Below are 41,647 nucleotides of genomic sequence, written 5' to 3'. Positions count from 1 at the left end.
GTTTTAATAAGCTATTTATTTGTAACGTTAAACAAGTTGTGAGGTTTTACGTCAGTTTTTACTAGGTTTTTTGTCAGTTAAGCGGTGAGACGTTGAAGGCTATGCATTAAAAGCCTGAGGTTATGATGACAAGCTCTCAGGAGCGTGAACCCTATTTCATGTTGGCCGTAAATTTATTTTTTTCTATAAATCATCTATTTATACTCTTATCAGTGGTTTCATTGAAAGTAAGATCTATGTCATGAAACTGTCAGAATCTTGCCCTCTATCATATTATTCGCATCAAAAAATAAGATTATGTTGATGTTTTTTTCTGCGTATTTAGTCTGGAGATGTGGTTACACGAAATGTGTAAGCAGCGGGGCGAAAACACGGGCGACAAGCTCGGTTTTCAAATCGGTTTTGAACTCTAAAACACTAAATAACGCACAGAGGCAAAACCAAAAATCTTGGAGGCAGCAGGAGTTTTCCATGAATAAGATTTTTAAATTATCCACATTAGCAGCGGCAGTACTCTCTGCTGGCGTGGCAATGCCAGCACTCTCACAGGAAGCAACAGCAGATTATTCGACAAGTACCTCTCCTTTTTTCTCTGATGCAACGATTAGTGGCAATCTCAACTTTTGGATGCGAGCCCGTGATCGCGCAGGTACAGATGCCAATGGCAACGATACTACCAAAGAAACCAACCTTGACCACGGCTCTATCTACGCAAATCTTGCCTTTAACTCAGGCTACGCGGCGGAAGTGGTTGGCCTTGATTTGATGGCGTTTAGCACCTTTGATATGTGGCAAAACGGTGGCCCCGACCATGAAATGAACTTTTGGGGAGTGAATAATCCCTTTGATAAAGAGCCAGATGATAGCGAATGTACGGGCGCATGGGACGAGGAATGTACAGATAATGGCGTATCACTGGCTACCGCCGCGGCTAAATTTAAATTTGGTGAAAGCGTAACAGCGAAGCTTGGTTATTTTCAGCCTTCGGTGCCAAGTACGATTGGTGTTAACTGGTCGTTTGCGCCGGGCACTCATGTAGGTGGTGAGTTAGGCCTGAAGTTCGATAATCTTAATATGGGTCTTGTTGTCTCTGAGCGCTATAAAGCCCCTTGGTTTAAAGAAACCTATGAATTTCAAACCACCAACGGAGAAGATGCAGGCACAGCGTATTCACTAGGTGCGCGTTATACCATGGAAAACGGTATTTCTATTGATGCAGCCTATGGTGCATTAACGGATGGTGATCGTTGGAACGCGCACGTTAAGGTCAAAGGCACCACTGAGGGTGGCGTGTATTGGTCGCCGCAACTTTATGTGGTCGATGATGACGAACAATATGATAGCACTGCATTCCAACTCGCCATGCTCACCAGTATGTCATCAGGGCAGTATTCGTATCGAGCAGAGGCCACCTATACCGAAGCCGACTCCGGAGACCCTGCCAAGGTGGAAAACTTAGCGTATCGTTTGACGAGTCAATATGGTGGCTCTAACGGTACTTATGACATTTGGTGGAATAACCGCTCGGATTTTAACCATGATGAAGAACTGGCGCTATTTGGGTCCTTATCGCGTGATTTCTCGGATATTGGGGCTAAAGGCTTTAGTGCAGGCTTTAACGGTGCTTATGGCTTTGGATCATCGGCCAAAGGGTATGATGATCTAAAAGAGTACTCCTACAGTCTGTTTGCAAATTATGCGATTCAAAATGGTGCACTTAAAGATGCGAAGGTCAGTTTTTACTTCACGCAGTACTTCAATGATACCGATGCACCGAGCTGGAAAGGTTATACCAATCTATTCCAAGACGAAGATGACTTTAAGTTAACCTTAGCAATTCCTTTCTCCATTAAATAAGGTCTTTTTGGTACTGTCTTTTAGCTGAGCCTAGCGCTCAGCTTTTTTTATGTGCTGTGCAATCAAATCACATAAGGTTGCCAGCGCATTTTTATGTGAATGATCGAGCGGGTAAGAGGCATTCAATCGAAAGCAAYGGGCAAACTGTGCGTGTGTCGCAAACATATTGCCCGGAGCGATACTGATATGGTGTTTCAGTGCAAGGTGGTAAAGCGCGGTGGTATCACTGCCTTTGGGCAAAGCTATCCATAAAAAATAACCCCCTTGGCTGTTGATGACATCAACGCCTTGCGGCAAGTGGGTCATCAGAAACTGATAGGTCGCCTTTTTTCGTTCAGCCAGTGTGCGACGCAGTTGTTTTAGATGGTGCTCATAGTTTCGGTTATGCAGGTAGTGGGCTACAGCAAGTTGAATGGGGACGCTGGTGGTCACCGTGCTCATCAACTGCAGCTTTTGTAGTTTCTGGGCTTGATCGCCAGCGGCTACCCACCCGAGGCGAAAGGCATCGACCAAGGTTTTTGAAAAAGATGAGCAGTGCAAAATATGACCGCTGCTATCAAATGCTTTAATGGGCTTCGGTTTGTGTTGGCCATCGTAGAGTTCGCCATAGACATCGTCTTCGATTAAGTACACCTGATAGCGATTGACGAGCTCGGCAAGACGTGCCTTTTTCTCGTCTGACAGCGAATATCCCAACGGATTTTGATGATTGCTCATCAGCCAACAAGCGCGAATTGGATGCGTTTGCAATGCGCGTTCAAGCGCATCAAGGTCAATACCTTCCGTCGGATGAGTTCGGATTGCCATCGCTTTGAGTCCACGATTTTCAAGGGCTTGCAATGCGCCGTAAAACGCGGGGCTTTCGACTGCGACCCAATCGCCAGGCTGCGTGACCGCGCGCAAGCTAAGATTTAGCGCATCCAATCCGCCTGCTGTGATTACTATCTCATCGGGTGAGATTTGCATGCCCTGCGCTGCATAGCGTTGGGCAATCAGATGACGTAATTGGGCATTACCCGGGGGGAGGTTGTCGACCACGCTATGAATCGACATAAAGCGCACCGCAGTGGTGAGCGAACGGTTTACTTGATGGCGAGGAGCGAGTAGGGGATCAACATAGGCATGCCCATAGCTTGCCATGCCGGGAGAGCGACTGGCTTGCAAGACATCGAAAATATAGTCATTGATATCGACAGATTCTGCAGGGTGAATCGCACTGTCTGGCTTGTTATCGTCGAGTTCGGCATGGGGAGCGACGCGGTAACCTGAGCGGGACTGAGAAACAATCCACCCTTGGCTTTCTAGCAGTTGGTAGGCTTGGAGTACCGTCATGACACTCAACCCTGAATAAGCGGCCTGTTTTCTCAGCGAGGGGAGCTTTTCTCCCACATGCCAAATGCCGGCTTGAATTTGTTGTTTGATCTGCTCACTAAGCTGCTGATACTTAGACATCTTCTTACCATCATCGCCGACAAGTAAACCAGACTATAACACTGAAAAGATCAAACTGTTATAGGTTAATCTGAATCGTCTGTGTATGGGCACATTAAAAATGGGCTTCTACCATGCGCGTTGGTCTAATTACTAAAGTGGACTTCACGTATGTTTGGTCTTGATGCCTTTATGTTGGCCCGTATCCAATTCGCGTTTACGGTTTCTTTTCACATTATCTTTCCTGCGATTACGATCGGCCTTGCCTGCTACCTTGCGGTGCTTGAGGGGCTATGGCTTAAAACTCGCGAGCAGGAGTACAAAACCCTTTATCTGTTCTGGTCAAAAATTTTCGCGGTCAACTTCGGGATGGGCGTGGTGTCTGGGTTGGTGATGGCATATCAATTTGGCACTAACTGGAGTGGCTTTTCCGAGTTTGCAGGCAGTATCACTGGCCCACTGCTGACTTATGAGGTACTTACGGCGTTCTTTTTAGAAGCCGGATTTCTTGGTGTGATGCTGTTTGGTTGGCAGCGTGTCGGTGATCGCTTGCACTTTTTCGCCACGTCCATGGTCGCGTTGGGCACCGTGATCTCTGCCTTTTGGATTTTAGCCTCCAACAGTTGGATGCACACGCCACAAGGGCATGAAGTGGTCAATGGTCAAGTAGTACCTGTAGATTGGTTCGCGGTGGTGTTTAATCCCTCTTTCCCGTATCGCTTAGCGCACATGGTAATCGCGGCGTTTTTATCCAGTGCCTTATTTGTTGGTGCGTCGGCGGCGTGGCATCTGCTCAAAGGGCAGCGCAGCCCAGCCGTAAAGCGGATGTTTTCGATGTCGATGTGGATGCTGTTGTTCACCGCGCCGATTCAAGCGTTTATTGGCGATTTACATGGCCTGAACACCTTGGAATATCAACCTGCAAAAATTGCAGCGATGGAAGGACATTGGGATAACAGCCATGGTGAACCCACGCCGCTTATTTTATTTGGCTTACCGGACATGGAGGCGGAAACCACCCGCTACAAGATAGAAATTCCCTATTTGGGGAGTCTGATCTTAAAACACAGTTTGACCGAGCAAATCCCAGCGCTAAACGAATTCCCTGCGGAAGACAGACCCAATTCGCCCGTGGTCTTCTGGGCGTTTCGTCTGATGGTGGGCTTAGGGCTATTGATGATCACGCTTGGACTAGTGGCGGCGTGGCAGCGCTATAAAGGACGCCTGTTTGAACACCAAGGGCTGCTCCGTTTTGCTTTCTATATGGGGCCGGCGGGGTTGGTCGCGATTCTAGCTGGCTGGGTAACTACTGAGGTAGGGCGCCAGCCTTGGGTCGTGCATGGCCTTTTACGCACGCAAGATGCGGTGTCTGCCCACGGTGACTTGCACATGAGTATTAGCTTGATCAGTTTCTTTGTGGTGTACGGTTTGGTCTTTGGGCTGGGGTACATCTATATGATCCATCAAATTAAATTAGGTCCGGATCAGCATGATGATACACCGCATGAACCGTTAACTGTCTCTGGCCGTGTGTAAGGGGGAAACATGGATTTAGCAATGATTTGGTTTGGCATCATCGTGTTTGCCACTTTAATGTACATCGTGATGGACGGATTTGACTTGGGGATCGGAATCCTGATGCCGTTTATTACTGAGCGCGAAGAGCGCGATTTGATGGTTAACAGTGTCGCGCCGGTATGGGATGGCAATGAAACTTGGTTGGTCCTTGGTGGGGCGGCATTATTTGGTGCTTTTCCGTTGGCGTATGCCGTGATTGTTGATGCGTTAACGATCCCGCTCACCTTGATGTTGGTAGCGCTTATTTTTCGCGGCGTGGCGTTTGAGTTCCGTTTCAAAGCGCTGCCCGGGCATCATGGCTTTTGGGATACCGCCTTTATGGCCGGGTCTATTTTTGCCACCTTTTTCCAAGGGGTGACTGTGGGTGCGGTGATTGAAGGCTTTCCTGTCGAGGGGCGTGCTTTTGCTGGTGGCGGGCTCGATTGGTTGGCACCGTTTCCTCTCTTTTGCGGCATAGGACTGATCATTGCATACGGTTTACTGGGGGCCACTTGGCTGATCATGAAAACGGAGCATGCGTTGCAAATGCGTATGTACCACCTGAGTCGTCGACTGGTTGTGTTGATGGCGGTAAGTATCGCGATAGTCAGTGTTTGGACGCCATTTGCGTATCCGGGGGTTGCCGACCGTTGGTTTAGTCTGCCAAATTTGCTCATTCTCTCTCCAGTTCCTTTATTGACGGCTTTTTGTTTGCTCCGTCTCTGGCGTACCCGTCCCGATCAGGCTCACCATCGTCCATTTATTATGGCGTTGTGTGTCACCCTGCTCGGGTTTATTGGCCTCGGCATCAGCATTTGGCCGCATATCATTCCGCCCAGCATCACAATATGGCAGGCTGCTTCACCACAACAAAGCTTGCAATTTATGCTGATTGGCGCGGTGTTTATCATCCCGGTTATTTTGATGTACACCTATTGGAGTTACCGTGTCTTTAGTGGCAAAGTGAATCCGGACGAGGCCTATCACTGATGGCTGGTATGACAAAACCGACTTGGCAGCGTTGGCTTTGGTTAATCGCGATCTGGGGAGTCAGTGTAGCGGCATTGGGGGCTGTCTCTTGGCTATTTAAGCTTTTGATGCACGCTGCCGGTTTGCAAAGCTAACCGTCTTCTATTTGTGTAAGAAATCAGTGATAAGGCTCCCAAGCTGATGATAAAACAGTCAGATGTCTTATCACTGACATGGTCCTAACGGCGTTCCTCATTCTAAGATACGTATTATCGGCTTTATTGCTAAAAGGTGATTAACGTATGGAATGGTATTTAAAAGTATTGCGCCAGTACGCTACATTTTCTGGACGTGCGCACCGCCAGGAATACTGGATGTTTTTTCTGGTTAACTTTTGTATCTCGTTGGCGATTAATATTGTCGCAGAGTTCTCGGGATTGGTTGTGTTGAGCATGGTGTATTCATTAGCCTTGCTGCTGCCAACCTTGGCGGTGACATCAAGACGGCTACATGACACAGGACGTTCAGCGTGGTGGCTACTGCTTTTGTTCATACCTCTGCTTGGGATGGCGGTCATACTGGTACTCTGTGCGCTAGAAGGCGATCAAAACAGCAATCAGTACGGTTCTAATCCTAAGCTCGCGGAAGGCGTCTAGCACAGAGGTGTGATTTGTTTGCATGGGAACTGCTGGTACGATAAACACCATCGTCTGATGGCAGTCGATAGGCTGCTCGTAGCGAGTCACTCGTATTTATCAGCATTCCTCTTTCCAGCAAGGTGCCACATGATCACACTCGAGCCTTACCAATTAGTTGACGCCAGTTTCTCTCCTTGGCGTCCTATTTACTTAGACGTTGCCCAAGCCCTGTCTGACCATATCTCGACACCTCGTATTGAGGTACTACATTTTGGCTCTACGTCTGCCAAAGTGGGAGGCAAGGGGATTATTGATTTATCCATTCTCTATCGTTCTGGCGAGCGTGATGATGCTGTCGCTCACCTCTATGCCCTCGGTTTTCAAGATCAGCACAGCGATCAACCTTTTCCCGAATACCGGCCTCGCAAAGATGCCTCTGTAATCTTTCAAGGTGAGCGCTTTCTGGTGCACGCCCACGTGATTGAAAAAGACAGTGATGAGCATCATCGTCAAATTGCGTACAAACAGTATTTGCTCGATAACCCTGATGTGCGCGCTGAATACGAAAACGAAAAGCGCGCCATACTCGCTCAAGGTGTGCGTGATCAAGATGTTTACGTTAAGCACAAAGCCCCCTTTGTGAAAGGGGTGCTGGCTAACTTGTAAAATCATGGCTCGACGATCAAGCCAGCTTACCTACCACAATCACATACTTTGGTCTTATAAACGTTCATACCCTTGTAGATGAACTACAGTTACTGTGGACGTTTTAGCGATATTACTGGGGTACTGACTGGTTATGGTACATATGCCGGTAGGGATGATGAGGCTTGGTAAGTGACTGAGACACAGTGTCAAATATTAATAGTCGATGATCAAAAGGTGGTGAGGCATACATTATCGCTCTGCTTGCGTAACTTAGGATACGAGGGCTGTTATGAAGCGAGTAATGGTAAGGAAGCCAAACGAGTCATTGAAGAGCACCAAATCGATGTGATTTTTTGTGACTTAAATATGCCTGTAGAGGATGGCTTTGAGGTATTGCGATACTTAGGTGCCAGTCATTTTCAAGGCGCCATTGTTCTGATGAGTAGTGAAGAACAAGACGTATTACAATCCACATCTCAGCTAGCACGTCTTTATCACCTCCAAATTATCGGCTGTTTACCCAAGCCGTTAACCGCTGCTGATATCAAGAGTATGTTATTGGATTGGGCAGCACTACCCACAGTAAGCATGGGAAAACTCTTGAATGAGGGAGCACTCTCATCGGAACAGCTTATTCAATTTATTGAACAGGGTAGTGTAAAGGCGTATTTTCAGCCTCAAATCGATCTTAATACACAAGCTATTCAAGGGTTTGAGGTTCTGGCGAGAATAGAAGAATCGCCACAAAAAATATTGATGCCAGATCTATTTATCCCTGCTGCAGAAGGAGATGCAACCCTTATTTTAGCGCTGACGAAGTCTATTATCCAAAGCGCATATGAAGATGTGAAGCAGAATTGGGATTACGTTTCATCGCTGTCATTCTCTTTTAATATATCAGGGAGAGTACTAGAGCATGATAATTTTCCTAATTGGTTAAAAGGTATCAGTGAAGAATACAGTATTCCGACACAACAGATTGTTTGCGAACTAACAGAAACAGCACTCAATGACGACCAAGCTATAACGGATGCACAAATGCTACGCATGAGAATGCTTAAGTTTAAGCTCTCTATTGATGACTTTGGTACAGGTTATTCATCTATTGCCCAGTTACATGCCATCCCCTTCAACGAACTTAAAATTGATAAATGTTTTATTTTTGATTGCCTGACGAATAGTAAGTCTGCGACGGTTGTTGAGCAGAGCGTTAAAATGGCCAAAGCCTTAGGGCTCACCGTGGTTGCAGAGGGGGTTGAGAGCGCTGAAGTCGTCGAGTTTCTTCGTCATTTAGGCTGCGATAGTGCTCAAGGGTATTTCTACGCAAAACCGGCGCCGATGAGTGATTTTATATCAGAAACCTGGTTTATCAATCGAGCCTACCCTCAATGAAACTTTCTATAAAGTTACCAATTGTATTGATTCTGTTGGGTGCTATGATGCTTGCATCCGTTACCTTTGTCTCATCAAAAGGCAAAGAGATGTTGAAAGATACTATTCTTGCCAATATCGAACGAGAAGCGACACTACTTATTCGCCTTATCGATAGGAATCTATTTGAGCGTTATCATGACGCAAATGCCTTCCCTCTCTCTATAGGAAATATTGAGGGAGAAAACCCACTAGGAAGTAACTCGCAAGAACTCGTGGTTAGTCGGTTAAATAATCTAGTTGAAGACTATAAAGTATATCGGAGGATTGCAATATTTGATATTCAGGGCAATCTTATGGCGGTAAACAGTAAAAATCGATATGGAAAATTGTTACCTCAGTTAAGAATCTCTGCATTGGATATTAAAAATACTATTTGGTTTAATGAAGTCATCAATGGTCAAACATTAGTGCCCGAAAAACCGAAGAGTACTTATGTTACTGGGCCTGAACGTTTTATATTTAACGAGAATGCACGCACCTACGATATGATTTTTGCCTCGGTGATTCATAACAAAGCAGGAGATGCCATTGGTGTTTGGGTCAATGTAGTAGATTTTTCAGCAGTAGAGGCGATTGTTGGTGAAACGTATGATTTGTTGTCTAGCCGTGGTTTTATAAGTTCAGAGTTGACGATTTTAGACAGAGAAGGACGTATCATTGTTGATTATGACCCAGTTGGGCAGAATGAAGCGACGTATGAACGAGATTTCCAAGTTCTTGGTCAGCTGAATCTCGCTACTCATGGGGTTGAAGGCGCGCGCTTAGCTGTATCTGGTTTGAATGGCTCGAATATATCGACACATTATCGTAAGCAAGTAGAACAAGTAACCGGTTATGCCCATACTCGCGGTGCTTATGACTATCCCGGATTAGGATGGTCAGCGATGATCCGCGTCGATGTCAGTGAAGCATTTCTTGCTCCTGATAATTTGTACAAAAATTCATTTATAATGACAGCGCTACTACTGTGCGCTATTTTAATTATTGCTTTTTATTTGACGCGTAAAGTTACAGTGCCGCTTAGCCAACTAACCAATGCGGTGAAGAAATTAGCCAACGGACAGCAGAATTTTGAATTGCCAAGAGCAAGCAGAAAAGATGAAATTGGCTTAATGAGCGAAGAGCTATTCAACTTGAAAAACATTGTTATTGAGAGGGAAAGGCTTAATCGTGAAATTGAGGAGCAACGTTTTCATCTTGATATTCAGAGTCGGGCGATTGATGCAGCCGATATTGGTATTATTATTACGGATGCTAGGCTTCCTGATATACCGATCACTTATGTAAATAGCGCGTTTGAAAAGCATACAGGTTACTTATCCAAAGAAGTGGTTGGAAAGAACTGTCGTTTTATGCAAGGCGATGATAGAGAACAAGCAGAAGTCGCTACGTTGAGATCTGCTATAGATTCAGCTATACCTGTAACGGTTGTATTGAGGAATTATAGAAAGAATGGTGAGCTATTTTATAATCAACTGCACGTTAGCCCTGTTTTTGACGATAAAGGACAGCTGACACATTTTATAGGAATTCAGTCTGACATTACAGAAATTAAAAGGTCTGAACGCCAGCAGAGAGCGCTACTAACTCAAGAAGTAAGAAAAGCAACTAATGCTGTGCTTGAATCCGAAGCACGTTTGAGAACTGTTTTAGATACAGCGCTAGATGGTATTGTTGCTATCGATAGCCGCGGTATTATCATCGACTCTAATCGCTCTTTAGAAGTAATGTTTGGGCGAAATAGAGATGAACTAATTGGTCATAATGTCAAAATTTTGATGTCAGACCCGCATCATTCTAGCCACGACCAATATATCGAAAAATATATCAAGACTGGTGAACGTAAGCGGATAGGGCGACCTACGAAGCTAACCGGGTCTCATAAGTCAGGAGAGGTGTTCCCGATAGAAATTTCAATAGGGGAAACATGGTTTGGAAAAGAAAAAGGATTTGTCGGTATTATCAAAGATATTACTGCCGAAGAAGAGATTAAAGAAAGAGAAAATAAACTGCAAAAGGAACTTAAAGAACGAGAGTTGATCTATCGAACTGCATTTGGACAAGCTGCTGTTGGTATCTGTCGAGTTGATCTTGACGGTAATTTTATTGAGGTAAATGATAAAATATGCGATATACTTGGTTACAATGAAGAAGCGCTACTTCAACTTAACTATCAAGATATTACCCATATCGACTTTTTATCAGAGAGTAAAAATAATGTAGCTATGCTGATTTCAGGTAAGGAACGCTCATTTTCAATGGATAAGCGTTATATCAAACGAGACGGTACTTTCGTTTGGGCTACCTTATCAGTGTCTGTCGTGTTGGATGAATGGGAGAACCCTAAATATTTTATTGCAGTTATTGAAGATATTGAGTCTCGGAAAATTATAGAGGATGAATTACGAGCAGCGAAAAAGTCTAGAGATGAACTACTTAGAGGTATGCAGTTAGCGTCTGATGCGGGGAGGATTTGTAACTGGTCGATGGATGTTACAACAGGCCAGCTCAAATGGGACGATAATATGTACCGGCTATACGGTGTTTCGCTTGGTAGTGAGGTTGATTATCAAGTCTGGCGTGACACACTTCATCCTGAGGACCGAGACATCGCGGTCCACGAAGTTGAAACGGCGCTTAACCAAAGCAAAGTATTTAATGCTGAGTTTCGGATAATTAATCCAACCACAAGAAAAACACATTGGGTTAAAGCGGCCGGTAATGTAGCGAAAGATAGCGATAGTGGAAAAGAAATATTATTTGGCATTAACCTTGATATTACTCAAGAACGAATGACGCAAGCGAAGCTTGAAAAAGAAAGTATTGCTGCTCATAAAGCCAATCAAGCCAAGTCTCGATTTTTAGCTACTATGAGCCATGAGATTAGAACACCGATGAATGGCGTTATCGGTATGGTTGATTTGCTAAAAGAAACCGCGTTAAACAGAGAGCAGGCACAAATGGTCTCTACGATTCGTGATTCGTCGTTTTCACTCTTAGAGATTATTAATGATATTCTCGATTTCTCAAAAATTGAATCCGGACAAATGTCGCTTGACCCTACTGAAGTAAATATACTCAATTTGATCGAGAAAACACTTGAAGCTCTATGGGTGCATGCATACCAAAGCGGTGTAAACCTCTATTTTATACATGATTATGCGACACCAGAATTTATCACATTGGATTCCGTTCGCGTTAGGCAAGTACTACTCAATTTACTTGGTAATGCAATTAAGTTTACCAGCTCGGAGAGAGAAGTCAGCGATGTGTTTATCAGGACATCCTACTGCCATGGTACCCAAAGACTTTCTGTCAGTATTCAAGATACCGGCGTCGGTATGACCGATGAGCAAATAGATAAACTGTTTAGTCCATTCACTCAAGCTGACAGCTCTACGACGCGTCGTTATGGTGGTACTGGGCTCGGTTTAAGTATCTCCAAATCCTTTGTCGACCTCATGAAGGGCACGATTGATGTTACCAGCGAATTTGGTAAGGGAAGTACCTTTACGGTTACTATTCCGGCACCTTGCTCTAATGATGGTAATAGTCGCTACCATCATTACGATTTTTCTCATTTTTCCTTTGTCCTTTTTCTAGAAAAAAACAGCGCATATTCAACTTATCGCGAGCATTTCAACCAGCTCAATCCAGCTAATGTCTTAGACGGTGATAAGATTGAATGGGCCGAGTGGAAATGTGAGACCATGATTGCGGTCACAGCGAGTGAAGACTTTGTTAGCGACCATCCTGATATTCGTCGCATCGTATTGGGGGAGCCTCCCGTCGGTGCTGAAAGATATACTTACCCTGGCGCATATTGGCTGAGCCCTTGTCCGCTCAAACCGAGTGAGCTAGTTATAGCCGCAGCTATTATGTGTGGGCTAGAAAGTCCGGATGTAGACTGGAGCCAAGCGATTAGTAATGGAGATGCATTCGTAAATGCGAATCAATTTGATGCGAAACAGTGTGGAGCGATTCTTTGTGCAGAAGATCAACCGACCAACCAACTAGTACTGGCGAAACAACTGAGCCAACTCGGCTACCAACACGAAATGACGGCAAATGGTCGAGAAGCGTTGGAGAAGTGGCGTCAAGGTCACTATTCGCTTCTTATCACCGATTGCCATATGCCAGACATGGATGGTTTTGAGTTGACGTCAGAGATAAGACGTTTAGAAGCCGAAGAAGGTAAGCCACGAACGCTGATTATTGCTGTTACCGCGAATGCATTAGTCGGAGAAGCAGATCACTGTTTGCGAGCTGGGATGGATGACTATATTGCAAAGCCAGTAGAGCTAGAGACGTTAAAGCGTGTATTAGCGCTCAGGCTTAGAGGACGTTCACTACGTATAGATACCATGAAGCCTTCAATTGGCCAATCCAATCGAGGTATGGAAGATAGCACATCTCTCATCGATGATATTCAGTTGGAGAAAATCATTGGGAGTGATGATAATGAGATGAAGCGCGCCGTATTATCAATGTTTTGGGAGAGCTTGAGCGCTGACATGCAGGAGTTGGAGCAAGCCGTTAATGATCAAGATGAAGATAAGGTTAAGTCGCTTGCACATGGGGCAAGAGGCGCGGCAACATCAGCTGGTGCCATGGCGTTGAGCCAACTATTCCGGAATATTGAAAAAAATAGCGCAGATATTAAACACGTTAAAAAGGTCTTTACTGAGTTGCGAGTCATGGTATCCGCCCTTGAAACTGAGTTACGTAAAGATCGAATCATTGAATAATGCCACCATGCTACAGGCCGCTGAATGAGCCTATCCACGCTTTGAAGGTGGGTAAACGCATATAAGTATACGATTAAACCATTTATGATATATGAGCGTTTATTCATTGCTGACGACGAAACGCATTTCTCTGGCTGCTTTTCAACCAATTGAATCAAAAAGAATAAAAGGGCTATTGACCTCTCGTTAAATTTCATTAAAGTACACCTTCGTTCGCGGCGCAGACTGCGGACTATGGTGCTACCACGCATAACTGCGTTGCCCTGGTGGTGGAATTGGTAGACACAAGGGATTTAAAATCCCTCGGCGTTCGCGCTGTGCCGGTTCAAGTCCGGCCCGGGGCACCATAGCACTCTCGCTATCCTATCTCCTTTACCTCTCAGGTTCTCCTCACATCTCTCCGGTGCCCGTTGTCATATTTTGAAACGTTTAAATCTTATTCCCTTGCGCTGAGCAGGGTTGAATCATGGTAAATTTGTATAGAAATATAGAGAAAAGATACTGATATTTTGAATGTTTCCATTCCTTTTCCTCAGTGTTCTCACCAAAGCACCGTATATTATATCGTTTGTCATTAATCCATCATGCTTGTCTAGTTTGCTGACTAATATTGATATGTTGGTTAGTAATGATAATAAAAAGGACGGCGTATGCGTTGGCAAACTCTTTCAATCAGAAAGCGAATTTATATTGTTCTTTCGACCATCTTAGTGCTCAGCACTTTGATTGCGATGGTGCAACAAGCGATGTTGTCAGCAAACAAGCAACTCGATGATCTCAAGAATATTATTTTACCCAGCCAGCTGAGGGGGCTGGCGTTTGAAATTAGCAATGAGCTACAACCTGCGATCACCGGTTCTAACTTTCTTGCCCATCACTCTGGACTGATTGATTGGGTGGATAATGGCGGCGATCTGACCAATCTCGCGCCGATTCATCAAGCGCTTTCGAATGCCAAGACGCGCTTGGGGGCAGACAACGCATTTGCAACGCTCGATAGTAGCCAAGGGAAGTATATTTTTACTTATGACGGCGAGCATCGCAGCGCATCAATGACCACCTATCCGTTTAAAGATTTTTACCCGAATTTTCTGAGTAAAAATCAGCCCTATGAGCTGAACATGAACAAAGATCCCAATGGCAATCAGTATGTGATTTTTATTAATTATCGCAGCGTGCCAGAAAACCCTGCGACGGGTCAGCCGTATGTGGTAGCGGGGGTAGGGTTTAATGTAAGTAGTTTAGTGAATCTAGTGCAGGGGTTTCGCATTGGTGAGCAGGGAAGAGCTATGCTTGCCGCGCGCGATGGCAGTGTGCAGGTCGCACCGACCGATTCGGCACTGAATGCGGATAATGCGAGCGCATTTCGTCAAGCGGTGACCAAGGGAACAGACAAACCGGTGATCAGCGAAGTGACTATCGGTGATGAAGCGTTTCTGCTGGGGTCTTATTGGCTTGCTGACTTAGACCGTTTTGTGGTGGTTGAGATTCCCAAAGCACAAATTACAGGGCCCATCCTGGATCAATTTATCCAATCTTTATTAGTGACCTTGGTGTTTATTGCTATTGCACTCCTTGTTACCCATTGGGTGATCAGTAGTTTGACGCAGCCGATAAAAAAGCTTTCCGCCGAGGTCGATGAAATTGCCAGTCGACTCGACCTTAGCCACCAGATTGCCGTGAACGACGAAGCGGAAGTCGGTCGCTTAGCGAATAAGATCAATGGTTTGCTAGCTCGTATCCGAGATGCGTTGCAAGCGGTAAACCAGACAGTTGACGAGTCGCAGTCCGCATTTGGTGTCCTCAAGCAGCAAGCTCATGAGGTGAATCAAGCCGGTATGGTGCAGCAGCAGTCGCTACAAACGATTTCTGCCGCGAGTCAAGACATTACTGAAATCACTACCGACGTGACGGATTCGGCTAATCACGCTGGCGAGTTGTCTCAAGCTGGGAATGCGGCGCTTCAAGATGCTTTAAATGGCATGAATACCAGCCTGCGGCATATTGAACAACTAGGCGAAAACATGGCCTCGAGTCAGAGCAGTTTGGATGAATTGAATCACCATATCGAGAATATTCTTCGCGTGCTTGAGGTCATCAGTACCATCTCGGAACAAACCAATTTACTTGCACTAAACGCGGCGATTGAGGCAGCGCGAGCGGGCGAACATGGTCGCGGCTTTGCGGTGGTTGCTGATGAAGTGCGCTCACTGTCGCAACGCACCGGCGAGTCGACCAGTGAGATCCAAGAAATTATCAATCAGCTGCGCTCGGCGTCAGATAATGTGACCGGCCAAATCAACCAAGTCAGTCAGGATAGCCAGCATAGTCTCGACACGCACCAACAAGCGGTAGAAAGTATGCGCACCTTGGATAGCCATTTGCAGCAATTGTTTGAACATAATGAGCGGATTGCCGAGGGTGCCAATACGCAAAGCGGCGCGGTGAATGAAATCAACCAGAGCATTGAAGAGCTTGCTCAGCAGGGTACTCGCACTCAAGAAGTGTTTGAGCAAAGTGAACAGGCGGTGAGTGGGTTTGATTTACGTATGAAAGAGCTCACTAAAAAAGTCAGCGCGTTTAAAGGGTTGAATGCGTAATCGCCGAACGTCAAAGGGCGCTGACAAGCGGTAATAGCGCTTTGTGTCTTTGCCGCGATCCGGTAGGATAGCGTGAGGAGGGCGGCATGAATCTAACCCAAATTGATGCGTTTTGTGCAGTCGCAGAGACTGGCTCGGTGTCTGAAGCTGCACGTCAGCTAGATGTGAATCGTTCACGGTTGAGCATGGCGATTAAAGCGCTAGAACAATCACTTAACGCTGAGTTGTTCGATCGCACCGGTAACCGTCTAACACTGTCGGAAATCGGCAAAGCTGTGTACAAAGATTTCGAGAGTATATCGGTCACCGCGGCCCGCATTCGTCGTACGTGCGAGCAAGCGAACGCGGGCTTTAATGCCGAAGTGTGGATCGCGCGTGATGATGCGATCCCCGATCAGCTTTGGCAGGACTGGGCGCATCAGCTCAATAAGCGCTTTACGGCGACGTCCTTCAACCTAGTCTTGGCCTCGAGCGGTGATTTGGCCAATTTGGTTGAAACCCAACAAGTCGACTTTGCGTTTGGCGTGGACTACGAGCGCATTGACGATCCGCGCATCAACTATCAGCCGTTGGGTAAAATTCGCATGATGTCGGTGTGCAACAGCGAGCACCCGTTGAGTCGACTGCGTCGGGTCAGTGATGATCAACTGCGTAATGCCATGCAAGCGGTAATGGTCTATCTCAATGAAAAAGACAATCCCGAGCTGCAGCCTTTCTCACGCCGCTATATTGGCTTTTCGAGCTTTGAATATATGCTCAACACTATCTTACAAGAAGAAGCGTGGGGCGTGTTGCCTGAGCCGCTGATCCGGCAATACTTACGAGAACAGCGCTTAGCGGTGATCAAACACACCTATGGCTTAACCCAAGAAGACTACTGCCTATTCACCGCCTCAGGGATGGCCGAGCATCCTGGGATCCAATGGCTGAGTGATAGCATTACCAATTACTTGTTTGATTTCTAAATGTGCGCCTCGATGATTGTTTTTCAATGCCTTACAATACATGTTAAGCAAAACTTAACCTAGGTTAAAAAGTTTAAGATTTTCTGAACAATCACTGAGCGCTACAATGCCGTCACTGAATTTCACCGAGCATCATTATGACCGCATACACGCGTTATCTTCCTTTTTCATTGGCTGTGTTAGCCTGTTTAACCCCTTGGGTGAGCTCGCCGATTGCATTGGTATTGGGTTTTTTGCTGACCTCCCTAGGCTGGGTGCCAAGTGCAATTCCGCTCACGAAAATCACCAAAAAGTTACTGGCTTATTCGATTGTGGGTCTGGGGTTTGGTATCCCGCTGCAAGAGGCGCTCGCCGTGACAGGCGATGGGATAGGGCTGATTATTGCCACCATTGCAGGCACGCTGATTTTTGGCACATTACTGGGCAAACTTATGGGGCTGGATAAAAAGACGGGTCACCTGATTGCCTCAGGCACTGCCATTTGTGGCGGCAGTGCAATCGCAGCTGTCTCGCCCGCTATCAATGCGGATGATAAACAAATTGGTCTCGCGTTAGGCACGGTGTTTGTGTTGAATTCATTGGCGCTGTTTGTGTTTCCTATGGTTGGGCATGCGCTGGGCTTAGATCAGCACACGTTTGGAACCTGGGCGGCGATCGCGATTCATGATACATCATCGGTGGTGGGCGCGGCGTCCGCTTATGGTGAGCAAGCACTAACCACTGCGACCACCCTCAAACTTGCGCGCGCATTATGGATTGTGCCAGTGGCGTTTGTCAGCGCACTCATGTTTCGCAGCCACGCTAAAAAAATCACGATTCCGTACTTTATCGTTTTTTATTGTCTGGCGATTGGTATCAGTGATGTCTTTGTCCAAGCGCAACCCATCTATGAGGTGATTTTCGCCATCTCAAAACAAGTATTAGTGGTGTGTTTATTCTTAATCGGCTGCAGTATTTCTGTCACCCAGCTACGCACGGCAGGCCCCAAACCCTTATTGTTTGGTGTCGCACTGTGGGTGATTATCTCCTGTACATCGCTTGCTTGGCTGCTGCTAGCTGCCTAGTCTCCGTCGTTGCCTCAGGTTCACTCACGCGGCGTGTCCTGAGGTAAACGTAATACCGCGACCAACAGAAACGCACTGAGTGCCGCACCAAACTGCCACCATCCTGTGCTGGTTATCGCGAGGAAAAGCTGCAAGCTAATTGCCGCGAGTAACACGCCTTTTCTCATCTTCTTAGTCCATAAAGAATCTAAATTTAGATTTAGTATGCGTAAAAGTTATATGCAAGCAAAATGCGATTTAGCGCTATCTCATAACTAAAATTTGTTTAGAACACTCACTGTCAGAAATATTGACAGTGATTTTTATGCATAAACTGTTGAAATAAAACGCCTTTCATTTTTTCCTTAGCGGGGTGGTGAAAATGTCAGCAAGTTCGTGTTTGTAAAGCGGCGCAGTAGCACCAAGAATATGTGCGTGTTTTCTACTTTTGGTGTTTTATGTCTTCTCAAAACGTGATCAATGAAAAGTCAGTATTAGTGTTTTCGGCCCTTCTCGCATTGGGGTTTGCCATCGCCGGCCTTGCCGTTGGATGGATTGCTGGCTCTTTAGTGATTATGTTCGACGGTATCTACTCGTTGATTAGTCTAGTGTTAACTTTGTTGTCACTGGGCGCGTCATGGTATATCCACTCGCGTTACGCACGGCCGATCACACGTGCGCTGCTGACACCGCTTGTTGTCGCCATTAAAGGCGCCGTGATTATGCTGTTGGTGAGTTACTCTCTGTATGAAGCGGTCTCTTCCTTGGTCGAAGGCGGACGTGCGGTTAACCCGTCATTGGCGGTGCTGTTTGGTATTGTCAACGTGGTGGGTTGTGGTTACGGATGGTGGATGATTGCACGCAAAAACCAAGCAGGGCAAAGCCAGTTGGTGGAGGCGGAATCGCGCCAGTGGCAAATGGACACCTTATTAAGTCTGGCGGTCACCTTAGGCTTTTTAGGTGCTTGGTTAGTGGCGCATTCACCTTGGTCGGATTATGCGGTTTATGCAGATCCTATGATGATGGTGTTGATGTCGTTCTACTTCATCAAAGTGCCATTCGTTATGGTGCGTAACGCGTTAAAAGAACTCGCGCCTGTTACAGTAAAGTGGTATCGCACCCGCTCAATGGCGTAATCAGAACACGACGCAACACGGATCTAGCCAAACGATTCTCCTATATCCTTGCAGGGGGCGGCATATACTGAGGCGGCGTTTAGTCGCCTTATTTACCGCACTTTATGCACTATAACTTTTTATGTTGGTGTTCATATCAACCCAGATACTGTGGGCGATTTCAACGTAGTGTGAAGAAATATATTTTGCTCTCTATGCTCGTCTGTTGAGGTGTTGGCAGCAGAACGTCGTGATGGCGCTTACACTGAAAAGTAACCATAGCGCTGCGGTAGAGAAAGAATGTTGCATATAGCAAAAGCGGAGTTAAATGATCTAGATACCCTCACCGTGTTATTTGACCAATACCAGCGCTGGCTTGCGATTCGTCCGCCGCTCAGTCAAACAAGGGCGTTTACTGAGCAGCGGTTGCGCGAGCAAGATACTTGTATATTGACCGCTTCTTACCAATCCTCCATGGTGGGATTTGTCCACCTAACGCCTTTGTATTCACTAGCGAGGGCGCGCCGTGGCTTAATTATTAACGATTTGTACGTGCAGCCGGATTCACGGCGACAAGGTATCGCACGGGCATTAATCTCGCACGCTCTCAAAGAGGCTCGTGCCCGCCAAGCCGCTTGCTTATTGCTACAAACCCATCAAAGCAACCATGCCGCTCATCATCTTTTTGAATCTTTTGGTTTTATTTGCGACGTTAGCCAGTATTATTTTCTGGACGTGACCGATTAACGGGTGACGAAAGGAGTAGCGAATGGCGTACGATTTTGTGGTCGTTGGGGGCGGTATCGTCGGCGTGGCCACCGCTTGGCAGTTGCAACAGCGATATCCAAACAAACGCACCTTATTGATAGAAAAGGAACCTGCTTTGGCCCAACATCAAACGGGCCATAATAGCGGCGTAATCCATGCTGGCGTGTATTATCCGCCCGGTAGTTTGAAGGCGGATTTTTGTAAGCGTGGCGCTGCCGCGACCAAAGCTTTTTGTGAGCAAGAAGGTATTCCTTATAAGCAGTGTGGCAAGTTAATCGTCGCGACCACAGAGACAGAACTGGCGCGGATGCATGATTTGTATCAACGTTGTTTGCTCAATGAGATCGAGTGTGAGTGTTGGGATGCCCAACAACTCGCCAGTGCTGAACCGAATGTACGCGGTTTAGGCGCGATCTATGTCAAAGCGACCAGTGTTGTTGATTACGCGCAAGTCACAGAAAAAATGGCCGGACGCTTTGTCGCAGCTGGTGGGCATCTTGTGCTAAATACTCAAGTGACGAAGCTACACGAAGACCACGACGGTGTGCTGATTGATACCCAATCGCAGGGAGAGTCGCAACGTTATCACGCCGAATTTTTAGTTGTTTGTGCCGGTTTGATGGCAGATCGCATGGCGAAGCTGCAAGGGTTAGCGACATCGTTTCAAATCATCCCCTATCGTGGCGAATACTATCAACTAGCGAAAAAGCATCGGGAGTTAGTGTCGCATTTGATCTATCCAGTGCCGGACCCAGATTTGCCTTTCTTGGGCGTCCATGTCACACGGATGGTTGATGGTGGTTTGACGGTAGGCCCAAATGCCGTTCAGGGCTGGAAACGCGAGGGGTATGCCTCATACAATTTTAGTTGGCGTGATACGCTTGATATGCTGCGTTTTCGCGGATTTTGGCGAGTCACTGCAGCGAATCTGAGCACCGGTATAAAAGAATGGTGGAACGCGCATTATAAACCGGGATACCTCAAGCAGGTTCGTAAGTATTGTCCGTCAATTCAATTGGATGATTTACACCCTTACCCAGCCGGTATTCGTGCCCAAGCGGTGTTGAATAGCGGTGAGCTGGTGGGCGATTTCCTCTTCGTTCGATCTGCACGCAGTCTCCATGTGTGTAACGCCCCATCGCCAGCGGCTACCTCAGCCATGCCAATTGCCGAACACATTTGTCAGACTATCAGTACGCCTCACAACGATTAATCGGCGGAGTATTGTGGCTGTCTCGTCCTGATGATTTAATACTAGGGAGATTAAAAATCAAGGAAGACAAGATGTTATTGCCACCACCTCTTAAAAAAGGCGAGACAATTGGCTTTTTCTCGCCATCATCACCAGCCACCGTATTTGCGCCCCAACGATTTGAACGCGCGATGGATTATGTCAAAGCACAAGGCTTTGATCTGAAGGCGGGGGTATTGACCGGACAATCGGATCACTATCGCTCAGGCTCGATCAAGGCGCGTGCGGAAGAGCTCAACCAGCTGATCCGTGATCCGAATGTGCGCTGCATCATGTCGACGATTGGTGGAATGAACAGCAATGCTTTACTTCCCTATATCGATTATGCCGCCCTGGCTGATGATCCTAAGATTATCGTGGGTTATTCGGACCTCACTGCTTTACTGCTCGGTATCTATGCCAAAACGGGATTAATCACGTTTTATGGGCCAGCATTAGTGGCGTCTTTAGGGGAGTTTCCGCCACTGGTTGATGAAACCTTTGATGCGTTTCGAGCCGTAACAACTGAGAATGTAACGCTGCCGATGACCTATAAGATGCCTGCCCAATGGACGGATGTCATGATTGATTGGGGCGAACAGACAGAGGCAAAACCGACCTATGAGAATGCATGGCAATTTATGGGTAAAGGTCAGGTAAATGGGCGCATTATCGGTGGCAACCTCAATACGCTGAGTGGGATCTGGGGAACACCTTATATGCCAGCGATTGAAACAGGCGATATTCTGCTGATTGAGGACTCTTTGCTTGATATTGCCACGGTTGAGCGCTCACTCGCACACCTAAAACTGGCTGGGGTGTTTGATACGGTAGGCGCGGTGTTACTTGGTAAACACGAGCTTTTTGATAACAAAGGAACGGGACGTTCAACCTATGACGTTCTTGAAGAAATACTCGATGGCCAGCCGCTCGCAGTGGTTGATGGTTTTGACAGTTGCCACACGCATCCGATGTTAACTACACCTTTGGGGGCCCAAGCCTGTATTGATTTTGATGCCCAGACGGTCTCACTCACGCAACCTTGGTTGGCGGGTGAGCACGCTGGGCAATGAGCTTGGATTAGTAAGCCACACCGATACGTTGGCGACGGTGGGCACCACTTTCCAGTTCGTCGATCATCGCGATAGCATAGTCAGCAACGCTGATTTTGCTGTCACCATGGTCATCGGTAAGCAAGGTATCCGCACCAACGCGATAGCGGCCTATTTTGTCGCCCGGGAAAATCTCTGCGGCAGGGCTGATGAACGTCCAATCTAGGGTATGGGCGTGTTCACGGAATACCTTCAAAGCGTCGCCTTGAGCGAGCGCTTCTGCTTTATAAGCGTCAGGGAAGTCGGGCAGGCTGACCAGCTCGACTCCCGGTGAAACTTCTAGCGAGCCAGCACCGCCGACCCAAAGTAAACGTTTGACATTAGCCGCGGGTAATTCGTCAATTAAGCGCTTAGCGCTGGTTGCTACCATCTCATGGTTGCCTGCAGCGCGCCCGCCCACAGCGGCAATGACTGCATCAGCGTCAGCAACGGCCTGTTGTACAGAGTGATGATTATCCAGCAAGTCGAATTGACGTACTTCGACATCGTCGCGGGTCACTTTTTCTGGCTGACGGACAAGAGCAATAACCTCATGCCCACGATGACGCGCTTCTTCGACGATTTGGCTACCGATCCAACCTGTTGCACCAATAATTGCGATTTTCATATTGTCTTCCTCATGCTGTGATTGCTTGGATGGATGTAGCTTATTGGCTTTCATTTATTGGATAAATAATCATAATAGATACAGTTTGTATCAATTAAAGAGATAATATGGATAGGCTAACGGCAATACGTAGTTTTGTAGAGGTGGCCAATTGCAAAAGCTTTACGCGGGCGGCCGAACAACTCGGGCTAACGCGTTTGCAGGTTTCAAGGCATGTGCAAGAGGTCGAGCAATGGCTTGCGCAGCGTCTGTTGCATCGGACAACGCGTAAAGTCAGCTTAACGTATGCCGGTGAGCAAGCTTATGGTCATTGCCAGCGTATTTTGGACGAAGCGGCGGCGTTAACGTTGACGACTGGACGATTACAGGGCGCCTTAACCGGTCGTATTCGAGTCGCTGCGCCAATCGGGTTAGCGCAAGGGATCCTTGTTGCGCCAGTAACACAATTTACCGATGCGCATCCAGAGGTCGTCATTGAAGTGATTGCCTCCGACCAATTTACGCCCTTAGTAGATGAGCGGGTCGATATTGCGCTGCGCTTCACACCTCAGCCGGATGAGCATTTAATTGCCCGCAAACTCATGGCCATCGATTCTATCGTGTGTGCGTCACCGGCATATATAGCCCACGCGTCGCAGCCTAATCACCCGAGCGATCTCAGTGATCACCCGTGCTTAATTCATGTCAGCGGTGATCATTGGCAGTTTATTAAAGACAATCGCCGAGAAGAGGTAAGAGTGAGTGGGCCGATTCACGCCAACGACTTAGGCACCTTGGTCAATGCGGCGCGAATGGGAAAAGGGATTGTCCGTGTGCCATGTGATTTAGCCAATCCCTATGTGGAGCAGGGGGAGTTAATACCTTTGCTGACCGATTATCGCTTACCGCCCAGTGCACTGTGGGCGGTCTATTTATCGCGTAGTTATCAACAGCCTGTCGTGCGCCACTTTATCGATCACTTAGCAAGCTGCTGGCAGCATGATATCCAAGCTCCCATTGATGGGTCAGCTACTTGAAAAGCGTGACAACTACAACGCGAGTTTAGTGAGGTAGTGATGGCTTAACGTCAGTGAGCGTGCCAGGGGTTTGGGTAGGGTGTCGATTTCGAGGCTATCAAGCAAGTTTTTCACATGCAGCCCGAGTTCGGTATCACCACTGATACTGAGTTGGCGCTGGAAAAACAGCGTATCCGGATCGCAATAGTGAGTCGCCATTTTCAAAAACGCTAACCAATCTCCCTCGATACTGGCGTCCTCTTCCCCAGACAAGCGGACCAATAATTGGTTGTCTTCGTTCATCGACACAAACCAATTCGCGTTGAGATCGCGCAATCCAATGCGAATGGTACGGCCAGCAAGAAAGTCGAACTCGTCCTCTGCCAGCGGCACCGCAAAAGCGGTATTCATGACTTTGGTCAGCATCTGAGCTTGCAGCCCATGTGGTAATTGAGTGATCGCTTTTAGCCCCGGTGTAATCAGGTTTGGTTGGGGCATTGGAAGACTAAGAGGTTGTTGGGTAATTGGGTTAACGAGCATTTGGCTTTCCTTTGGTGCCAATGGTTGAATGCCACTAGAGTAACGAGATTGATGGGGCTACCTTTGGATCAAGGTCAAAGAAGTCTTTAAAATCGAGCTAACAGGAAGTATTACTTTTGCATGACTTATATTTAATTCAGGAAGGAGTTTACCGACTATTTAATCTCTGATGAGGTTTTAGTTACTATGCTTGTCTAAATTTGTGTTGATATAAGATATTAAATCGCTTTCAGGTCTAATGTGATGTCCTGTTAATCACATTAGACCTAATGCTATCTTAATTGAAAATTAATCACATTTTCTTAAAAGTTATATTTGATGTTAGCCATTAACAATACTTCATCACCAATTTTTGCGCTGGTGGTATGCTGTGTACCAGATTCACTCCACTTACGCTCGAACTCATTAGTATGATGAAGATAGCTTAGCTCTGTACCCACACTCCATGTATTAAAGCGATAGTTTAACCCTGTTTGACCACCAATGACTAAACCGTTGAAGTCGTCAGCGTCGAAGTCAGCGTAAAATTTTTCATAACCGAGCTTACCACCAACCGTCCATGCTAGCTTTTGTGTAATTGGCACTAAGTAGTTATATTTAGTGTATATTGTACCAACTTCGAGATCATCGCTAGTATGTTCTTCGGTTGTTCCTCGATAATCATAGCCAACACTGATCTGGTGTGCTTCGTTTAAGGTAACACCTCCCTCGATACCAAAAGCGAGCGAATCAGCTAGATCCGTTTCTGTTTTGCTTTCATCGTAAGATGATTCAAAATTACCACTTAGGCGTGTTCCAATATCAACACCAATAAATGGCTCAAGTTTTTCTGCTGCGCTTGCATTGAAAGTAGTTATAGCGGTCAATGCAAGTAAAGGGATAGTTTTTTTCAACATTTTCACTCCTGCTTTTGAATGTCTTTTTTGTATTCTAAAGCTGATATTTTAATCATTAACGCCAGTTTAACTATGTTTAACTGAATGCTCCCTGAACATAATTAGAATTAGAAAGGCGTGATGTATAACATCGCTGTTTAAAGCTAATAGTTCTGATCTTTACCTTTTTGTAAAAATTGATATTTTATTCATGAGACGTTAAGGTTGAACTGAAAATTAGAAATTAAAGTATGGTCTTATAGACATATCTTTGTATGTATGTAAATTCACTGTGATTGTTTATATGCTGTCAGGTTTTATTCAGGCTGCTTTCCTACGGATAGTTAATGGATCTTGTTCCACAAGAACACTTTAATATGGTATTGAATGTAAAGCTGGGTTGTTTTGCATCTCGAGCACAAGAAGTGATTTTCCTGTGGATCAGTTTGATAGGTACTCGCTTATGGTTATGGCTTTTCTTCTCAAAGCTATTTTAGATGTGACAGACAGTGCTCAGCCAGGTAGGTGGTGTCTATCAACTTAAAAGCGATGGTAAATGAGGTATTCGATAAAATGTCCAGTACTTCACGTACTTCTTGAGTGAGCTTGATACACATCAACCCCCCACGTTGGCAACGCCCTTATCTTAGCCGGACAATCATAAAATGGAATGCAATGTTATGGAGCTCCTTTGTCCGGCGGGCAATATTCCGGCGGTTAAAAAAGCGATCGAACATGGCGCCGATGCGGTGTATGTCGGCTTAAAAGATGATACCAATGCGCGCCACTTTGCGGGGCTGAACTTTACCGACAGCAAATTGCAGCGAGCCAGTCAGTATGTACATGACCACGGCAAAGACTTGCACGTTGCCATTAATACCTTTGCCCATCCTGATGGTTGGCGCCGCTGGCAATATGCGATTGACAGCGCCGCCGGTAATGGTGCCGATGCGCTGATCCTTGCCGATATGGCTTGTTTAGATTATGCCGCCAACACCTATCCCGATTTGGATATACACCTTTCTGTTCAAGCATCCGCCACTAACGCTGGAGCGATCCGTTTCTATCAGCAGCAATATGGCGTTAAGCGAGTGGTATTGCCGCGGGTGCTGTCTATTCATCAAGTTAAACAACTAGCACGCGATACCGATGTCGATTTAGAGGTATTTGCCTTCGGTAGTCTGTGCATTATGGCTGAAGGGCGCTGCTATTTATCGTCTTATCTTACCGGCCAATCGCCCAATACCGTGGGCGCTTGTTCACCGGCAGCATTCGTGCGCTGGCAAGATACTGAGCAAGGGTTGGAGTCGCGCTTAAACGGGGTCTTGATTGATCGGTACCAAGCCGATGAAAAAGCGGGGTATCCCACCCTCTGCAAAGGCCGTTTTTGTGTCGATGGCAACCGCTATCACGCACTGGAAGAACCCACCAGTTTGAACACTTTAAGTGTCCTGCCTGAGCTTTATCGCGCCGGGATCAAATCGGTCAAAATCGAAGGTCGTCAGCGCAGTCCTGCGTATGTGGAGCAAGTTGCACGGGTATGGCGTCAAGCGATTGATCGCTGTGTCGCCAACCCCGAGGCGTTTGATATTGCACCGGATTGGGCGCATTCGCTCGATAGTCTTTCTGAAGGGGTGCAAACCAGTTTGGGTGCTTACCATCGCAAGTGGCAATAAGGAATTATGATGCAATTTTCTCTCGGGCCGATCCTGTATTACTGGCCTAAGGCTGAGGTTGAAGCCTTTTATCAAGCGGCAGCAGACAGCCAAGCTGATGTGATTTATCTCGGTGAAACCGTCTGTGCTAAGCGGCGAGAGCTGAAAACCAAAGACTGGATCGGGCTTGCGCGTGAGCTGGCTGAGTCTGGTAAACAAGTGGTGCTCTCGACCATGGCGCTGATTGAAGCGCCCTCAGAGTTGAGCATACTAAAACGCTACTGTGACAATGATGATATTCGCATTGAAGCGAATGACGTGAGCGCGGTGCAGTTTTTAAGTGAGCGTCGGCAGCCCTTTGTGGTGGGGGCCGCTATCAACTGCTATAACCCACAAACATTAAAGCAATTTGTTGACCTTGGCATGACGCGCTGGGTGATGCCGGTGGAGCTTTCGCGCGATTGGTTGGTGAATATGTTGAACGGCTGCGATGCACTGGGTATTCGCGATCAGTTTGAGGTGGAGGTGACTGGCTATGGTTACTTACCACTGGCTTATTCAGCACGCTGTTTTACCGCGCGCTCAGAAAACCGTGCCAAAGATGACTGCGAACTGTGCTGCCTCAACTATCCCAATGGGCGGTTAACAGAATCACAAGAGGGTCAGGCCGTATTTGTGCTAAACGGCATTCAAACCCAGTCCGGGCAGTGCACCAATCTCATTAACGATTTACCGTCGATGCAAGGGCTGGTGGACGTGGTGCGGTTAAGCCCACTGTCGCTTGACACCTTGCACTGGGTAGACAAATTCCGTGCTAACCAAGCAGGCAATAACCCGCAACCGCTCAACCACGATTGCAACGGCTATTGGCACCACTTGGCAGGCATGACACAAGTTCTAGGCTAAACGCATAACAAAAACAGCCTGCGTAGTCGGGTAGAGAGGTGAGGGTATGTTGTATTTAGAGTTCTTGTTCTTACTGCTAATGCTGTATATCGGCTCCCGATACGGGGGCATTGGGCTGGGCGTGGTCTCAGGGATTGGCTTGGTCATTGAAGTGTTTATCTTCCAAATGCCGCCAACGTCACCGCCAGTGACCGTGATGCTGATTATTCTTGCGGTCGTCACCTGTGCTTCTATCTTGGAGGCGGCTGGTGGCCTTAAGTATATGCTGCAAGTGGCTGAGCGATTATTGCGTAAAAATCCAAAACGCGTCACCTTGATTGCGCCGTTTGTCACCTATGCCATGACCTTTATGCTTGGTACTGGTCACGCGGTGTATTCCATTATGCCGATTATCGGTGATGTCGCGTTGAAAAATGGTATTCGTCCGGAGCGCCCAATGGCGGCGGCGTCGGTTGCCTCTCAAATCGCGATTACAGCCTCGCCGATCTCTGCAGCCGTGGTCTATTACCTTGCCCAGCTTGCCGATATTCAACATGACATTACGTTAGTCTCGATTTTGTTGGTGACTGTCCCCGCCACCTTGTTCGGTACCTTGCTGATGTCTCTGTACAGCTTGCGCCGTGGCAAAGAGCTGGATGACGATCCGGATTACCAAGCGCGCTTACAAGACCCCGAATGGCGTGAGCGAATCGAAAATACCACCGCGACGTCACTTGATGAGGTGTTACCCCGTTCCGCGCGCAATGCGGTGTTACTGTTCATTAGTGCCATCGTTACCATTGTGATTATCGCGATGTGGCCAGAGATCCGCACAGTGGCAGGGGAGAGTAAGGCCATCAGCATGTCGGTAGTTATTCAAATGATGATGCTCTGCTTTGGCGGGATCATCTTACTGGCGACCAAAACAGATCCGCGTAATGTGCCGAATGGCGTGGTGTTTAAATCCGGGATGGTGGCGGCTATTGCTATCTTCGGGATTGCTTGGATGTCAGACACTTACTTCCAATACGCGATGCCGCAATTTAAGTCGGGAATTGTGGAGATGGTCACTCAATATCCGTGGTCTTTTGCACTTGCCTTGTTTATCGTGTCAGTGGTTGTTAATTCGCAAGCCGCGACCGCACGGATGATGTTGCCGGTGGGTCTTGGGTTAGGGCTCGATCCTGCGCTGCTTATCGGTATTATGCCGGCCGTGTATGGGTACTTCTTTATTCCCAACTATCCTTCTGATATTGCGACCGTGAACTTCGATGCATCCGGCACCACCAAAATTGGTAAATGGTATTTCAACCATTCATTTATGGCGGTCGGCTTAATTGGCGTGGTGAGCGCTTGTGCGCTCGGTTATGTATTAGGGCAGATTTTTATCGCCTAATACACAAAAGGATTTAAAGGATACAAGGATGCAAGTGAGACGCGCCTCGGTTGAGGACTTGGATGCCATCTTCGCTCTAAATGTACAAATTGGTGACATGCACCATCAACATGCGCCGCATCTTTTTGCAACGCCTGGCCCAAGCGGTCGGGCGTTTTTGCAGCAAGCGCTGCAAGAAGCGGATAAGTACTTTTGGGTGGCAGAGCATCAAAACAAAGTGATTGGCTTTTTGTCGGCAAGGCTGGAATCGTTTGTACACATTCCTCATCTGGTCGATGATCCCATGTGTCATGTGAATACCATTGTGGTTGACCGTGATGCGCGTGGAACCGGCGCGGGCAAAGCGTTAATGGCTGCGTGTACCCAATGGGCGAAAGACAATCATGCCACTGTAATTAAACTAGAAGTGATGACGTTTAATCAGGACGCGCAGGCGTTTTATCAAGCGCTGGGGTTTACCCCAGACTCTATCACCATGATGCAAACATTGAATTGCGAGCCGGAGGAGTCAGCACAATGATTGATAAAGACACCGTGATGCGGGTGGCACGACCCACTGACAATTTAGCCGACATTACCAACATGTATTGCGAGGGGCTGGGGTTTGAGCTATTGGCGACGTTTTCGGGCCATAATGATTTTGATGGTGCCATTATTGGTCACCCGCATCACAACTATCACCTTGAATTTACCCATCATCGCGGCACCCATGTCGGTCCAGCACCGTCACAGGAAAACCTGTTGGTCTTTTACTTGCCGGATCACGCTGCATGGCAGACTGCGTGTCAACAAATTGAAGCCGCTGGGTTTAAACCTGTGCCGAGTTACAATAGCTACTGGGATAAAGACGGGCGTACCTTTGAAGATCTGGACGGTTATCGTGTGGTACTACAAAACCGTGAGTGGGCATGGTAGAGCAGGTATGTTAGAGCAAGGCGACGAATTGACTCAGGCGTGAAGGTGAGTGTCAGCAATCACAGTAATTGGCAAAACAGATTAGCGCAGATGTCTCATGCCTATTATCGTTGTATTAGTCGGGACAATCAGACACTTCGCCTGATTGCCTATTAACGCAATGCGCAAGCTGATTCGCTGTGAAGAGAGCTTGTCGAACAATAAGAGCAAGGAGAAAGCAATGTCTCAACAAGGCTCAACGTCGGTCGGTCAATGCCCCGTGATGCATGGTGGCGCAACATCGGAAGCGATGGCACACAAAACTTGGTGGCCAAACGCGCTAAACCTCGACATTCTTCATCAACACGACAGTAAAACCTCCCCCTTTGATGATGATTTTGATTATCACGCCGCGCTTAAAACTCTCGATATCGATGCATTAAAAAAGGATGTGAAAGCGTTACTGACCGAGAGTCAGTCTTGGTGGCCCGCCGATTGGGGGCATTATGGCGGCTTGATGATCCGCATGGCATGGCACTCCGCGGGGAGCTATCGCATTGCCGACGGCCGCGGTGGCGGTGCGACCGGTAACCAGCGTTTTGCGCCTTTAAATTCATGGCCGGATAATGCCAACCTCGATAAGGCCCGCCGCCTGTTGTGGCCTATCAAGAAAAAATATGGCAACAAAATAAGCTGGGCAGATTTGATCTTGCTGGCGGGGACGATGGCGTATGAATCGATGGGCTTAAAACCCTATGGGTTTGCATTTGGCCGCGAGGATATTTGGCACCCTGAGAAAGATACCTACTGGGGCGCAGAGAAAGAATGGCTGGCGCCAAGTGATGCTGAGAATAGCCGCTACTCTGGTGAACGCGATCTGGAAAACCCATTGGCAGCGGTGATGATGGGGCTGATTTATGTCAACCCAGAAGGGGTAGATGGCCATCCGGATCCGCTTAAAACCGCGCAAGATATGCGTGTCACCTTCGAGCGCATGGCGATGAACGATGAAGAAACGGTCGCACTCACCGCAGGTGGCCATACAGTCGGTAAGTGTCACGGCAATGGCGATGCGGAACAGCTCGGCCCTGAGCCGGAAGGCGCAGCGATTGAAGAGCAAGGCTTAGGGTGGAACAACCATCAAGCGCGTGGCATTGGTCGCGATACGGTCACCAGTGGCATTGAAGGGGCGTGGACCACCCATCCCACGCAATGGGATAACGGCTACTTTTATCTGTTGTTTAACTACGAGTGGGAATTGAAGAAAAGCCCAGCAGGCGCGTGGCAGTGGGAGCCCATCGATATCAAAGAAGAAGATAAACCTGTCGATGTGGAAGACCCCTCTATTCGTCGTAATCCCATCATGACGGATGCCGACATGGCACTCAAAATGGACCCAACCTATCGCAGCATTGCGGAGCGTTTTTATCAACATCCCGAGCAGTTAGCGGATGCCTTTGCTAAAGCCTGGTTTAAACTCACGCACCGCGACATGGGGCCTAAATCGCGTTACATCGGCCCAGATGTGCCAAGTGAAGACTTGATTTGGCAAGACCCTGTACCGGCAGGACGCACCGATTATGACGTCGCGGCGGTAAAAGCGGATATTGCCAACAGTGGCCTGACACTGGCAGAGAAAGTGACGACCGCATGGGATAGTGCGCGGACTTATCGGCAATCTGATAAACGAGGAGGGGCGAACGGCGCGCGGATCCGCCTGGCGCCGCAAAAAGATTGGCAAGGGAACGAGCCGGAGCGTTTGGCGAAGGTCGTCAACGTGCTGAGCAATATCGCCCAGAAGCATCAAATTAGTTTGGCCGACACCATCGTGCTGGCAGGCAATCAAGGCATCGAAGAAGCAGCGAAAGCGGCTGGCTTCCCCGTCGACGTTCCCTTTGCTCCTGGCCGTGGTGATGCCACGCTTGAGCAGACTGATGTGGCTTCGTTTGAGGTGCTAGAACCGGTTGCAGATGGATTCCGCAACTGGCTGAAAAAAGACTACACCGTTCAGCCTGAAGAGTTACTGCTCGACCGTGCCCAATTGATGGGACTCACGGCCCCTGAAATGACAGTATTGCTGGGTGGTATGCGCGTACTTGGGACCAATTATGGCGGTGCGCCGGAAGGTGTACTGACCGACCGAGTGGGGCAGCTAAGTCATGACTTTTTTGTCAACCTGACAGACATGGCGTATCAATGGAAACCCGTCGGCCGCAACCGCTATGAAATCATTGCGCGCGACTCTGGTGCGGTGAAGTGGACGGCAAGTCGCGTCGACTTAGTGTTTGGCTCTAATTCAATTTTGCGCGCTTATGCCGAGTTTTACGCGCAAGATGATAACCAAGCCAAGTTTGTACACGATTTTGTGGCGGCGTGGGTGAAAGTGATGAACGCTGACCGTTTTGATCTCCACCATTAGCCGATGACTTAACTAAGACAAACTGTGATCGCCAAGCCGCCTTTTATTGATAGGCGGCTTTTTATTTGTCTTAAATCAAGCTCGGGTTTGGTTGTTGTCGTGCTACAGGCAGGGGTTTAGTACAGTGAGCTGAGTAAATTCCATCCCATTCTTTTATCTTTATCATCTGGCGGAGTGAATTATGCTAGAACTGCTCATTGGGCTCGTTGTAACAGTGGCGGTGGGCTACTTCATTGTCAAAGGCTATCGTGCTGCAAGTACCTTGCTAACCGCAGGGATTTTATTACTGATTATCACCGGGTTAATCGGACACAGTGTGCTGCCAGCTAAATTAACGTCGACGGGCAATCTGTTTACCGACTCGCTTGAATACGTGAAATACATGCTGCAATACCGAGGTGGCGGCCTCGGGATGCAAATTATGTTGTTGTGTGGCTTTGCGGCCTATATGTCGCACATTGRTGCCAACAATGTGGTGGTGAAACAGTTCTCTAAGCCGCTATCGGTGATCAAGTCACCCTATGTGCTGCTCGTAGCGGCTTATATCGTGGCATGTTTAATGTCGCTGGCAGTCAGCTCTGCAACTGGGTTGGGTGTCCTTCTGATGGCCACCTTGTTCCCGATGATGACCGCGATGGGCATTTCTCGTCCTGCCGCCACCGCGGTGTGTGCCTCTCCCGCTGCCATTATTTTGTCACCTACGTCGGGCGATGTGGTGATTGCGGCGGAAAAATCCGGGTTGCCTCTCCATGTGTTTGCGGTCGAAACCGTATTGCCGGTCTCTATTTGTGCGATCATCGTGATGGCAGCAGCGGCGTACTTTTGGAATAAATATCTGGATAAAAAAGAAAACACGCCGATGGAACGTGTGGATGTCTCTGAGATAGAAACCCACGCACCTGCTTATTACGCAGTGTTGCCGTTTTTACCCATTATCGGAGTGTTCCTGTTCAATGGGAAAACCATCGAGGGGCTGTATCTTGATATTTATACCATCGTGGTCTTGTCGATCTTCTTGGGGGCATTGGTGGACTTTGCTACCAAGAAATTTGATGGCAGAAGAACGCTAGAAGATCTCGATGCCTGCTATGAAGGCATGGCGGATGCCTTTAAAGGCGTCGTGATGCTGTTGGTGGCTGCTGGCGTATTTGCCCAAGGCTTGATGTCGATTGGTGCGATTGACAACTTATTGGGCTTGGCGGAAAGTGCGGGCGCAGGCGGTATCGCGCTGATGTTGTTGCTAACCCTGCTCACTGTCGCGGCAGCGATTGCGACCGGGTCGGGCAATGCGCCTTTCTACGCGTTTGTCGAACTCGCGCCCTCATTAGCCGCGAAGATGGGGCTTAACCCAGCGTTTTTGATTATCCCCATGTTGCAAGCGTCTAATTTAGGTCGCACGGTTTCGCCTGTATCGGGAGTGATCGTAGCGACATCTGGGATGGCAAAACTCAGCCCGTTTGAGGTGGTTAAACGCACCTCGGTGCCAGTTCTCTGCGGATTAATCACCGTGATTATTGGCACGCTTGTATTGGTGCCGATGATGGCGTAACGTCACAAGGCATGGAAAGCCCGCGTGCAAGTGCGCGCGGGCTTTTTTAATCGTATCGCACTATAGGCCAACACGGTTTGGAAGAAAACAACATGACTGCCCCGACCAAAATCACCTTTTTCTCCACCTTAACGCCCATGGTGGCCGCTGGTGTTAAAACCATCACCATTCGCGATGAGTCCGAAAGTCACTATCAACCTGGTTCGCGTGTCGCGGTGCATCAGCTAGAAACCGATGATTATGTGTGTGACATTGTGATCGACAGCGTTGTGCCGTTAGCGTTCGAGGACATTAATGCCCGTCATGCGCAACAAGAAGGAATGTCGCTGACTGAGCTGAAAGCGCTGATTTTGCAAATCTACCCAGAACGTCCTCCGTTGTTTGTGATTGATTTTCATCTGGCTTAACAGCTCGCGCGCTCGCAGCGCATGGATTGGTAGTGCGCCACTAAAAAAGCGCCCGGGAAAAACGGACGCTTGGTGAGTCAGTTGGTTGATGTGTTTAGGCCGCGGAATACCGCTTTGCCATATTATTCGCGGCTAACATGGCGTGATAGACATCGTCTTCGCTGACCGTCATTGGCATATTGCCCATAGTGTCACCGTCTGCACATGCGATGCGCGCAACTTGACGCCACTCTTCTTCAATAAAGGTTTTTAGTCCCATTTGTTCGAGCGTGAGTGGCAAACCCGCTGTTTTGATAATTCGGACCACATTATCAATTTCTTCTTTAGGGGCGTTTTCCAGTACCAATTGGGTTAGCAAGCCAAAGACGACTTTTTCACCATGTTGGGCATGGTGCAAATCGGCCACCGCGGTCATTCCATTATTCACCGCGTGCGCGGCGGCAAGACCGCCAGCTTCTGCGCCCACACCACTGAGATAAATTGTTGCTTCGATCATCTGTTCCAGTGCTGGTGTGCTGACTTTACTGGCTAATGCATCCATGGCGGCATCAATGTTTTCGCTGAGTAACTCATAGCAAAGCTGAGCGAGGCCAAGGCCGGTACGTGAAGGGCGCTTTTGGACCAAGTTAACGCCGTCGGCACGATAACAGGCGCGTGCTTCAAAGTAGGTAGCCAATGCATCACCTACGCCTGCCGCAAAGAAGCGTGCTGGCGCGTTGGCAATAATGCCCGTATCGGCAATCACTGCATCTGGGTTTTGTGGCAAGAATAAGTAGCGATCAAACTCACCGTCAGGTTTGTAGATCACTGACAAGGCGGTGCAGGGGGCATCGGTTGAAGCAATGGTCGGATATAAAATCACCGGCACTTTTCGCTCGTACGCGACAGCTTTGGCGCAATCTAGGGTTTTCCCGCCACCAATACCGACAATGACATTGGCTTTTTGTTGTTCGGCGATGCCAAGGTTACGATCGATTTCTTGCTGGGTACATTCGTATTGAAATTTCTCGACATGAGCGGCTAAGCCTTCTGCGCGCTCAATGGCTGGAAGCGATGTTTGATTCACCTGATCGAGAAAGAACTCATCGCAAATAATGTACGCGTTAGAACCAAAGTCTTGAATGCTTTCTGGCAGTTGTGCCAGTAGGCCGGTTCCGATGATGAATTTTTTCGGAGACGTTACCGTGCGAGGGGTCGTTGCCATAGTGAACTCCATTATCGTTGTGATAGTTTCTTCATGTTAAGAGATGTGTTGGTTTAAGCAATGAGTCCTATGTGCTAAATATTTGAACTGACTCGAATGTTATATAGGGCTCAATAAGAGACTTGTTTTAAACGGCGCTAAACCACGCATCTTTGGGTTTTAATATGGCTCCTCGCACGATACTGCTCGGCAGGAGCACGTTTGTTTGAAAAAGTACTTATCTATTAGGCGAATACCGGATCCATACTGCCGGCCTCACGAGGGGCCATTAGCTTGTAGTTGTCACTATAATCGACGGGAATCGCGATCACTGCGGGTCCCTCGGTGTCCATGGCTTGCTTCAATTTGCTGGCAAGTTCTTCTTGGCGTGTGACCGCAAAACCTTTGGCACCAAACGCCTCGGCGTAGGCTTTAAAGTCAATCGGGCCGAATTTCACACCGGAAAAGCGCTGATATTTTTTGACCTCTTGCATCTCTACCATGTTGTAGGCGTTGTCCACCCAAATAATGTGTAGCAAGTTGCATTTGAGGCGCACAGCAGTTTCAAGCTCCATGCTGGATTGCATAAACCCACCGTCACCGGAAACGGACACCACTTTGCGATCGGGATTGAGCAAGCTAGCACCAATTCCCCAAGGAAGGGCGACGCCCATGGTTTGTTGACCGTTCGAGACCAACAATTGACGGGAACGGAAGCAGTTGAGGTAACGGGCAATCCAAATGTGGAAACTGCCCATGTCCAAGCACAAGGTTGTGTCTGGGGTGATCACATCCTGCATCACTTTGATTAGGTGTAACGGATGCAAAGCAAACTCTTGGTGTGACTGGCTATAAGCCCGAATCGCTTGACGTTGGTGAGCGACTTCTTCGAGCACATCGACGGTGGTAGGCGGCATCAGCCAGTGGTGATCGAGCTGCTCGGTGAGTGCTTTCAGGGTAGGCTCAATTTGACCCACGAGCTCAACGCTGGGGCGATAGTAGTGCTCGATTTCCGCAGACTCGACATCAATATGCACGATGTCTGTGTGTTGGGTATTCCAAAGCTCAGGATCGTATTCAATCGGGCTAAAACCAATAGTAATGATAAGGTCTGCATCTGCGAGCAATAGATCACCGGGCTGGTTGTTGAACAACCCCACGCGACCCGCAAAGCGCTGGTAGTAGCTAATATCAACGGTACCTGCCGCCTGATAGGTGCCGAGAACGGGTAATTGGGTACGATTAAGCAGAGTACGAATAGCGGCGGCATTCTCGGGGCGACTGGCTTGTAAGCCTAGGAGGAAAACCGGATTTTTCGCCGCTTTGATTTTACTGGCTGCCTCGTTGATGGCTCGCGTATCTGCCATGCCGAGCTGGGCGGGGAAGGTTGGCGCGAGAATATCGTTTTCCACGGGTTCGTTGAGAATGTCCATGGGCAGACTGACAAAGGCAGCGCCGGGGCGGCCGCTTTCTGCTGAGCGGAAGGCATTGGCAAGGATCTCAGACGCAGCAGTGCTGGCTTGAACCTCGGCGCTGTATTTGGTGACGGAGCGGAATACGCTCACGGTATCAAGGCTTTGATGAGTTTGTTTTTGTTGATCGGCCCGTTTCACGGCGCCCCCTAATGCGACCAAGGGATCGCCTTCTGAGGTTGCGGTTGCCAGACCGGTGACCAAGTTGGCACAGCCTGGGCCAGAGGTCACCATAGTCACACCCGCCTTACCGGTTAGACGGCCGACGACGCCTGCCATAAAGGCACCATTCGCCTCGTGACGAACGGGAATCATCTTAATGTTGGTGTCTTCAACCGCGTCAAAGAGACGGTCGATTTTGGCACCAGGAATACCAAAAATGTATTCCACACCTTGCTGCTCTAGGTGATTTGCGATCAGTTGTGCGCCATTGTCCCACTGTGTTTTTTTAGTCATGCTGGGCTCCTCGTGAGGTTGCCTCCCAATGGGAGGTGATATTATTTTTCTGCTTGTTCGATAGCGGCGTGTATGTTGTCCGGCGTTAAATTCGCGCCGAGGAAGCTGGCATTGGTCGGAAGATCAATGACCAGTTTAGAGACCCGTCCAATTTGCAAGGTGCCACACGCCAATTCGTAGTCTTGGACATGGCCACCGCCTTGGCGTGTGTCAGTGATAAAGTGCTCGTGATAGCCAGCGACATTGATCCCTTGGGTATATTGTGGGCTGCGAAATCCTGCAATCACGCCATTAACATGGTCAAAGCGAAACTCTGGTTGTGCAGCGATGGCCTCAAGCATAGGTTTGTACGGCGGAGTTTGTTTGGGCACAGTGCGAGTGCGCACATGCTCAAAGGCACCATCGATACGAACCGCACAAAAAATGTTATCGCTTGGCACCAAGCTATCGATGACATCATGCAGCTCTTGGCGCGACATGGGGTGATCAAAAGACTGGCTGATCTCTGGCTTGAAGAAGGTCATGACCGCAAAGGGGGTCTTTTGGTCCGGGTCGGCATGGCGTGCCGAGCCATCACCGCGCAGCTGAAATATGGTTTTATCAAAGGCGATGAGCTCACCGTCGAGTTGGTTGAATGTGCCGAGACCGAAGTCGCCATGTTTGAGGAGATCGGCCATGGTGGTGTCACCCTCATAGACGCCATCAATCAAGGCACTCATCAGGGAGGTTTGATAGATTTCGCCCTCTCCAGTGTGTTGGTGATGCTCAACGTAGGCGGCCGCAATGTGCTCGGCACAGTGGCAGGTTTGGGTGCTCATAAAGCGTCCTCGTTAACCGTGTTTAACAACCGTTCTGATAACCAAACGGTTTGTTGTATGAAACCTATAGATATGATGCGAGCTGACGTGGATAGCATCCAATATAAAAAAAGTTGGCTTTGATATCGAAAAGATATGGCACATAAAAAACGTGGTAAGATACTGAATATCAGAGATTTCTCGGAGGCAGGGTCATGGAGATAAGGTATTTACGGTATTTTGTAACGGTGGCAGAGTGCCGACACTTCACCCGCGCAGCCGAAAAGTTGGGCATTGCGCAGCCACCACTGAGCCAGCAAATTAAAAAGCTAGAGCAAGAGGTGGGGGTGCCTTTATTTGAACGCTTATCCCGTGGGGTGGCGTTAACACCCGCTGGTCAGGTGCTTTATGATGATGCGGTGAAAATCTTGACGCAGTTGGATCATGCGGTGCAGCGGGTCAAACAAGTGGCGCGAGGAGAGCGGAATCAACTGCGGCTTGGATTTGCCAGCTCCACGGTAGTGAGCCAAGCCGTGTTAGAACTGGTTCGGCGGTTACAGCAAGCCCATCCAGACATTGATTTTCAACCCATAGAGTTACCCATGCCAGCGTTGGTGGAAACCTTGCGCCAACAGGATGTCGATCTCGCCTTTCTACGCTTACCATGTTATGCCAGTGAACACGTGGCGCATACGCCGCTGTTTCCTGACCCATTTAAGCTAGTGGTGCCCGCCAATCATACCTTTGCTAAGCAGCAAAGCGTGACGCTGTCACAACTAGGCGATGACCCGATTATTCTGTTTCCGCGTGATATTGGCCCAGGACTACACGATGCCTTAGTGGATGCCCTAAAAGGGGCAGGGCTGGCGCCATCAAATGCTTCGCTGGCACCGCAATTACATTCAGCAACGGCAATGGTGTCTGCGGGGTTTGGGATTGCCCTAGTGCCTGAATCATTGACCACACAGCTGAGCGATCATGTTGCTGTGGTCGCGGTCGAAGACATGCCCTTAGTGAGTCACGTCGTATTGGCGTGGCAGCGGACTAATACCGCTCATGTTGTGCGTCGATGTATTCATACCGCACGAGAGCAAGTCACTCAGATGGAAAGCTGAGCCGTTAAGACCGTTGAGCGGCATGCTGTAAAAACTCTAATTGCATCCGCTCTTGCTCGCTCATTTGATAGGGCTCGTCAGATAGTTGCCCAGTATCAAAAATGCCGAGGAAATAATGGTCTTCTGGGCTGATGCCAAATTGTGCCCGTTCACCGGGATAGCCCGACATACGTTCAATCACCACGTCTTTCAGTTGCCATTCATCGCCATAGCCGCTCATTGAGGCTCGAAATGCGCGCAGCTCCAGAGATTGCTCTCCCTCACTGAGGCGTGTCTTAGTGGTTAACACCGCAACGGGTTGATCGTCAGCAGTAAATAAATTGGCACGCACTCGGTAAATACCGCCTTTATCGATATCTAAAACGAGTGGAATAACCATATCTGGCCCGCGGCCGAAAACCGGTTTAACGCCTTTCACTTCCGCAATGGGTTGGTAGAGGCGGAAGTCGGCGGTGAGTACATCGTCGCCACCATCAAAACTGAGTGTCGCCTTGAGGCGAAGCTCAATGGGCCAATCGGCCTCTGGCTCAATATTCCACTGGGTATCCGTAACATCGAGGCGGGTCAATTCCTGATTAGACTCGACATCAATGACCGATAAGGTCGCGTGATTAAGAGAGGCTGGGGTGACCAGTGAGGCCTGGATGTTCTCTGGATAAAAGTAGCGGTATTGGTTGAGCTTTAATGCCGCTTTCACTGAGCCGTCTAGGATCGGCATCGGCGTGGAAACATATCGATTCCAGTGTAGGTACGGGCTTTGTTTGGATGGAATGGGGATCGAATAAGAGGGGTGCTGGATTTGCTCCGCATAGTCGGCCGCGATGTAGCTGAGTGTTGGTGTCATCGAGGTTTCCACAATATCGGGTTCTTCGGGACGATATTGCCCATTTCGAGCGGTAGACTCTCGAATTGGTGGCTCGTATTCAGCTGTGTCGAGCAACAGCTGTTGATGGTTCTGCTCAGCAGTTGGTGTGGCAGGCGGAGCGTCGGGAACATCAAGCCATAGATAGGCAGTAACTCCAATGGATACCACCAAGGTTACTGCGAGTAGCAGTCTAGTCATAGCAATCTCTAATTAATTATTCACGAATAAACTAACACAGCCCATAAAAATGAATAAATCTGACTAGCTGCTCTTTGTGAACAAAAGAGCAGCTTTGTTAGTTAGGTCACAGCTTGAGCCGGATTATTGCGGAAGGGCATGAACTAGCTCGGACAAAGTGTCACGGTCGGAATCACGGACAAAGCGATATTTCTTACCAAACCAGCTATCTTTTTCCACGGTTTCGACGGTAATCCGTGCATTATCGCCGAGCACAAGCTCTGGATCGGTCGCTGTCACCTTCCCTTTGTGCCAAGGGTTAAAGATGGTGAGGTGGCTATACTTATCGCCCATCAACAGCGGATAGTGCAACGGCATAAAGCGTTTAACGCCTTTATGGACGTAATCCAATTTACCATCAAACTCAATCGTGGTGGAGCAACTATCAAACTCATCGGCATCGGCGGCACCACAGGCTGAGTGGGCGGCGACCACGCCATCATCACTACCCGGAATAAAGGGAGACGTGGCGCCTAAGAAGTCAGAGCCATTCCCCACAAAGCGGATACGTGGCACTCGGTTATCTGGCCACATCGCCAATTGGCGTGCATTGGCTACTTTTAAGTCGTTCAGTACGCCAATGTTGTCTTTGGTTGGCATTTGTCCCATCCAAAGTGACACGGCTTTTTTCATCGCATGGTTTAGCCAGCCACCACCTTCGGCAAGGTTTACTGCGATGTTGGCTAACTCAACACCGCCACCTGCGCCAGCAAAATCAAAGGTGCCGACAATATTGAGGGGCTCTAGCCCTGCGTTGCTCAGCCAGTTTTCTTGGTTATCGAGCAGATAGCGTGCTACTAGGTCGCCGGTAGAGTGGGTGACTAAAATACAGCCGGACAGACAGGTTTCTTGCTCGGAAAGGTTTTTCAACGCAGGCCAAAGATAATCGGAGGCTATTTTCCCTTCAATGCGCTCATGGGCAGGCCAGTCAATCCGAGCATCAGCATGCTGTAGCCAGAAGTTTTGCCAATAGTCTCCGCCATCTCGTATGACCTCATCATGAGCAGGACGCGTTTTTAGTTGTGCGGGTTGAAAACCATGCACTAACACAATCTTGTATTGCCCGATGGCAGCAAAGCCTGTTGAAGACATCATAAGAAGGACGACTGCCATTGTTATCTTATAAATATATTTCATTGTTGTTGCCAACCTGTTTTGAGTAAACACTCAGTATTATATAGCTC

The 41,647-nt window shown here is 48.2% G+C and carries 34 protein-coding genes, 1 tRNA gene and 1 pseudogene; 26 read left to right on the top strand and 10 right to left on the bottom strand.

Features of this window, described 5'->3' with window-relative positions:
* The first annotated feature begins 471 nt into the window (after nucleotides 1-471).
* Complete coding sequence (locus BZG84_RS13315; RefSeq protein ID WP_077481323.1) at nucleotides 472-1,857, top strand: multidrug transporter; 1,386 nt, start codon at nucleotides 472-474, stop codon at nucleotides 1,855-1,857.
* Between the two features lie 30 nt (nucleotides 1,858-1,887).
* On the opposite strand, the gene BZG84_RS13310 is transcribed toward BZG84_RS13315, so the two are convergent.
* Nucleotides 1,888-3,309: an aminotransferase-like domain-containing protein gene (locus BZG84_RS13310; protein WP_077678313.1), complete on the bottom strand. Its 1,422-nt coding sequence runs from the start codon at nucleotides 3,307-3,309 to the stop codon at nucleotides 1,888-1,890.
* A gap of 150 nt (nucleotides 3,310-3,459) precedes the next feature.
* On the opposite strand from BZG84_RS13310, the gene BZG84_RS13305 reads away from it, so the two are divergent.
* The 11 genes from BZG84_RS13305 (at nucleotide 3,460) to BZG84_RS13255 (ending at nucleotide 17,911) form a co-directional block, all read left to right on the top strand.
* Nucleotides 3,460-4,824 carry a cytochrome ubiquinol oxidase subunit I gene (locus BZG84_RS13305; RefSeq protein WP_077678312.1) on the top strand — a complete coding sequence of 455 codons (1,365 nt, stop codon included), beginning with the start codon at nucleotides 3,460-3,462 and terminating at the stop codon, nucleotides 4,822-4,824.
* A gap of 9 nt (nucleotides 4,825-4,833) precedes the next feature.
* The gene (gene cydB, locus BZG84_RS13300; RefSeq protein WP_077481317.1) at nucleotides 4,834-5,835 is read left to right on the top strand and encodes a cytochrome d ubiquinol oxidase subunit II; all 1,002 of its coding nucleotides are present in this window, start codon (nucleotides 4,834-4,836) and stop codon (nucleotides 5,833-5,835) included.
* Nucleotides 5,836-5,843: 8 nt separating this feature from the next.
* Complete coding sequence (locus tag BZG84_RS13295) at nucleotides 5,844-5,969, top strand: DUF2474 domain-containing protein (RefSeq protein ID WP_077456798.1); 126 nt, start codon at nucleotides 5,844-5,846, stop codon at nucleotides 5,967-5,969.
* Between the two features lie 147 nt (nucleotides 5,970-6,116).
* Complete coding sequence (locus BZG84_RS13290; protein ID WP_077481315.1) at nucleotides 6,117-6,470, top strand: DUF805 domain-containing protein; 354 nt, start codon at nucleotides 6,117-6,119, stop codon at nucleotides 6,468-6,470.
* 129 nt (nucleotides 6,471-6,599) lie between these two features.
* Nucleotides 6,600-7,118 (top strand): GrpB family protein, encoded by a 519-nt coding sequence (locus tag BZG84_RS13285; protein ID WP_077481313.1) that lies wholly within the window; start codon nucleotides 6,600-6,602, stop codon nucleotides 7,116-7,118.
* Between the two features lie 171 nt (nucleotides 7,119-7,289).
* Nucleotides 7,290-8,492, top strand: a complete 1,203-nt coding sequence (locus BZG84_RS13280) for an EAL domain-containing response regulator (RefSeq protein WP_241825798.1) — start codon at nucleotides 7,290-7,292, stop codon at nucleotides 8,490-8,492.
* Nucleotides 8,489-13,282: a PAS domain S-box protein gene (locus tag BZG84_RS13275; protein ID WP_077678311.1), complete on the top strand. Its 4,794-nt coding sequence runs from the start codon at nucleotides 8,489-8,491 to the stop codon at nucleotides 13,280-13,282. The genes BZG84_RS13280 and BZG84_RS13275 overlap by 4 nt, the downstream gene beginning before the upstream one ends.
* A gap of 260 nt (nucleotides 13,283-13,542) precedes the next feature.
* Nucleotides 13,543-13,629 (top strand) — tRNA-Leu (locus BZG84_RS13270).
* 303 nt (nucleotides 13,630-13,932) lie between these two features.
* Entirely contained in the window at nucleotides 13,933-15,882 is a 1,950-nt protein-coding gene (locus BZG84_RS13265; RefSeq protein ID WP_077481659.1) for a methyl-accepting chemotaxis protein, read from the top strand.
* Between the two features lie 86 nt (nucleotides 15,883-15,968).
* On the top strand, nucleotides 15,969-16,847 hold the full coding sequence (locus tag BZG84_RS13260) for a LysR family transcriptional regulator (protein ID WP_046073412.1): 879 nt from the start codon (nucleotides 15,969-15,971) through the stop codon (nucleotides 16,845-16,847).
* A gap of 137 nt (nucleotides 16,848-16,984) precedes the next feature.
* The gene (locus BZG84_RS13255; RefSeq protein WP_077481661.1) at nucleotides 16,985-17,911 is read left to right on the top strand and encodes a YeiH family protein; all 927 of its coding nucleotides are present in this window, start codon (nucleotides 16,985-16,987) and stop codon (nucleotides 17,909-17,911) included.
* Nucleotides 17,912-17,931: 20 nt separating this feature from the next.
* Here the strand turns inward: BZG84_RS13255 and BZG84_RS16350 are convergent, their stop codons facing one another.
* Nucleotides 17,932-18,078: a hypothetical protein gene (locus tag BZG84_RS16350; RefSeq protein ID WP_158011501.1), complete on the bottom strand. Its 147-nt coding sequence runs from the start codon at nucleotides 18,076-18,078 to the stop codon at nucleotides 17,932-17,934.
* A 270-nt stretch (nucleotides 18,079-18,348) separates the two neighbouring features.
* Here BZG84_RS16350 and BZG84_RS13250 point away from each other — a divergent pair.
* The 4 genes and pseudogenes from BZG84_RS13250 to BZG84_RS13235 form a co-directional block, all read left to right on the top strand.
* Nucleotides 18,349-18,981 (top strand): annotated as a pseudogene (locus BZG84_RS13250) (cation transporter); the annotation flags it as partial.
* A 324-nt stretch (nucleotides 18,982-19,305) separates the two neighbouring features.
* Nucleotides 19,306-19,752, top strand: a complete 447-nt coding sequence (locus BZG84_RS13245) for a GNAT family N-acetyltransferase (RefSeq protein WP_077481665.1) — start codon at nucleotides 19,306-19,308, stop codon at nucleotides 19,750-19,752.
* Nucleotides 19,753-19,774: 22 nt separating this feature from the next.
* Entirely contained in the window at nucleotides 19,775-20,986 is a 1,212-nt protein-coding gene (lhgO, locus tag BZG84_RS13240) for an L-2-hydroxyglutarate oxidase (RefSeq protein ID WP_077481667.1), read from the top strand.
* A 71-nt stretch (nucleotides 20,987-21,057) separates the two neighbouring features.
* Nucleotides 21,058-22,077 carry a S66 family peptidase gene (locus tag BZG84_RS13235; RefSeq protein ID WP_077481669.1) on the top strand — a complete coding sequence of 340 codons (1,020 nt, stop codon included), beginning with the start codon at nucleotides 21,058-21,060 and terminating at the stop codon, nucleotides 22,075-22,077.
* A 7-nt stretch (nucleotides 22,078-22,084) separates the two neighbouring features.
* Here BZG84_RS13235 and BZG84_RS13230 read toward each other — a convergent pair whose 3' ends face one another.
* The gene (locus tag BZG84_RS13230) at nucleotides 22,085-22,723 is read right to left on the bottom strand and encodes an NAD(P)-dependent oxidoreductase (RefSeq protein ID WP_077481671.1); all 639 of its coding nucleotides are present in this window, start codon (nucleotides 22,721-22,723) and stop codon (nucleotides 22,085-22,087) included.
* A gap of 107 nt (nucleotides 22,724-22,830) precedes the next feature.
* Between BZG84_RS13230 and BZG84_RS13225 the strand changes: the two genes are divergently transcribed.
* A complete protein-coding gene (locus BZG84_RS13225) occupies nucleotides 22,831-23,739 on the top strand; it encodes a LysR family transcriptional regulator (RefSeq protein WP_077482101.1) in 909 nt (302 codons plus the stop codon).
* 12 nt (nucleotides 23,740-23,751) lie between these two features.
* Here BZG84_RS13225 and ubiT read toward each other — a convergent pair whose 3' ends face one another.
* Together ubiT and BZG84_RS13215 are read right to left on the bottom strand one after the other, a co-directional pair.
* Complete coding sequence (gene ubiT, locus BZG84_RS13220; protein WP_077482099.1) at nucleotides 23,752-24,258, bottom strand: ubiquinone anaerobic biosynthesis accessory factor UbiT; 507 nt, start codon at nucleotides 24,256-24,258, stop codon at nucleotides 23,752-23,754.
* Nucleotides 24,259-24,560: 302 nt separating this feature from the next.
* Nucleotides 24,561-25,154, bottom strand: coding sequence for an outer membrane beta-barrel protein (locus BZG84_RS13215; protein WP_077482097.1), 594 nt, complete (start codon nucleotides 25,152-25,154; stop codon nucleotides 24,561-24,563).
* A 659-nt stretch (nucleotides 25,155-25,813) separates the two neighbouring features.
* Between BZG84_RS13215 and ubiU the strand changes: the two genes are divergently transcribed.
* The 8 genes from ubiU to yqfB all read left to right on the top strand — a co-directional run bounded on the left by ubiU (nucleotide 25,814) and on the right by yqfB (nucleotide 34,338).
* Nucleotides 25,814-26,809 (top strand): ubiquinone anaerobic biosynthesis protein UbiU, encoded by a 996-nt coding sequence (gene ubiU / locus BZG84_RS13210; RefSeq protein ID WP_077576595.1) that lies wholly within the window; start codon nucleotides 25,814-25,816, stop codon nucleotides 26,807-26,809.
* A 9-nt stretch (nucleotides 26,810-26,818) separates the two neighbouring features.
* On the top strand, nucleotides 26,819-27,694 hold the full coding sequence (locus BZG84_RS13205; protein WP_077480775.1) for a U32 family peptidase: 876 nt from the start codon (nucleotides 26,819-26,821) through the stop codon (nucleotides 27,692-27,694).
* A gap of 46 nt (nucleotides 27,695-27,740) precedes the next feature.
* Nucleotides 27,741-29,069 carry an anaerobic C4-dicarboxylate transporter gene (locus tag BZG84_RS13200; protein ID WP_077480773.1) on the top strand — a complete coding sequence of 443 codons (1,329 nt, stop codon included), beginning with the start codon at nucleotides 27,741-27,743 and terminating at the stop codon, nucleotides 29,067-29,069.
* Nucleotides 29,070-29,097: 28 nt separating this feature from the next.
* Nucleotides 29,098-29,589: a GNAT family N-acetyltransferase gene (locus BZG84_RS13195; RefSeq protein WP_077480771.1), complete on the top strand. Its 492-nt coding sequence runs from the start codon at nucleotides 29,098-29,100 to the stop codon at nucleotides 29,587-29,589.
* A complete protein-coding gene (locus BZG84_RS13190; protein ID WP_077480769.1) occupies nucleotides 29,586-29,984 on the top strand; it encodes a VOC family protein in 399 nt (132 codons plus the stop codon). Before BZG84_RS13195 ends, BZG84_RS13190 begins: the two co-directional genes overlap by 4 nt.
* Before the next feature lie 220 nt (nucleotides 29,985-30,204).
* Complete coding sequence (katG, locus tag BZG84_RS13185) at nucleotides 30,205-32,382, top strand: catalase/peroxidase HPI (protein WP_077678310.1); 2,178 nt, start codon at nucleotides 30,205-30,207, stop codon at nucleotides 32,380-32,382.
* A gap of 181 nt (nucleotides 32,383-32,563) precedes the next feature.
* Nucleotides 32,564-33,931 (top strand): anaerobic C4-dicarboxylate transporter DcuC, encoded by a 1,368-nt coding sequence (gene dcuC, locus BZG84_RS13180; RefSeq protein WP_077678309.1) that lies wholly within the window; start codon nucleotides 32,564-32,566, stop codon nucleotides 33,929-33,931.
* Between the two features lie 92 nt (nucleotides 33,932-34,023).
* On the top strand, nucleotides 34,024-34,338 hold the full coding sequence (gene yqfB, locus BZG84_RS13175; protein ID WP_077480764.1) for a N(4)-acetylcytidine aminohydrolase: 315 nt from the start codon (nucleotides 34,024-34,026) through the stop codon (nucleotides 34,336-34,338).
* A gap of 94 nt (nucleotides 34,339-34,432) precedes the next feature.
* On the opposite strand, the gene BZG84_RS13170 is transcribed toward yqfB, so the two are convergent.
* The 3 genes from BZG84_RS13170 to budA all read right to left on the bottom strand — a co-directional run bounded on the left by BZG84_RS13170 (nucleotide 34,433) and on the right by budA (nucleotide 38,267).
* Nucleotides 34,433-35,542, bottom strand: a complete 1,110-nt coding sequence (locus BZG84_RS13170) for a glycerol dehydrogenase (RefSeq protein ID WP_069590201.1) — start codon at nucleotides 35,540-35,542, stop codon at nucleotides 34,433-34,435.
* Between the two features lie 224 nt (nucleotides 35,543-35,766).
* Nucleotides 35,767-37,449 (bottom strand): acetolactate synthase AlsS, encoded by a 1,683-nt coding sequence (alsS, locus tag BZG84_RS13165; RefSeq protein WP_077678308.1) that lies wholly within the window; start codon nucleotides 37,447-37,449, stop codon nucleotides 35,767-35,769.
* A 41-nt stretch (nucleotides 37,450-37,490) separates the two neighbouring features.
* Nucleotides 37,491-38,267 (bottom strand): acetolactate decarboxylase, encoded by a 777-nt coding sequence (budA, locus tag BZG84_RS13160; protein WP_077480760.1) that lies wholly within the window; start codon nucleotides 38,265-38,267, stop codon nucleotides 37,491-37,493.
* 194 nt (nucleotides 38,268-38,461) lie between these two features.
* Here budA and BZG84_RS13155 point away from each other — a divergent pair, with 194 nt between their 5' ends.
* Complete coding sequence (locus BZG84_RS13155; RefSeq protein ID WP_077678307.1) at nucleotides 38,462-39,361, top strand: LysR family transcriptional regulator; 900 nt, start codon at nucleotides 38,462-38,464, stop codon at nucleotides 39,359-39,361.
* A gap of 4 nt (nucleotides 39,362-39,365) precedes the next feature.
* On the opposite strand, the gene BZG84_RS13150 is transcribed toward BZG84_RS13155, so the two are convergent.
* Complete coding sequence (locus BZG84_RS13150) at nucleotides 39,366-40,424, bottom strand: hypothetical protein (RefSeq protein ID WP_077480756.1); 1,059 nt, start codon at nucleotides 40,422-40,424, stop codon at nucleotides 39,366-39,368.
* 123 nt (nucleotides 40,425-40,547) lie between these two features.
* The gene (locus BZG84_RS13145) at nucleotides 40,548-41,576 is read right to left on the bottom strand and encodes a hypothetical protein (RefSeq protein WP_241825797.1); all 1,029 of its coding nucleotides are present in this window, start codon (nucleotides 41,574-41,576) and stop codon (nucleotides 40,548-40,550) included.
* Nucleotides 41,577-41,647 lie beyond the last annotated feature (71 nt).

The organism is Salinivibrio sp. PR932, from assembly GCF_001996125.1.
Classification (GTDB): Bacteria; Pseudomonadota; Gammaproteobacteria; order Enterobacterales; family Vibrionaceae; genus Salinivibrio; species Salinivibrio proteolyticus.
This window is presented reverse-complemented; position numbering and strand designations above follow the sequence as displayed.

Bases quoted from the DNA above. Each gene is read 5' to 3' on its own strand.
- BZG84_RS13255 (WP_077481661.1), top strand. From the start codon at position 16,985: ATGACCGCATACACGCGTTATCTTCCTTTTTCATTGGCTGTGTTAGCC.
- ubiT (WP_077482099.1), bottom strand. From the start codon at position 24,258: ATGCTCGTTAACCCAATTACCCAACAACCTCTTAGTCTTCCAATGCCC.
- BZG84_RS16350 (WP_158011501.1), bottom strand. From the start codon at position 18,078: ATGAGAAAAGGCGTGTTACTCGCGGCAATTAGCTTGCAGCTTTTCCTC.
- BZG84_RS13200 (WP_077480773.1), top strand. From the start codon at position 27,741: ATGTTGTATTTAGAGTTCTTGTTCTTACTGCTAATGCTGTATATCGGC.
- BZG84_RS13190 (WP_077480769.1), top strand. From the start codon at position 29,586: ATGATTGATAAAGACACCGTGATGCGGGTGGCACGACCCACTGACAAT.
- BZG84_RS13155 (WP_077678307.1), top strand. From the start codon at position 38,462: ATGGAGATAAGGTATTTACGGTATTTTGTAACGGTGGCAGAGTGCCGA.
- katG (WP_077678310.1), top strand. From the start codon at position 30,205: ATGTCTCAACAAGGCTCAACGTCGGTCGGTCAATGCCCCGTGATGCAT.
- BZG84_RS13295 (WP_077456798.1), top strand. From the start codon at position 5,844: ATGACAAAACCGACTTGGCAGCGTTGGCTTTGGTTAATCGCGATCTGG.
- BZG84_RS13285 (WP_077481313.1), top strand. From the start codon at position 6,600: ATGATCACACTCGAGCCTTACCAATTAGTTGACGCCAGTTTCTCTCCT.
- BZG84_RS13205 (WP_077480775.1), top strand. From the start codon at position 26,819: ATGCAATTTTCTCTCGGGCCGATCCTGTATTACTGGCCTAAGGCTGAG.
- BZG84_RS13225 (WP_077482101.1), top strand. From the start codon at position 22,831: ATGGATAGGCTAACGGCAATACGTAGTTTTGTAGAGGTGGCCAATTGC.
- budA (WP_077480760.1), bottom strand. From the start codon at position 38,267: ATGAGCACCCAAACCTGCCACTGTGCCGAGCACATTGCGGCCGCCTAC.
- BZG84_RS13150 (WP_077480756.1), bottom strand. From the start codon at position 40,424: ATGACTAGACTGCTACTCGCAGTAACCTTGGTGGTATCCATTGGAGTT.
- BZG84_RS13260 (WP_046073412.1), top strand. From the start codon at position 15,969: ATGAATCTAACCCAAATTGATGCGTTTTGTGCAGTCGCAGAGACTGGC.
- BZG84_RS13245 (WP_077481665.1), top strand. From the start codon at position 19,306: ATGTTGCATATAGCAAAAGCGGAGTTAAATGATCTAGATACCCTCACC.
- lhgO (WP_077481667.1), top strand. From the start codon at position 19,775: ATGGCGTACGATTTTGTGGTCGTTGGGGGCGGTATCGTCGGCGTGGCC.
- ubiU (WP_077576595.1), top strand. From the start codon at position 25,814: ATGGAGCTCCTTTGTCCGGCGGGCAATATTCCGGCGGTTAAAAAAGCG.
- cydB (WP_077481317.1), top strand. From the start codon at position 4,834: ATGGATTTAGCAATGATTTGGTTTGGCATCATCGTGTTTGCCACTTTA.
- BZG84_RS13230 (WP_077481671.1), bottom strand. From the start codon at position 22,723: ATGAAAATCGCAATTATTGGTGCAACAGGTTGGATCGGTAGCCAAATC.
- BZG84_RS13215 (WP_077482097.1), bottom strand. From the start codon at position 25,154: ATGTTGAAAAAAACTATCCCTTTACTTGCATTGACCGCTATAACTACT.
- BZG84_RS13290 (WP_077481315.1), top strand. From the start codon at position 6,117: ATGGAATGGTATTTAAAAGTATTGCGCCAGTACGCTACATTTTCTGGA.
- BZG84_RS13145 (WP_241825797.1), bottom strand. From the start codon at position 41,576: ATGGCAGTCGTCCTTCTTATGATGTCTTCAACAGGCTTTGCTGCCATC.
- yqfB (WP_077480764.1), top strand. From the start codon at position 34,024: ATGACTGCCCCGACCAAAATCACCTTTTTCTCCACCTTAACGCCCATG.
- alsS (WP_077678308.1), bottom strand. From the start codon at position 37,449: ATGACTAAAAAAACACAGTGGGACAATGGCGCACAACTGATCGCAAAT.
- BZG84_RS13315 (WP_077481323.1), top strand. From the start codon at position 472: ATGAATAAGATTTTTAAATTATCCACATTAGCAGCGGCAGTACTCTCT.
- BZG84_RS13195 (WP_077480771.1), top strand. From the start codon at position 29,098: ATGCAAGTGAGACGCGCCTCGGTTGAGGACTTGGATGCCATCTTCGCT.
- BZG84_RS13265 (WP_077481659.1), top strand. From the start codon at position 13,933: ATGCGTTGGCAAACTCTTTCAATCAGAAAGCGAATTTATATTGTTCTT.
- BZG84_RS13275 (WP_077678311.1), top strand. From the start codon at position 8,489: ATGAAACTTTCTATAAAGTTACCAATTGTATTGATTCTGTTGGGTGCT.
- BZG84_RS13170 (WP_069590201.1), bottom strand. From the start codon at position 35,542: ATGGCAACGACCCCTCGCACGGTAACGTCTCCGAAAAAATTCATCATC.
- BZG84_RS13305 (WP_077678312.1), top strand. From the start codon at position 3,460: ATGTTTGGTCTTGATGCCTTTATGTTGGCCCGTATCCAATTCGCGTTT.
- BZG84_RS13235 (WP_077481669.1), top strand. From the start codon at position 21,058: ATGTTATTGCCACCACCTCTTAAAAAAGGCGAGACAATTGGCTTTTTC.